The sequence below is a fragment of the Necropsobacter rosorum genome (genome assembly GCF_964241405.1).
Lineage (GTDB): Bacteria > Pseudomonadota > Gammaproteobacteria > Enterobacterales > Pasteurellaceae > Necropsobacter > Necropsobacter rosorum.
This window is the reverse complement of record NZ_CAXSXF010000007.1, coordinates 1-57,671: the sequence shown is the minus strand read 5'-3', so window position 1 is coordinate 57,671 and position 57,671 is coordinate 1. Positions and strand designations below refer to the sequence as shown.

At 48.4% G+C, this 57,671-nt stretch carries 34 protein-coding genes and 4 tRNA genes (1 of these 38 running past the window's edge); 31 read left to right on the top strand and 7 right to left on the bottom strand.

All coding sequences use genetic code 11. The annotated features are described in order from the left end of the window. The 3 genes from ACESOH_RS11190 to ACESOH_RS11180 form a co-directional block, all read right to left on the bottom strand. On the bottom strand, positions 1-3,577 hold the 5' end (the start) of the coding sequence (locus ACESOH_RS11190) for a two-partner secretion domain-containing protein (RefSeq protein ID WP_373101229.1). 4,949 nt of this gene lie to the left of the window's left edge; 3,577 of the gene's 8,526 nt are visible here — the first part of the coding sequence; it begins with the start codon at positions 3,575-3,577; its stop codon lies beyond the left edge, outside the window. A gap of 17 nt (positions 3,578-3,594) precedes the next feature. Continuing rightward, a complete protein-coding gene (locus ACESOH_RS11185; protein ID WP_373101228.1) occupies positions 3,595-5,289 on the bottom strand; it encodes a ShlB/FhaC/HecB family hemolysin secretion/activation protein in 1,695 nt (564 codons plus the stop codon). 450 nt (positions 5,290-5,739) lie between these two features. Continuing rightward, the gene (locus ACESOH_RS11180) at positions 5,740-7,239 is read right to left on the bottom strand and encodes a helicase HerA-like domain-containing protein (protein WP_373101227.1); all 1,500 of its coding nucleotides are present in this window, start codon (positions 7,237-7,239) and stop codon (positions 5,740-5,742) included. Positions 7,240-7,412: 173 nt separating this feature from the next. On the opposite strand from ACESOH_RS11180, the gene ACESOH_RS11175 reads away from it, so the two are divergent. The 9 genes from ACESOH_RS11175 to ACESOH_RS11135 all read left to right on the top strand — a co-directional run bounded on the left by ACESOH_RS11175 (position 7,413) and on the right by ACESOH_RS11135 (position 16,473). Further along, positions 7,413-7,925 (top strand): YchJ family protein, encoded by a 513-nt coding sequence (locus tag ACESOH_RS11175; RefSeq protein ID WP_373101226.1) that lies wholly within the window; start codon positions 7,413-7,415, stop codon positions 7,923-7,925. Next, entirely contained in the window at positions 7,901-8,755 is an 855-nt protein-coding gene (locus ACESOH_RS11170) for a virulence factor BrkB family protein (RefSeq protein WP_373101225.1), read from the top strand. The genes ACESOH_RS11175 and ACESOH_RS11170 overlap by 25 nt, the downstream gene beginning before the upstream one ends. Further along, positions 8,752-9,186 carry a D-aminoacyl-tRNA deacylase gene (gene dtd, locus ACESOH_RS11165; RefSeq protein ID WP_032093475.1) on the top strand — a complete coding sequence of 145 codons (435 nt, stop codon included), beginning with the start codon at positions 8,752-8,754 and terminating at the stop codon, positions 9,184-9,186. Before ACESOH_RS11170 ends, dtd begins: the two co-directional genes overlap by 4 nt. Positions 9,187-9,363: 177 nt before the next feature. Continuing rightward, the gene (gene gltS / locus ACESOH_RS11160; RefSeq protein ID WP_032093474.1) at positions 9,364-10,572 is read left to right on the top strand and encodes a sodium/glutamate symporter; all 1,209 of its coding nucleotides are present in this window, start codon (positions 9,364-9,366) and stop codon (positions 10,570-10,572) included. Positions 10,573-10,812: 240 nt separating this feature from the next. Continuing rightward, positions 10,813-12,405 carry an ABC transporter substrate-binding protein gene (locus ACESOH_RS11155; protein WP_373101223.1) on the top strand — a complete coding sequence of 531 codons (1,593 nt, stop codon included), beginning with the start codon at positions 10,813-10,815 and terminating at the stop codon, positions 12,403-12,405. Between the two features lie 186 nt (positions 12,406-12,591). Next, positions 12,592-13,599 (top strand): ABC transporter permease subunit, encoded by a 1,008-nt coding sequence (locus ACESOH_RS11150; RefSeq protein WP_373101222.1) that lies wholly within the window; start codon positions 12,592-12,594, stop codon positions 13,597-13,599. Positions 13,600-13,617: 18 nt separating this feature from the next. Further along, positions 13,618-14,505 carry a dipeptide ABC transporter permease DppC gene (gene dppC / locus ACESOH_RS11145; RefSeq protein ID WP_373101220.1) on the top strand — a complete coding sequence of 296 codons (888 nt, stop codon included), beginning with the start codon at positions 13,618-13,620 and terminating at the stop codon, positions 14,503-14,505. An 11-nt stretch (positions 14,506-14,516) separates the two neighbouring features. After that, positions 14,517-15,500 carry a dipeptide ABC transporter ATP-binding protein gene (gene dppD / locus ACESOH_RS11140; protein WP_373101219.1) on the top strand — a complete coding sequence of 328 codons (984 nt, stop codon included), beginning with the start codon at positions 14,517-14,519 and terminating at the stop codon, positions 15,498-15,500. Beyond that, the gene (locus ACESOH_RS11135; protein WP_373101218.1) at positions 15,493-16,473 is read left to right on the top strand and encodes a peptide ABC transporter ATP-binding protein; all 981 of its coding nucleotides are present in this window, start codon (positions 15,493-15,495) and stop codon (positions 16,471-16,473) included. Before dppD ends, ACESOH_RS11135 begins: the two co-directional genes overlap by 8 nt. 68 nt (positions 16,474-16,541) lie before the next feature. Here ACESOH_RS11135 and coaA read toward each other — a convergent pair whose 3' ends face one another. Then, complete coding sequence (coaA, locus tag ACESOH_RS11130) at positions 16,542-17,483, bottom strand: type I pantothenate kinase (protein WP_032093468.1); 942 nt, start codon at positions 17,481-17,483, stop codon at positions 16,542-16,544. A gap of 230 nt (positions 17,484-17,713) precedes the next feature. On the opposite strand from coaA, the gene ACESOH_RS11125 reads away from it, so the two are divergent. From ACESOH_RS11125 to ACESOH_RS11025, 21 genes are all read left to right on the top strand, one after another. Beyond that, positions 17,714-17,789 (top strand) — tRNA-Thr (locus ACESOH_RS11125). Positions 17,790-17,818: 29 nt separating this feature from the next. Continuing rightward, positions 17,819-17,903: transfer RNA gene (locus ACESOH_RS11120), tRNA-Tyr, on the top strand. Positions 17,904-17,941: 38 nt separating this feature from the next. Further along, a tRNA-Gly gene (locus tag ACESOH_RS11115) sits at positions 17,942-18,016 on the top strand. A gap of 8 nt (positions 18,017-18,024) precedes the next feature. Next, a tRNA-Thr gene (locus ACESOH_RS11110) sits at positions 18,025-18,100 on the top strand. A gap of 103 nt (positions 18,101-18,203) precedes the next feature. Further along, positions 18,204-19,388, top strand: a complete 1,185-nt coding sequence (tuf, locus tag ACESOH_RS11105; RefSeq protein ID WP_040976866.1) for an elongation factor Tu — start codon at positions 18,204-18,206, stop codon at positions 19,386-19,388. A gap of 168 nt (positions 19,389-19,556) precedes the next feature. Next, entirely contained in the window at positions 19,557-19,970 is a 414-nt protein-coding gene (gene secE / locus ACESOH_RS11100; RefSeq protein ID WP_373101217.1) for a preprotein translocase subunit SecE, read from the top strand. A 1-nt stretch (position 19,971) separates the two neighbouring features. Beyond that, positions 19,972-20,523: a transcription termination/antitermination protein NusG gene (gene nusG / locus ACESOH_RS11095; RefSeq protein ID WP_032093550.1), complete on the top strand. Its 552-nt coding sequence runs from the start codon at positions 19,972-19,974 to the stop codon at positions 20,521-20,523. A 156-nt stretch (positions 20,524-20,679) separates the two neighbouring features. Continuing rightward, positions 20,680-21,108 (top strand): 50S ribosomal protein L11, encoded by a 429-nt coding sequence (gene rplK / locus ACESOH_RS11090; protein WP_032093551.1) that lies wholly within the window; start codon positions 20,680-20,682, stop codon positions 21,106-21,108. Between the two features lie 3 nt (positions 21,109-21,111). Next, positions 21,112-21,801: a 50S ribosomal protein L1 gene (gene rplA / locus ACESOH_RS11085; protein ID WP_032093552.1), complete on the top strand. Its 690-nt coding sequence runs from the start codon at positions 21,112-21,114 to the stop codon at positions 21,799-21,801. A gap of 282 nt (positions 21,802-22,083) precedes the next feature. Further along, the gene (gene rplJ / locus ACESOH_RS11080; protein ID WP_373101216.1) at positions 22,084-22,575 is read left to right on the top strand and encodes a 50S ribosomal protein L10; all 492 of its coding nucleotides are present in this window, start codon (positions 22,084-22,086) and stop codon (positions 22,573-22,575) included. Between the two features lie 51 nt (positions 22,576-22,626). Next, positions 22,627-22,995: a 50S ribosomal protein L7/L12 gene (rplL, locus tag ACESOH_RS11075; RefSeq protein ID WP_032093554.1), complete on the top strand. Its 369-nt coding sequence runs from the start codon at positions 22,627-22,629 to the stop codon at positions 22,993-22,995. A 436-nt stretch (positions 22,996-23,431) separates the two neighbouring features. Then, on the top strand, positions 23,432-27,460 hold the full coding sequence (gene rpoB / locus ACESOH_RS11070) for a DNA-directed RNA polymerase subunit beta (RefSeq protein WP_373101215.1): 4,029 nt from the start codon (positions 23,432-23,434) through the stop codon (positions 27,458-27,460). A gap of 157 nt (positions 27,461-27,617) precedes the next feature. Further along, positions 27,618-31,880, top strand: a complete 4,263-nt coding sequence (gene rpoC, locus ACESOH_RS11065; protein ID WP_032093556.1) for a DNA-directed RNA polymerase subunit beta' — start codon at positions 27,618-27,620, stop codon at positions 31,878-31,880. A gap of 908 nt (positions 31,881-32,788) precedes the next feature. Then, positions 32,789-46,729 (top strand): YadA-like family protein, encoded by a 13,941-nt coding sequence (locus ACESOH_RS11060; RefSeq protein WP_373101214.1) that lies wholly within the window; start codon positions 32,789-32,791, stop codon positions 46,727-46,729. 223 nt (positions 46,730-46,952) lie between these two features. Continuing rightward, a complete protein-coding gene (gene nudC / locus ACESOH_RS11055) occupies positions 46,953-47,738 on the top strand; it encodes an NAD(+) diphosphatase (RefSeq protein ID WP_373101213.1) in 786 nt (261 codons plus the stop codon). A 48-nt stretch (positions 47,739-47,786) separates the two neighbouring features. Then, the gene (gene hemE, locus ACESOH_RS11050) at positions 47,787-48,860 is read left to right on the top strand and encodes a uroporphyrinogen decarboxylase (protein ID WP_373101212.1); all 1,074 of its coding nucleotides are present in this window, start codon (positions 47,787-47,789) and stop codon (positions 48,858-48,860) included. Positions 48,861-48,866: 6 nt separating this feature from the next. Continuing rightward, the gene (locus tag ACESOH_RS11045) at positions 48,867-49,457 is read left to right on the top strand and encodes a YjaG family protein (RefSeq protein ID WP_373101211.1); all 591 of its coding nucleotides are present in this window, start codon (positions 48,867-48,869) and stop codon (positions 49,455-49,457) included. 160 nt (positions 49,458-49,617) lie between these two features. Further along, positions 49,618-49,890 carry a non-specific DNA-binding protein Hbs gene (hbs, locus tag ACESOH_RS11040; RefSeq protein ID WP_032093757.1) on the top strand — a complete coding sequence of 91 codons (273 nt, stop codon included), beginning with the start codon at positions 49,618-49,620 and terminating at the stop codon, positions 49,888-49,890. Positions 49,891-50,034: 144 nt separating this feature from the next. Beyond that, entirely contained in the window at positions 50,035-50,817 is a 783-nt protein-coding gene (locus ACESOH_RS11035) for a DeoR/GlpR family DNA-binding transcription regulator (RefSeq protein ID WP_373101210.1), read from the top strand. Between the two features lie 33 nt (positions 50,818-50,850). Beyond that, the gene (glmS, locus tag ACESOH_RS11030; protein ID WP_373101209.1) at positions 50,851-52,683 is read left to right on the top strand and encodes a glutamine--fructose-6-phosphate transaminase (isomerizing); all 1,833 of its coding nucleotides are present in this window, start codon (positions 50,851-50,853) and stop codon (positions 52,681-52,683) included. 160 nt (positions 52,684-52,843) lie between these two features. Beyond that, on the top strand, positions 52,844-54,067 hold the full coding sequence (locus ACESOH_RS11025) for an MFS transporter (protein WP_373101208.1): 1,224 nt from the start codon (positions 52,844-52,846) through the stop codon (positions 54,065-54,067). A gap of 83 nt (positions 54,068-54,150) precedes the next feature. Here the strand turns inward: ACESOH_RS11025 and ACESOH_RS11020 are convergent, their stop codons facing one another. Genes ACESOH_RS11020 through metN form a run of 3 tightly spaced genes read right to left on the bottom strand, consistent with a single transcriptional unit; the run spans position 54,151 to position 56,741 of the window. Beyond that, positions 54,151-54,993, bottom strand: a complete 843-nt coding sequence (locus ACESOH_RS11020) for a MetQ/NlpA family lipoprotein (RefSeq protein WP_373101207.1) — start codon at positions 54,991-54,993, stop codon at positions 54,151-54,153. Between the two features lie 31 nt (positions 54,994-55,024). Then, positions 55,025-55,714, bottom strand: coding sequence for a methionine ABC transporter permease (locus ACESOH_RS11015; RefSeq protein WP_373101205.1), 690 nt, complete (start codon positions 55,712-55,714; stop codon positions 55,025-55,027). After that, on the bottom strand, positions 55,704-56,741 hold the full coding sequence (gene metN, locus ACESOH_RS11010) for a methionine ABC transporter ATP-binding protein MetN (protein WP_373101203.1): 1,038 nt from the start codon (positions 56,739-56,741) through the stop codon (positions 55,704-55,706). Before metN ends, ACESOH_RS11015 begins: the two co-directional genes overlap by 11 nt. Positions 56,742-56,908: 167 nt before the next feature. Between metN and gmhB the strand changes: the two genes are divergently transcribed. Continuing rightward, positions 56,909-57,466 (top strand): D-glycero-beta-D-manno-heptose 1,7-bisphosphate 7-phosphatase, encoded by a 558-nt coding sequence (gene gmhB / locus ACESOH_RS11005; RefSeq protein ID WP_373101201.1) that lies wholly within the window; start codon positions 56,909-56,911, stop codon positions 57,464-57,466. The last annotated feature ends 205 nt before the right edge of the window (positions 57,467-57,671 follow it).

Sequence of the window (57,671 nt, the reverse complement as noted above, 5' to 3'; positions counted from 1 at the left end):
ATTGGTGTTCGAAATACGCGTCCCCGACCGTGTTTACTTTGCCGCTTTCCGTTTTCGGTGCGATTTTATTAAAGAAATAGTTACCGCCGACATAGTCTTTCTGGTTAATGTATTTCATCCGGGTGTGGTAAAGCGGATCCACATCAACGCGCGGACGGTTTTTTTGTTCCGGAATTTCACGTTGTTTGGCGAATTCTTCCGCTTTTTTACGCGCTTCTTCCAGTTTTTTCTTATATTCCTCTAATTTACGCAACTGCTCCTCTTGCTCTTTTCGCTGTTTTTCAAGCTGAGCCTGTTTTTCCGCGTCAAGTTTTTGTTGCAGGGCTTCCTGCTCTTTTTTGTGTTTTTCCGCAAGCGCTTTCAGCTCTTCTTCGTGTTGTTTGCGATTTTGAGTTTCTTTTTCAGCCTGTAATTTCCGTTCAAGTGCTTCTTTTTCCTGACGTTGTTTCTCTTGCAGGGCGTGTAAGGCGTCTTCACGTTTTTTACGTTCTAAGGCTTCTTGCTGCGCTTTTTCTTTTTGTTTTTGCGCTTCAAGTTCTTTATGCCGTTTTTCCGCCTGTAATTTTTCCTGACGGGCTTGTTCAAGCTCACGTTCTAACCGCTGGCGTTTTTCTTCCTCCGATTCCTGCAATAATTTATCGTCATCCTGATCATGCGGCGTAGGCTGATGTTTAGGTTTTTCTAATTGCAATGAACGATCGATAAATAAATTCGGGTTGGCCAGTAATTCCGCCAGCACGGAAAGATCAATGCCGCTGTGTTGCTCCGCCTCGGCAATAAAAGATTTAAACTGCGGTGCCGGAATATCCAGTTTATGCTTACCGACGTTGATTTCGTTGTTAAATTCACCGTTTTCCGCCCGCTCACCATTACGCAGTAAATCTGCGCTGCCGGTAATGTTATCGGCTAAAATTTTGGCCTGTTCCGCCGGATAGAAGTGAAGCGCAGGGGTTTTGCCTTCTTTGGTTCGCTGCCAGTTTCTGGCCAGCGTGTCCATGGATTGCCCTTCCCAGTTTTGGCCGAGCGCTGCGGTCAGCACTTGTTGCAGTTGAGGATGCTCAAGGGATTTGAGCAGTTTAAATACTTGATCTCTTTCACTGGTATATAGTCCGGTATGTAGCGCGTATTTTTGGCTTAGCACATAGTCGATCATTTCGAATAAATTGTGAAATTCTTTGATGGCTTCTCCGGCTAATGCGGTACCAAACAAATTAAACTTCGGATAGAACGACAAGAGCGCACGCGAAGGTTGCTTTAAATAATCCACAATGGTTTTATCCACCGATTTCATATTATTAATAATCTGCTTCGTGCCGTTATTTTCAAAGGTGCCGCGAATATTAATAATACCGTGGTTGATAATACCGGCATCGGCATGGCTGGAATCCTTTTGATTAAAGGTCAGCCCGCCTTCGGAACGGATTTTGCCTAAGTGCGATGCTTGCAAATCATTTTTAAATTCCGGAAGGTAACTCCAGAAACGGTAAACGCCGGTCCAGGTTCTGCCATAATGGTTATGTATTTTATCTTGCTGTTTTCCGATTACCGACACATCATTCTTGTTGAGGATAACATCATTCAGTAAGCGTTGGGCGCTGATAGTCAGCTTACGTTTTGCCAGAATATCACCGGCATTATAAACCTGATCATGGGCATCAAGCGCCATGTCACCTTCGGAATGGAATACGCCGCCGGCATTATTAATAATATTGCCTTGCTCCGAGGTTAATGCTAAGCGTTCCCGTGCGCCTAATAAGCCACTGTTATTAATATTATTGGTAATGTTTAACGACAGTTGTTTACCGCTGGCTAACACCCCGTCATTGGAAAATTCATGACCGTGCAGGTTCAGGCTACCTTCGGTTTGCAGATCGGCTTTATTATTAATATGCAGACGATTGGCGGAAAACGTTAACGTCCCTTTTGCCTGTGGTAATTGATGTAAGGCGGAAAAATAATTGGTCTTGTCTTTAAACGTGAGTGTCGCATTTTCCAGACTTTGAATCGTACCGCTGTTCTGGAAGCCGTTTTTTTGCTGTTCGAATTTATGTTTTAACTTATCCAGATCAAAACCGTGCAGTTTTCCGCCCGCAATTAAGGCGTCCGCGGCCATTCCTTTGGTGGCGATATACAAGTCTTTTTGCGCAAGGATCGTATCGCGATTAATTAAACGGTCAACATCAATGTTACCGTACCGGCTTGAGACGGAACCGTTATTTTCTAACTCGTGTCCTTTCACCGTAAGACGCGTGGCGGTGACTTTCGCTTTGGCCGCAACGGTTGTGGTATTACTGTGGATATCGACTTGCGGGCCGGCAATCTTCGCATTTTCTTTGACCTGAACGGTGTTGGCCCGCGTAATATTGACGGTTTTTGCGCTGACTTTCGCATTAGTGTCTACCGTTACGTTTTTACTGTCCAGCCGGATGTTTTTATCGGAGTTTAATGTACCAGTAACGGAAAATGCTTGACTGCCTTCGGCATAAATATTGCCTTTGGACTGAATCGTATTGATTTCTACCTTGCCGGCTTTATTATTCAGGGCAATATCCGATTCGGACAGAATAATGCCTTTATGGTTGACGCCCGCACCGCTATCGGTGGTGATCAGTTGAATATGGTTACCATACATGGCGCCGGCTTCGCTGCCGCTGATGGCGACCTCGTTAGAGGTGTCGTTTTTGGCGGTCAGCTTGCTGTCTCTTACGTTAAATTCGCTGGAACCCGCCGCCAAGGTAATATTGGCCTGCTGCGCATCCTTTGATTCTTTTGCATGACGAATCGCACCTTTTTGTTCAATTTTTTTGGCTACGATATCTAAATATTTCAGCCCGTCGGTTGCCAGACCGTCTTCGTCAATGGTGACTTTCCCGCGTGTAACCGAAAGATTAACGCCGTTTTCTGGTTTAGCCACTTCACTGGTAGAAACCACAAAACGATCGGTGTTGAAAGTTTGTACGCCGTTAATATTAATACCGTTCGGGTTAACAAGCAGCAAATCCGCTTTATCACCGAAAACTTCCAGACCGCCGCGGATTTTACTCATTTCGCTTCCGGTCACCTGTGTCAGAATGGCTTTGGCGCTTTGTTTATCAAAGTTTTGGTTTTTTTCTAAGTGACCGACTAAATAGGAATTTCCCTCTTTCAGGCTATTGTTAAAAACAGAACCGTTTTCGACGTTAAATTTACTGAAATGGTTATCGGATATACCGTCATTTCCCGGTTTGGCGACATCGACGATCAGTACTTTATTCTCGGTATATTTAATTTTCGTATTGTGATTATTCGGATCCAGCACCGCACCTTGTTCGGCGAAAGCGGCCGGAGATAATACAGTCAGCAACAGTAAAGACACCCGTTTGCTTTTAAGCATATCGACCGTTTTAATCGGGTTCAAATAAGCGGCGACAAAATCGGATAAGGATGATTTGCGATATTCGGGTGCTTGTTGTACGGTTTTTTTATCCGATTCTTTGGCTTTTGAGGTACTGCCTAAGGCAGATTTAATATATTCGGCAACAGGAATTAAACAACAGCGGGTTTTACTGAAAATTAATTTATAACGGTTTTTGTTCATGGTCGGCTCTCTTTTAATTAAAATGTCATTGACGCGTTTACATAGTAAACATGGTTATTTTTATTGTGTTTGATATTTTTTATCGGTTTAGCATAGCTAAATGAAATGGCGGCATTTTTTATTGTTGCTTTTGCGCCTAAAGCGAAGCCTGCAAGGGTTTCGTTGCGTTTCGGTAAACGCTGGTAGTTGCGCCCGAAATCAATACCTAAAAACGGTTTGATCTGCGTTAAGTAGCTTTTTTGCGGATAAAAAGGCATATCCAGCGTCTGCGATAAGTAATAGCCTTTATCGCCGGAACTTATCCCGCCTTTAAATCCTCTTACCGTATATTCGTCACCAATGGAAAACTGCTCGTCCGAATAGACGCTGTAAGGCGAATATTGTGCGCCGAAGCGAATCTGATAATTGAAAGGACGTTTGGCAAAGAGCAACGGTTTATACCAGCTTAAGGTGGCGGATACACTTTTCAGCGTTTTTTCGCCGTTTCTCGTATAAGCCAGACTATCCGAATGGAACCAGTTCAACCCGTTCGCGTAAGACACATCGCCGTAAAACTGCCCGTTAAATAAACCGGTAATATAGGATAATCCGACGGTGAGCTTATTGTGGTGGTAGTTATTGACTCGTCTTGCGCCGATGTAATTTCTGCGCTTTTTAAATTCGACTTCCGTGTAGGCGGAAAGAATGGATTCCCGGTTACGCATTAATAAGCGCGTCAGTTTCGCCGACGCGGTTTTTACCGTACCACGGGATGAGTAGCGGTGCCGGCCGATTAATTCTTTTTCATTATCCGCCTGCGACACCTTGAGATCCAAAGTGTAAAAAGAAAACGGCTGACTATACAGCAACGCGTAATTTTGTTGACCGTTACGTTTGCGGTCTTTATAAAAACGATAACCGCTAGAGAAATTCCAGCTGTCATTGGTGCCGAATAAATCGCTCCAGGCCAAATTTAAGGTTGCCTGATTGCGCCCGTTGGCGTTATTTCCGGTGCCGGAATTATTCAGCCCGACGGTTAACCGCGGCAGGCGCTTTCTTTGCACCTGAATATCTAAATTCGAATAAGCCGGTTTTTGATCGGCGATAACGTTGATTTTGGCGGATTTATTGACCGTATTTAAGCTCTCGACCAATTGATCGATGTCGTAAATATTAAAGATCTTATCGCGAAGATTCGGTAACACCGCAACCATCGCTTTATCTTTAAAGCGTTGCGGTTGTTCGCCGTTCACATAATAGTCGTTCACCAATCCCCAATGTACGACAAACGCCAGATTGCCCTCGGAAGGCGCATCTTTTAAACCGATGGCGCTGGTGACATAACCGGCCTGATACAGCACGTCGGTCAACGCTTTCACCAATTCGAACACTTGCTTGGTCGTCAGCGGTTTGCCCTCATAATCGGCAATGGTTTCGCTGAAATCCAAAGGGATATTCCGCCCCTGCAAATCAATGCTGATGGATGTAATGCGCGGCGCCGTGCTATCGTTTTCGTTTTCCTGCCCGGCGGCGCGTTTAGGCGCGCTGTCATCCGAGCGGCGCAAAAACTGTTCGGCTCTTTTTAAGCCTTCGTTGACCTGATTAAACTGTTGTTGATTTTTTAATTGTTGTAATTCCTGAGTCAGCGAATCATCAACCGCGTGAGCCGAAAAGGCGGTGCCAAGTCCGGCGCATAATAGCGCATAAGTCAGCTTATTTATTGTTATTTTCATAAGAATGGTGTTAAGTATTTAGTAATAAAAGATAAAGCAGAGTATTTTTTTATTAAAAAAAAAGTTGCCGAATTATACTTAACAAAAACCTTATTGAAAATGAGGGTAATTATTTTTATAAAATAATTATTTCATAATGACGGATGATTATGCGGAATAAATAGCCATTAATCCGGTAAAATGTGATCTTGACGAGAAGTTATAGAATGTAACTAATTGTTAATATTGATTATTTTTATTTTTGCTTAATGAATTACCTGCTTATACTGGTCGGATCTCTGATAGCCGTTTATTTCAACAACATTTTTTTCACTGTTAAATTATTCTGCCGCCAATTAACGGTCTGCGTAGAGGTAAATATTCAGGGATAAGAACAGGCGAAAAATAAAGTGCGGTCAAAATTCTGCTAATTTTTTGACCGCACTTTTATGGCGGATAATGAAAAACGCACTATTTTTTTAAGGCGCCTAAAATGCCGCGCATAATCTGTTTGGTGATTTGATTACGGATGTTGCGTCCGACGGATTTCGCCACCCCGCTGACGACTTGCTCGGTGATCGTCAGCTGTTCGCCTTTTTTCTTGCTGCCGAACAGCATGCGGTTGAGACGATTCATCAGCCCGTTTTCTTCTTCCGCCTGTGCCTGTTCGGCCTGTTTTTGCGCGACGGCGGCAAGATCCGCCTGTTGTTGTAGGGTTTCGAAAGCAGAAATATTGTCCACATCATCGCGGTAAAACGCGTACAGATCATCGTCTTTCACCCAAGCCTCGCGCTGCGCTTCGCTAATCGGTTTGAGCTGGCTTTTCGGCGGATAAATAGAGGCGATTTCCACCGGTGTCGGCATGCCTTTTTCATCTAAAAAGGAGACCAGCGCCTGCCCCACGGCCAGCGTGGAAATGGCTTGCGCGACATCTACCTGCGGATTGGCGCGAAAGGTCTCGGCGGCGGCTTTCACCGCTTTCTGATCGCGCGGAGTGAAGGCGCGCAGGGCATGCTGAACCCGGTTGCCGAGCTGTCCCAGTACGCTGTCGGGTAAATCCAGCGGATTTTGGGTGACAAAGTAAATGCCGACGCCTTTGGAGCGAATCAGGCGTACCACCTGTTCCACTTTTTCCACCAGCACGCTCGGCGCGCCGTCAAATAACAAATGGGCTTCATCAAAAAACATCACGAATTTCGGCTTATCCGGATCGCCCACTTCCGGCAGGCGCTCGAACAATTCCGCCATGAGCCATAATAAAAAGGCGCTGTACATGCGCGGCGAGTTGATCAGGGTTTCCGCATTCAACACATTGATGACGCCTTTGCCGTCGCGGGTTTGCAGCCAGTCGTCCAGATTCAGCGTCGGTTCGCCGAATAAATTGGTGGCGCCCTGATTTTCCAGCGTCAGCAGCGCACGCTGAATGGCGCCGACGCTGGCAGCGGAGACATTGCCGTATTCCAATTGAAAGGTTTTGGCGTTTTCCGCCACATATTTCAGCATGGCGCGCAGATCTTTCAGGTCGATCAGCAACAGGCCTTTATCGTCGGCGACGCGGAACACCAGATTCAGCAGGCCTTCCTGCGTGTCGTTAAGATTGAGCAGGCGGGCCAGCAACAGCGGCCCCATTTCTGAAATCGTGGTGCGCAGCGGAATGCCGGTGGTGCCGAAAACATCCCAAAAAGACACCGGATAGCCGCTCAAATAGCTCTCGCCGCCCAGTTGAAAGCGCTCAATACGTTCGGCAATTTTGCCCTGTAATTCGCCGGCCTGCACCAGACCGGACAAATCGCCTTTGACATCCGCCAGAAAAACCGGCACGCCGTCGTCGCTGAAGGCTTCCGCCATTTTGCGTAAGCTGACGGTTTTGCCGGTACCGGTGGCGCCGGCAATCAGACCGTGGCGGTTCGCCATTTTGGCGGTAATGCCCAATACCTGCCCCTGTTCGGTTTGTGCCAATGAATATTGCATAAAATTGTCCTTATATTGCGGAGGGAAATCGTGGTGAAATAATAAGGAAAAAATAAAGTGCGGTCAAAAAATAACGTGTTTTGCGGCGATAAAGGTGGGCGAACGGGGGATTTTTTATTAATATACCGATAATATTATCTCTTATCAGCTTGAATAACTTGAACAATTAAATAATGAATCGCGCTGAAACAACACAAAAAACCACCGCACTTTGTCCCTGTCAGTCGGGCGAAAATTATGCCGATTGCTGCGCGCCGTTGCATTTAGGCGCGCGCGATGCGGAAAACGCCGAGCGGCTGATGCGTTCCCGTTACGCGGCGTTCGTGCGGCGGGATATCGACTATATCGTGCGCACCACGGTGCCGAGCCAGCAGCCGTTGCTGGATACGGCGGCATTGCGCCGCTGGGCGGAAAATACCCGTTGGCTCGGGTTGCAGATTATTGACTGTCAGCCGCATCTGAGCGCACGGCACAGTGCGGTGGAATTTCACGCCGTTTTCGCCGCCGGGCAGGCTCGGCAGGTTCATCACGAAAAATCCTTGTTCGTGCGGATTGGCGAGCGCTGGTATTTTGCCGATCCGACGGTTGCGCTGCCGGCGATGAAACAGCCTTGTATTTGCGGTTCGGAGAAAAAATTCAAACATTGTTGCGGGGAATTGTTATGTCGCTTTTATTCGAACGTCTGACGCTGTTTTTCAAACTGTTCTGGTACCGTTTTAATCAGAATAAACTGACGCAGGCGGCGGGTTATTTAACTTACAGTACGATGCTGGCGCTGGTGCCGCTGATTATGGTGGTGTTTTCCATTTTTTCCGCTTTTCCGGTGTTTAACGAGGTGACCGGTGAGCTGAAACTGTTTATTTTTAATAATTTCGCCCCGCAGGCCAGTGATGTGGTGGGCGAGTATCTCGATCAGTTCGTTACCAATTCCAAACAAATGAGCGCGGTGGGGATTATCAGTCTGATTGTGGTCGCGCTGATGCTGATCAATTCCATTGATCGCACGCTGAATTCGATCTGGCGTGACAGCACGGTGCGTCCGCTGATGTTTTCTTTCGCCATTTACTGGCTGATTCTGACGCTGGGCCCGCTGATGATGGCGACCAGCATTTTTCTCAGTGCGATGACTAAAGAAATGCTGACGACGACATTCACTCTGCCGTTCGGCATCAGCTCGCTGAGTGCGGCGGCGTTTTTTTTGACTTGGTTTATTTTTACGCTGATTTATACCGTGGTGCCGAATAAAAAAGTCAGCATTCGTCATTCGGCGGCGGGAGCGCTGGTGGCGGCGATATTCTTTACGCTGGGCAAGCAGGCTTTTGCCTGGTATATCAAAACGTTTCCGTCTTATCAGCTGATTTACGGCGCGATGGCGACGCTGCCGATTATGCTGCTGTGGATCCAGCTCAGCTGGATTGCGATTCTGCTCGGCGCGCAGCTGTCTGCGGTGCTGGCGGATATGCGGCGCTTAAAACGCGGCGAGTTGGATTTTAAACAGATTGAGGAGCAACAATGATCGCATTAATTCAGCGTGTGACGCAGGCGAAAGTGACAATCGGCGGCGAGACGGTCGGGCAAATCGGCACAGGGTTGCTGGTGCTGCTGGGTGTGGAAAAGGACGATGATCAGACCAAAGCGGATCGCCTGCTGGATAAGGTGCTGAATTACCGACTGTTCGCCGATGCGGCGGGAAAAATGAATCTGAATGTGCAGCAAATCGGCGGCGCGTTGCTGGTCGTTTCTCAGTTTACGCTGGCGGCGGATACGCAAAAAGGGTTGCGGCCGAGCTTTTCAAAAGGGGCGGCGCCGGAAACGGCGCACCGGTTGTATGATTATTTTGTGCAAAAGTGCGGTGAAAAAATTACCGTTTCCAGCGGTGAATTTGCCGCCGATATGCAGGTCAGCCTGACCAATGACGGGCCGGTCACTTTCTGGCTGAACGTATAAAACCCGGCTTTATATCCTGCCGTTATAGCGAAAATGCGGTTTTTCTGTTATATTTTCCGCCTTTTTTAGCGGATAAACGCTTTTATCCGCTGCGTTTTAGGTGTATTTTAAGCGTGAAATACCCTTTCTGTTCCGGATAATACCGCACTGTCCGGCATAATAATTAAAGAGGAAAATATGAATTTTGATACTTATGAAACGCTGGCCCTTGCCTGCCTTGTTCTGTTGCTCGGTTATTTTTTAGTAAAACGCATTCATTTATTAAATCATTACAATATTCCGGAACCGGTCGTCGGCGGCTTTATCGTGGCGATTGCGCTCACATTCGTGCACCAGATGTGGGGCGTCAGTTTCGGTTTTGATACGGATTTACAGCGTAATATGATGCTGGTGTTTTTCAGCTCCATCGGTTTAAGCGCGAACTTTGCCCGTCTGGTTAAGGGCGGTAAACCGCTGGTGGTCTTTCTGTTTGTGGCGGCGGGGCTGATTGCGCTACAGAATCTGGTCGGGGTGTTCGGTTCGATGTTGCTGGGGCTGGATCCCGCCTATGGATTAATCGCCGGTTCGGTCACACTAACCGGCGGTCACGGTACCGGTGCGGCATGGGCGGAGGATTTAACCGCGCGTTTCGGCATTCAGGGCGCGATGGAACTGGCGATGGCCTGCGCCACCTTCGGGCTGGTGTTCGGTGGGATTATCGGCGGCCCGGTAGCCAGTTTTTTACTGAAACGGTTACATAAAGAAGAAGTGCCGGAAGACGAAAACGTGGACGATGTAGAAGAAGCTTTCGAAAAACCGGTTTATCGCCGTAAAATCAATACCCGTTCGGTGATTGAAACCATTACCATGTTGTCGATTTGTCTGTTCGTGGGACAACATTTGGATATGTGGACAAAAGGTAGTGCGTTCCAGCTGCCGACGTTCGTCTGGTGTCTGTTTGTCGGGGTAATTATCCGCAATACGTTGGCGCACCTTTTCAAATTTAAAGTGGCGGATGCCGCCATTGACGTCTTAGGTACGGTCGGGCTGTCAATTTTCCTTGCCATCGCACTGATGTCGTTAAAACTGTGGGAGCTGGCGGATCTGGCGCTGCCGATTTTTGTGCTGTTGATCGTGCAGGTGGTGGTGATGGCGCTGTATGCCGTGGTGGTAACCTACCGCGCGATGGGGAAAGATTATGATGCCATCGTGCTGAGCGCCGGGCATTGCGGTTTCGGTCTGGGCGCCACACCGACCGCGGTGGCGAATATGCAGGCGGTCACGTCCCATTATGGCCCGTCGCACAAAGCTTTCTTAATCGTGCCGATGGTCGGCGCGTTCTTCATTGATTTATTAAACGCCAGCTTATTGAAAGTGTTTGTCGAAGTGGCGGCCTTTTTCCATTAAGTTTGATTACACTGTCTGAAAACCGGGTCGATGCCCGGTTTTTGCGTTTATATAGTCTTTGGTTATAGCAAAGATAATTTTATTCTTTAAACCGACCGCACTTTGATCATATAGTTAAAGGCTGTTAATAGTGACTGCCGGCGATATTGGCGCTTAACATTATCGGCCGATCCCGTTAGACTGTGATTAAATCCCGTATCCTCGCCGTGCGTGCGGCGCATTTCAACATCCGGAGGAAGAATGAAATTAAACGCTAAATTATCTTTAGGTGCGTTGCTGTTGTCCGTTGCGGCTTTTGCAGCGGCGAAAGACACCACGTTTATTAACTGCACCAGCCGTTCACCGTCCGGCTTCAGTCCGGCGCTGGTGATGGACGGCATTTCCTATAATGCCAGCTCACAACAGGTATATAACCGATTGGTGGAATTTAAACGCGGCAGTACGGAACTGGAGCCGGGACTAGCGGAAAGCTGGGAAATTAGTGATGACGGGCTGACTTACACTTTTCATTTACGCAAAGGGGTGAAATTCCATTCGAATAAGGTTTTCACGCCCAGTCGCGAATTTAATGCCGATGACGTATTATTTTCCTTTAACCGCCAGCGTGATCCGAATCACCCTTACCATAAGGTATCCAACGGCACCTATCCTTATTTCAATGCGATGAAATTTCCAAGCCTGCTGAAAGCGGTGGAAAAAATCGATGATCATACGGTGCGCATTACCCTGAACAAGCAGGACGCTACATTCCTCGCCAGTCTGGGGATGGATTTTATTTCCATTTATTCGGCGGAATATGCCGATAAAATGCTGGCGGCGGGGAAACCGGAAACCATTGACAACCAACCGATCGGCACCGGGCCTTTCGTATTTGCCGGTTATCAGCTCGATCAGGCGATACGGTTTCTCGCCAATCAGGATTACTGGAAAGGTAAAGCACCGATTGATCGTCTGATTTTCAGTATTACTCCGGATGCCACCGCACGTTATGCCAAGCTGCAGACCGGTGCCTGCGATATGATGGATTTTCCGAATGCGGCGGATTTGGCACGCATGAAAACGGATCCGAAAATTCAGCTATTGTCGCAGGAAGGGCTGAATGTGGCTTATATCGCCTTTAATACGGAAAAAGCGCCGTTTGATAATCAGAAAGTGCGCCAGGCGCTGAATTATGCCGCCGATAAGCAAACCATTCTGAACGTGGTGTATCAGGGCGCCGGTATCGCCGCGAAAAATCCGCTGCCGCCGACTATCTGGGGATATAATGACGACATTAAAGATTATCCTTATGATCTGGAAAAAGCCAAGCGATTGCTGACCGAAGCCGGCTATCCGAACGGTTTTGAAACGGAATTGTGGGTGCAACCGGTGGTGCGCAATTCCAATCCGAACCCGCGTCGTATGGCGGAAATTCTGCAAAACGACTGGGCAAAAATCGGCGTGAAAGCCAAACTGGTCAGTTATGAATGGGGCGATTATATCAAACGTACCAAAGAAGGGCAGTTTGCCGCCGGTACTTACGGCTGGTCGGGCGATAACGGTGATCCGGATAATTTCCTGTCACCGTTGCTGAGCGGTGAAAATGCGGGCAACAGCAATTATGCCCGCTGGAAAAATGCCGAATTCGACGCCTTATTGGCCAAAGCCATCGGCTTGAAAGATCAGAATGCACGCGCGGCGTTATATAAACAGGCGCAGGTGATAGTGAAAGAGCAGGCGCCGTGGATCACCGTCGCTCACTCGGTCACGTTCACCCCGTTAAGTCTGCGGGTGCGCGATTATAAACAAAGCCCGTTCGGTTACAGCGCGTTTTACGGTGTTCGTGTGGAATAAGACAAAAAAGTTTAAAGTGCGGTCGTTTTCGGCCGCATTTTTATCCTAACGCCGCCGACGATAGGATATTTGGGGGGATTACCGCTTAAAGTGCGGTTGTTTTTTGTGCTGTTTTCAGCTTCGACAAGTAGGCCGGCGCCGGTTTGATTTTTTGTAAGCGGTTGACGGTTAAGCGAAGAGAACGTTATGTTTCAGTTTATTTTCAAGCGTATTGCCATGGTGGTGCCGACTTTTATCGGCGTGACGTTGCTGACCTTTGCGCTGATTCATTTGATTCCGGGCGATCCGATTGAAATCCGCATGGGCGAACGTGGGTTAAGCCCCGAAATGCACCAGCAGATGAAAAAACAGCTGGGGCTGGATCAGCCTTGGTATATTCAGTATGTCGATTATATCAAAGGTATTGCGCAGGGAGATTTAGGCCGCTCGTTTAAAAATAACGAACCGGTCATGCAGGCGTTTTTATCACTGTTTCCGGCGACGGTCGAATTGTCTGTCTGTGCGATAGCGTTTGCGCTGGTGATTGGGATTCCGATAGGCATTCTGGCTGCGGTAAAGCGCGGTTCGGTTTTTGATCATACGGTGATGGCGGTGTCGCTGACCGGTTATTCCATGCCGGTGTTCTGGTGGGGATTGCTGCTGATGCTGGTGATGTCCGTCCAGCTGGATATTACGCCGGTATCCGGGCGTATTGGGGCGGCATTCTGGATCGAAGAGAAAACCGGCTTTATGTTGCTCGACAGTTGGCTGTCCGGCGAACCGGGCGCGTTTCGGTCGGCCGTTTCTCACCTGATTTTGCCGACCGTGGTGCTGGGAACGATTCCGCTGGCGGTGATTTCGCGCATGACCCGTTCTTCTATGCTGGAAGTGCTGGGCGAGGATTATATCCGCACCGCCCGCGCCAAGGGGCTTGCGCCGCTGCGGGTGATCGTGGTTCATGCGCTGCGTAATGCGTTGATTCCGGTGGTGACCGTTATCGGCTTGATTGTCGGTCAGTTATTATCCGGTGCGATTCTTACCGAAACGATCTTTGCCTGGCCGGGCATCGGCAAATGGGTGATTGAGGCGATTCGCGATCGTGATTATCCCGTGGTGCAAGGTGCGGTGCTGATTATTGCGACGATAATTATTTTGCTTAATGTCTGTGTCGATGTGATCTACGGCGTACTGAATCCGCGAATTCGCCATCAATAATCAATAAGGAGCAAGGGGATGTCCGAATTAGTGACGCCGATAACGGTGCAAACGCCGCTGCGTGAGTTCTGGGCGCGGTTTCGTCGCAATAAAGGTGCGGTAATCGGCTTGGCGTATATCGTTATCATTTTTTTCATCAGTATTTTTGCCGATGCGCTGGCGCCGCATGATCCGATTGCCCAGGCGCGAGAGGCGCTGTTAATGCCGCCGGCCTGGCAGGAGGGCGGCAGCTGGCATTATGTGCTGGGCACTGACGATGTGGGGCGCGATATTCTGTCGCGGTTGATTTACGGTGCGCGGTTATCGCTGTTTATCGGGCTGCTGGTGGTTTTTTTAGCTTTTGTGTTTGGTGTCTCGCTGGGACTTTTGGCGGGTTATGCCGGCGGAGTGGTGGATCTGCTGATTATGCGTCTGATTGATATTATGCTGGCGCTGCCGAGTTTATTGCTGGCGATAGCGATTGTCGCGGTGCTGGGGCCGTCGCTGCTGAACGCGTCTTTTGCCATTGCGCTGGTTTCGTTGCCGAGTTATGTGCGGCTGACCCGTGCCGCCGTGTTAAATGAGATTAATCGCGATTATGTGACGGCTTCGCGCGTGGTGGGCGCAGGCGCTTTACGGCTGATGTTTATCGTGATCCTGCCGAACTGTGTCGCACCGCTTATCGTGCAAACCACGTTGGGGTTTTCCAATGCGATTTTGGATATGGCGGCGCTTGGCTTTTTAGGGATCGGTGCGCAGCCGCCGACACCGGAATGGGGCGCGATGCTGGCGGAGGCATTACAATTTGTGCAGCGTGCCTGGTGGGTTGTCACATTTCCGGGATTGGCGGTGTTGCTGACGGTGTTGGCGTTTAATCTGATGGGCGACGGTTTGCGCGATGCGCTGGATCCGAAATTACAGCAGTAAGCGGGGGAGCTATGTCATTACTGAACGTTGAATGTCTTTCCGTCGGTTTCGGCGAGGAAAACGCGCTGTTTCGCGCCGTGGATCGGATTAGCCTTCATATTGATGAAGGGGAAGTGCTGGGGATTGTCGGTGAGTCCGGTTCGGGAAAATCGGTGAGTTCACTGGCGGTAATGGGATTAATTGATTACCCGGGGCGGGTCAGCGCCGATGAGCTGGTTTTTGATCGCCGCGATTTACTGACGCTCAGTGAAAAAGAGAGACGGCAATTGGTCGGGGCGGAAGTGTCGATGATCTTTCAGGATCCGATGACCAGCCTGAATCCGTGTTACAGTGTCGGATTTCAGATTATGGAGGCATTGAAGGTGCATCAGGGCGGCAGTCGAAAATCCCGCCGTGAACGGGCGATCGAACTGCTGCGTTTAGTCGGCATTCCGGCGCCGGAATCCCGCTTATCGGTTTATCCTCATCAATTGTCGGGCGGGATGAGCCAGCGTGTGATGATTGCCATGGCGATTGCCTGTAAGCCGAAATTACTGATTGCTGATGAGCCGACGACCGCGCTGGATGTTACTATTCAGGCACAAATTATGGATCTGTTGCTGGATTTGCAGAAAAAAGAGAATATGGCGCTGATGCTGATCACCCATGATTTGGCGTTGGTGGCGCAGGCGGCGCAACGTATCATTGTGATGTATGCCGGTCAAATCGTAGAGGAAGGCCGTGCGGACGCGATTTTTACCACGCCGCGACACCCTTATACGCAGGCGTTGTTGCGTTCGTTGCCGGAATTTGCCGCCGGTAAGTCCCTTTTGCAGTCGTTACCGGGCATGGTGCCGGGTAAATATGACCGGCCGCAGGGTTGCTTGCTGCATCCGCGCTGCCCTTATGCCACGGAGCATTGCCGGCGTGAGGAGCCGCCCTTGTATCAGTTGCAAGGGCGACAGGTGAAATGCCATACGCCGCTTAACTCACAGGGAGAGCCGAGTCATGTCTGAGCAGACAACAACGCAACCGTTACTTGAAGCCGTGAATCTGAAAAAATATTATCCGCTGAAATCAGGCTGGTTTTCCGCACGCCAAACCGTGAAAGCGTTGGACGGGGTGTCTTTCCGTCTGGAAAAAGGGAAAACCCTTGCGGTGGTGGGAGAATCCGGTTGCGGAAAATCGACGCTGGGGCTCCTACTGACCATGATCGAATCGCCTACCGAAGGGGAGTTGTATTATAACGGACATGATTTGCTGGAAAATGATCATGCCAGCCGGAAATTGCGGCGGCAGAAAATTCAGCTGGTATTCCAAAATCCCTATGCCTCGTTAAACCCGCGCAAGAAAATCGGCGCTATTTTGCAGGAACCGTTGATGATTAATACCGCACTTTCTGCGCAGGAACGGCAATCCCGTGTGCTGGCGATGATGGCGAAAGTCGGATTGCGCGCGGAATTTTATGATCGTTATCCGCATATGTTTTCCGGCGGGCAGCGTCAGCGTATCGCCATTGCGCGCGGTTTAATGCTGAATCCGGATATCGTGGTGGCGGACGAACCAGTGTCGGCGCTGGATGTATCCGTACGGGCGCAGGTACTGAACTTAATGCTGGCGCTGCAAAACGAGCTGGGTTTGTCCTATGTGTTTATTTCCCATGATTTATCGGTGGTGGAACATATTGCCGATGAGGTAATGGTCATGTATTTGGGGCGCTGCGTCGAGCAGGGAAGCCGGCAGCAGATTTTCAGCCATCCGCGTCATCCTTATACGCAGGCGCTGCTTTCCGCCACGCCGCGGCTTTCGCCGGCATTACGGCGTCAGCGGATTAAACTGCAAGGTGAGCTGCCAAGTCCGCTGAACCCGCCGCAGGGCTGCGCCTTTCATACCCGTTGTCATCTTGCGACGGCGCACTGCCGGCAACAGCAACCGCCGTTGAAGACTTATCCCGACGGGGCGAAAATCGCCTGTTTTATGGTGGAGTGAACGCCACAAGGGAAGGAAATGGTGAAAAACGGTTAATGCGCCGCTCAAAAGTGCGGTCGTTTTTGCGATTATTTTCTTAACTTGACCAGTTCCACCGCGTGATCCGCGCCTTTTTTCAAAATCAGATTGGCTCGTTCGCGGGTCGGCAGGATATTCTGTTTTAAATTTAATCCGTTAATGTCATCCCAGATTTTTCCTGCGGTTTCAATCGCTTCCCCTTCGGACAGGGCGGCGTAATGTTTGAAATAGGAGTTCGGATCGTTAAATGCGCTTTGGCGGAATTTGAGAAAACGACGGATGTACCATTCTTTCAGCAACGCTTCTTCCGCATCCACATAGACGGCAAAGTCGACGAAATCGGAGACAAACGTCTGGTTGGCATTGCTGCCGCCGGTTTGCAGCACATTCAGTCCTTCCAGAATCAGAATATCCGGCCGGTCAACGATATTAAACCGATCCGGCACGATATCATAGGTTAAATGGGAGTAAATCGGTGCCTGAACCTCCGCTTTGCCAGATTTGACGTCGGCTAAAAAGCGTATCAGGCGCGGTGTGTCGTAGGATACGGGGAAGCCTTTTTTATGCAGCAGGTTATCCTGTTTTAATTTTGCCAGCGGATACAAAAAACCGTCGGTGGTAATCAGATCCACTTTGCGTACTTCCGGCCAGTTGGAAAGCAAGGATTGCAGAATTCTTGCCGAGGTGCTTTTACCCACGGCAACGCTGCCCGCAATGCTGATAATATAAGGCACTTCGGGGCGCTGACCGCCGAGGAAGCGGTTTAATACGGTGCGGCGATGCAGGTTTTCTTCGATATAATAGTTAATCAGACGAGCCAGCGGCAGATAAATGGTGCTAACTTCATCTAAAGAAAGATCTTCATTGAAGCCGAGCAGGGGCTTGAGATCCTGTTCGGTCAGTTTCAGCGGAACGGACTTGCGCAATTCGGCCCATTGCCGGCGGTTAAAGGTGAGAAAAGGCGTTAACTGGCTTGAATAGACGTCCTGCATTGACGGTTTCACGGTAATCTTTGCACCTGTAATTGATAATCGGATAGGGGGAATATACCTTATAAATGCACGCTTGCGCATAAAAATTTTCGTTAAATTACAACTTTTTTTATAAAATTTATGCGTTTTGTTTGAGAAATAGACGAATGATTAAAAAAAAAGATTTTTTTGCTAAAAAATGCTTGTCACAGGTAAATTTTTCCCTATAATACGCCTCACTTGCTTATGACGCCGACTTAGCTCAGTAGGTAGAGCAACTGACTTGTAATCAGTAGGTCATCAGTTCGATTCCGATAGTCGGCACCATTCTCATAAACAAGTGTTTTGTTAAATGCGGAGGGGTTCCCGAGCGGCCAAAGGGAGCAGACTGTAAATCTGCCGGCTCAGCCTTCGAAGGTTCGAATCCTTCCCCCTCCACCATTTTAATAAATCCTGATGGGACAGATGAATTTAGGACTGCGGGCATCGTATAATGGCTATTACCTCAGCCTTCCAAGCTGATGATGCGGGTTCGATTCCCGCTGCCCGCTCCAAGTAAAGCGCTGATATAGCTCAGTTGGTAGAGCGCACCCTTGGTAAGGGTGAGGTCGGCGGTTCAAATCCGCCTATCAGCACCACTTCTTGATTTCACTCTCCTGATTAGCATTACTTGATTTTCTACATTTGGTTAATGTGGTATATTGAACCATCGATAACCGTGTTTGTTTAGAGGGACTCTCAATGTCTAAAGAAAAATTTGAACGTACAAAACCGCACGTTAACGTGGGTACAATCGGCCACGTTGACCATGGTAAAACAACTTTAACCGCAGCGATTACAACGGTATTATCCAAACATTACGGCGGTGCGGCACGCGCATTCGACCAGATTGATAACGCGCCGGAAGAAAAAGCGCGCGGTATCACCATCAACACTTCACACGTTGAATACGACACGCCGACTCGTCACTACGCACACGTTGACTGCCCGGGACACGCGGACTATGTGAAAAACATGATTACCGGTGCGGCACAGATGGACGGTGCTATCTTAGTGGTAGCGGCAACCGACGGCCCGATGCCACAGACTCGTGAACACATCTTATTAGGTCGTCAGGTAGGCGTACCTTACATCATCGTATTCTTAAACAAATGCGATATGGTGGATGATGAAGAATTATTAGAATTAGTGGAAATGGAAGTGCGTGAACTTCTGTCCCAGTATGACTTCCCGGGCGATGATACGCCAATCGTACGCGGTTCGGCATTAAAAGCGCTGGAAGGCGATGCGGCATGGGAAGAAAAAATTCTTGAACTTGCAAACCACTTGGACACTTACATTCCTGAACCGGAACGTGCTATCGACCAACCGTTCTTATTACCAATCGAAGACGTGTTCTCTATCTCCGGTCGTGGTACCGTGGTAACCGGACGTGTAGAACGCGGTATTATCCGTACCGGTGATGAAGTGGAAATCGTAGGTATCAAACCGACAGCAAAAACCACCGTAACCGGTGTTGAAATGTTCCGTAAACTGTTAGACGAAGGTCGTGCAGGTGAAAACATCGGTGCATTACTGCGCGGTACCAAACGTGAAGAAATCGAACGTGGTCAGGTATTGGCGAAACCGGGTTCAATCACTCCGCACACTGATTTCGAATCTGAAGTGTATGTATTGTCCAAAGAAGAAGGCGGCCGTCATACTCCGTTCTTCAAAGGCTACCGTCCACAGTTCTATTTCCGTACCACAGACGTAACCGGAACCATCGAATTACCGGAAGGCGTGGAAATGGTAATGCCGGGCGATAACATCAAAATGACAGTCAGCCTGATTCACCCGATTGCGATGGACCAGGGTTTACGTTTCGCGATTCGTGAAGGCGGCCGTACAGTAGGTGCGGGCGTGGTGGCGAAGATTATTAAATAATCAAGCGAACGGACGAAATCAAGAGGGTATCGAAAGATACCCTTTTTGTTATGGCATAAAAATATGTCGTAAAAGCGGATATTTTTGATAGGCAATAAAATCAGAAAGTGCTACAATCACGCGTTCAAAGCGGATCCCTGTGTTAACAGTTGAATAATGGATTAAATTATGGCGTTAGAGATTGATAAAAAGAAAAATGCTCCGGAAATCGTGGATGAGCAAAAATCCAAAGGGGCAAATAACGTTTTGTGGCTGCTTGTAGTGGTTGTCATTGCCGCTGCTGCATTAGGTAATATTTATTTGGTCGAGCAATTTTCGGCTCCCGTGCGTGTCGTCGGTGTTGTTGTGTTATTACTTGCCGCGCTGGGTATTGCGGCGGTAACCAATCAAGGTACTAGAGCGCGCGGATTTTTGAAGGATTCCAGAACGGAATTAAGAAAAGTCGTATGGCCTACCCGTCAGGAAGCAATGCAGACAACCTTGATTGTGATGGGCGTCACGGTGGTCGTATCACTCATTTTGTGGGGATTGGATTCGATTATCGTATCGGTAGTTACATTTTTGACGGATTTGAGGTTCTAAGATGACGGAAAATGCAGCAAAAAAACGTTGGTATGTGTTACAGGCCTTTTCAGGTTTTGAAGGGCGTGTGGCCGCAACTTTGCGTGAATATATTAAACTTCATCAGATGGAAGATCAGTTCGGCGAAGTCTTAGTGCCGACGGAAGAAGTGGTTGAGAATGTCGGCGGTAAACGCCGTAAAAGTGAACGTAAGTATTTTCCGGGCTATGTATTAGTGCAAATGGAAATGAACGATTATACCTGGCAGCTGGTACGCAGTGTGCCGCGCGTGATGGGTTTTATCGGCGGAACACCGGATAAACCGGCGCCGATCAGCAATCGTGAAGCGGATATTATTTTAAATCGCCTTGAGCAGAATTCCGATAAACCGAAACCGCGCACCATGTTCCAACCGGGCGAAGAAGTGCGAGTCACCGAAGGGCCGTTTGCCGATTTCAACGGCACGGTGGAAGAAGTGGACTACGAAAAAGGCCGGCTCAAAGTGTCCGTGTCTATTTTTGGTCGTGCCACACCGGTTGAACTGGAATTCGGTCAGGTAGAAAAAACGCGTTAATTTTCGACCGCACTTTTGACCTGACGGCAGGCGCTGCGGGCGAACGAAGCGGCGATAATTTTACTTGAAATAGAGGTCGTGTTTGATTAGAATACGGCCTTTCGTAAACACAGGGGAGCTAGCAATAGCGTTATTACCCATTAAGAGGAAACTAAAATGGCAAAAAAAGTACAAGCCTACGTTAAGCTGCAGGTTGCGGCGGGTATGGCAAATCCTTCACCACCGGTCGGTCCGGCTTTGGGTCAGCAGGGTGTGAACATCATGGAATTCTGTAAAGCGTTCAATGCGCGTACCGAAAGCCTCGAAAAAGGCTTGCCGATTCCGGTTGTAATCACCGTTTATGCGGACCGTTCATTCACCTTTGTGACAAAAACCCCTCCGGCGGCCGTATTGCTGAAAAAAGCGGCGGGCGTAAAATCCGGTTCAGGTAAACCGAACAAAGAAAAAGTCGGTAAAGTAACCCGTGCGCAAGTGCGTGAAATCGCTGAAGTTAAAGCAGCTGATATGACTGGTGCGACTGTTGAAACCAAGATGAAATCTATTGAAGGTACCGCACGTTCAATGGGTCTGGTAGTGGAGGACTAATCAATGGCTAAACTAACTAAACGTATGAAAGCGATTAAAGCCGGTGTTGATTCCAACAAAGTCTATGAAATCAATGAAGCGATCGCCGTATTAAAACAATTTGCTACGGCAAAATTCGTTGAGAGCGTTGATGTCGCCGTTAATCTGGGTATTGATGCGCGTAAATCCGATCAGAATGTTCGCGGAGCAACCGTACTGCCGAACGGTACCGGTCGTTCCGTGCGTGTCGCCGTATTTACACAGGGTGCGAACGCTGACGCCGCTAAAGAAGCCGGCGCGGATTTAGTAGGTATGGAAGATTTGGCCGAACAGATCAAAAAAGGCGAAATGAATTTCGACGTTGTTATCGCATCCCCTGATGCGATGCGCGTGGTCGGTCAGTTAGGGCAGATCTTAGGTCCTCGCGGCTTAATGCCGAACCCGAAAGTCGGTACGGTTACGCCGAATGTGGCTGAAGCGGTTAAAAACGCAAAATCCGGTCAGGTTCGTTACCGCAATGATAAAAACGGTATTATCCATACCACTATCGGTAAAGCGGATTTCTCACCGGAGCATTTAAAAGAGAACTTACAGGCGTTACTCGCCGCGCTGAACAAAGCAAAACCTGCCAGCGCAAAAGGTATCTTTATTAAGAAAGTCAGTCTTTCTACCACACAGGGTGCCGGTGTTGCGGTGGATCACGCCAGCTTATAATCCGTATCCTGCTTTACAAGGGTGTGCATTGTATATATAATACACGCCCTCATTTATGCCTTTCAGGCATAATGTTCTGATGGTGCTTGACCTTTATCAAGCCCCGTCCAAGACCGTAGGGGATTGAAATCGCGTAAATCCGGTTTCGGTCTTAATTATCCTACGTAGATGGTGATACAGAATAAGAATTTTTCTTGCTTCTGTGCACCTAATCCGTCCCGATGTTGTGTATCGGGTAATTTTATTCCGAGCAATCGGAGTGTATTCAGGAGCTAACAGCCAATGGCATTAAATCTTCAAGACAAACAAGCGATTGTTGCCGAAGTAAATGAAGCAGCCAAAGGTGCCCTATCGGCGGTTATCGCGGATTCCCGCGGCGTTACCGTCGATAAAATGACCGAATTGCGTAAAACGGCTCGTGAGGCTGGCGTTTCAATCCGTGTGGTGCGTAATACTTTATTACGTCGTGCGGTTGAAGGAACAGATTACGAGTGTCTGAAAGATACCTTTGTCGGTCCGACACTTATCGCGTTTTCTAACGAACATCCGGGTGCGGCAGCGCGCTTATTCAAAGATTTCGCAAAAGCAAACGATAAGTTTGAAATTAAAGGTGCCGCCTTTGAAGGTAAGATCCAAGATGTTGAATTCTTAGCAACATTACCGACTTACGAAGAAGCAATTGCACGTTTAATGGGTACTATGAAAGAAGCTGCGGCAGGCAAACTTGTACGCACACTTGCGGCATACCGCGACAAATTACAGGAAGCGGCTTAATCCAAGCGTTTCTTAACTGGTTTAATTTATTTACTTTAGGAATTGATTGTTATGTCATTAACTAACGAACAAATCATTGAAGCGATCGCTTCTAAATCTGTCACTGAAATCGTAGAATTAATTTCTGCAATGGAAGAAAAATTCGGTGTTTCTGCTGCCGCTGCGGCGGTTGCTGTTGCAGCTGGTCCGGCTGAAGCCGCTGAAGAAAAAACTGAATTCGATGTGGTTCTTGCCGCAGCTGGTGCAAACAAAGTTGCAGTCATTAAAGCGGTTCGCGGTGCAACAGGTTTAGGCTTGAAAGAAGCGAAAGACTTAGTTGAATCTGCACCTGCAGTATTAAAAGAAGGCATCGCTAAAGCTGAAGCTGAAGAACTGAAAAAATCTTTAGAAGAAGCGGGCGCACAGGTAGAAATCAAATAATTACTGATTTTACTTGCAGATGCGAGAAAGCCAACGGGAGATCGTTGGCTTTTTTATTTTCAGCGACAGGATAAACCGGGATTGACAAACCGGCCGGTTTGCCGAAACGGCGGAAAAAATCACCGCACTTTTGGGAAATTTATTAATGAATTTTATTGCCTTAAGCCGGCAGTTTTTGTATAATCATCCGTCCGAATTTCGCATTCCCGGCTAGATGAATATTTCGTCTAGCCTTTTGTGTTATCCCAGGATAGGAATACATTAGCCGTTATGGTTTCTATCTTACTCAAGATTAAGTCTTTATTTTGAGTTATCGTCCCACTACAGAAGTAAGGTTCAGAGTGCGGTCATTATTAACGGTTAATCATTGTCGTACGGCTTTCGCATCTCTGATGCAGGTACGATTGGGTCACTGAACAGCAAGCAGAGGAACCCTATGGTTTACTCATATACCGAGAAAAAACGTATTCGTAAAGACTTCGGCAAACGTCCGCAAGTTTTAAATGTCCCTTATTTATTAACCATTCAACTCGATTCTTTCGATAAATTCATTCAACGCGATGCGGAAGGCCAGCAAGGTCTGGAAGCGGCGTTTCGTTCCGTTTTTCCGATTGTAAGCAATAACGGAAATACCGAGCTGCAATATGTCAGTTATCAATTGGGCGAACCGGTGTTCGATGTCAGAGAATGTCAGATTCGCGGCACCACTTTCGCTGCGCCGTTACGCGTAAAATTACGTTTAGTCAGCTATGATAAGGATGCGGCGCCCGGCACCATTAAAGATATTAAAGAACAAGAAGTATATATGGGCGAAATCCCGCTGATGACCGATAACGGTACCTTTGTAATTAACGGTACCGAGCGTGTTATCGTGTCGCAGCTGCATCGTAGTCCCGGCGTCTTTTTCGACAGCGATAAAGGTAAAACCCACTCATCCGGTAAAGTGCTGTATAACGCACGCATTATTCCTTACCGCGGCTCATGGCTGGATTTCGAGTTTGATCCGAAAGACAATTTATATGCCCGTATCGACCGCCGTCGTAAATTGCCGGCAACCATTATCTTGCGTGCATTAAATTACAGCACGGAAGAAATTCTGGATCTGTTTTTTGACAAAATCCAGTTTGAAATTCAGGGCAATAAATTATTAATGACCTTAGTGCCGGAAAGATTACGCGGCGAAACCGCATCTTTCGATATTGAAGCCAACGGAAAAGTATATGTGGAACGCGGTCGTCGCATTACCGCCCGTCATATCCGCGCGCTGGAAAAAGATCAGGTCACTCAGGTTGAAGTGCCGACCGAATATATCGTCGGTAAAGTGGCGGCAAAAGATTATGTGGATTTAGAATCCGGCGAACTGATTTGTCCCGCCAATATGGAAATCTCCTTGGAATTGTTGGCCAAACTGGCGCAGGCAGGCTATACCACCATCGAAACCCTGTTCACCAATGATTTGGATTACGGCCCTTATATTTCGGAAACCTTACGCGTTGATCCGTCCAGCGATCGTTTAAGCGCACTGGTGGAAATCTACCGCATGATGCGTCCGGGCGAGCCGCCGACAAAAGAAGCCGCGGAAGGCTTGTTCGATAACTTATTCTTCTCACAGGAACGCTATGATCTTTCCGCCGTCGGTCGGATGAAATTCAACCGCTCTTTAGGCATTGAAGAAACAACCGGCAGCGGTATTCTCAGCAAAGAAGATATCGTCAGCGTGATGAAAAAATTAATTGACATCCGAAACGGTCGCGGTGAAGTGGACGATATTGACCATCTGGGCAACCGTCGTATCCGTTCTGTCGGCGAAATGGCAGAAAATCAGTTCCGTATCGGTCTGGTGCGTGTGGAACGTGCGGTGAAAGAGCGTTTGTCATTAGGCGATCTGGATGCGATCACTCCGCAGGATTTAATCAATGCCAAACCGATTTCCGCCGCAGTGAAGGAATTTTTCGGTTCTTCCCAGCTGTCTCAGTTTATGGATCAGAACAATCCGCTGTCGGAAGTTACCCACAAACGGCGTATTTCCGCACTGGGCCCGGGCGGTTTAACCCGCGAGCGTGCCGGCTTTGAAGTGCGCGACGTACACGCAACGCACTATGGTCGTGTTTGTCCGATCGAAACTCCGGAAGGGCCGAATATCGGTTTGATTAACTCATTGTCGGTGTATGCGCGTACCAACGACTACGGCTTTTTAGAAACACCGTATCGTAAAGTGATTAACGGTCAGGTTACGGAAGAAATCGAATATCTGTCGGCGATTGAAGAAGGCAAATATGTCATTGCGCAGGCCAACTCCAATCTGGACGAAAATTTACGTTTTACCGACGCATTCGTTACCTGTCGCGGTGAATACGGTGAGTCCGGTTTATATCGTCCGGAAGAAATTCATTATATGGATGTTTCCACTCAGCAGGTGGTTTCCGTGGCGGCGGCACTGATTCCGTTCCTTGAACACGACGATGCGAACCGTGCCTTGATGGGGGCGAACATGCAACGTCAGGCCGTGCCGACGCTGCGCGCGGATAAACCGTTGGTCGGTACCGGTATGGAAAAACCGGTGGCGCTGGACTCCGGTGTGGCGGTAGTGGCAAAACGCGGCGGTACCATCCAATATGTGGACGCCTCGCGTATCGTGGTGAAAGTCAATGAAGACGAAACCGTCGCCGGCGAAGCGGGTATTGATATTTACAACCTGATCAAATACACCCGTTCCAACCAAAACACCTGTATCAACCAGATTCCTTGCGTGGAATTGGGCGAACCGATTGAGCGCGGCGAAATTCTGGCCGACGGCCCGTCCACTGATTTGGGCGAACTGGCGCTGGGTCAGAATATGCGCGTGGCGTTCATGCCGTGGAACGGTTATAACTTTGAAGACTCCATGTTGGTGTCCGAACGTGTGGTGCAGGAAGATCGCTTCACCACAATTCATATTCAGGAATTATCCTGTGTGGCGCGCGATACTAAACTGGGCTCGGAAGAAATTACCGCCGATATCCCGAATGTCGGGGAAGCGGCGTTAAGCAAACTGGACGAATCCGGTATCGTCTATATCGGTGCGGAAGTGCGCGGCGGTGATATTCTGGTCGGTAAAGTTACGCCGAAAGGCGAAACCCAGTTAACGCCGGAAGAAAAATTGTTACGCGCGATTTTCGGTGAAAAAGCCTCCGATGTTAAAGACTCTTCTTTACGCGTGCCGAACAGCGTTTCCGGTACGGTAATCGACGTGCAGGTATTCACCCGCGACGGCGTGGAAAAAGACAAACGGGCGCTTGAAATTGAAGAAATGCAATTAAAACAGGCGAAAAAAGATCTGGTGGAAGAGCTTGAAATTCTGGAAGCCGGTTTATTTGCCCGTGTGCGCAATGTCTTGATTGCCGGCGGCGCTGATGCCAAACAGCTGGATAAACTGGAGCGCAGCAAATGGCTGGAACAGACATTAGCCGATGAAGCGAAACAAAATCAGCTCGAGCAGCTGGCGGAACAATACGAAGAATTGCGCAAAGAATTCGAACACAAACTGGAAGTAAAACGCGGCAAGATCATTCAAGGTGATGATTTGGCGCCGGGCGTATTGAAAGTAGTGAAAGTTTATCTTGCGGTGAAACGTCAGATTCAGCCGGGTGATAAAATGGCGGGTCGTCACGGTAACAAAGGGGTTATCTCCAAAATTAACCCGATCGAAGATATGCCGTACGATGAAAACGGTCAGCCGGTGGATATCGTATTGAATCCGTTGGGCGTACCGTCGCGTATGAATATCGGTCAGATTCTGGAAACCCACTTAGGTCTGGCGGCGAAAGGTATCGGTGATCAGATCAACGCGATGATCAAACAAAAACAGGATGTGGAAAAACTGCGCGGCTATATCCAGAAAGCCTATGATTTGGGCGGCGGTTCGCAGGTTGTGGATTTAACCACCTTTACCGATGAAGAAGTGATGCGACTGGCGCAGAACCTGCGTAAAGGTATGCCGCTGGCGACACCGGTATTTGACGGTGCGCACGAAGAAGAAATCAAAGGCCTGTTGGCGCTGGGCGGTTTGCCGACTTCCGGTCAGATTACCCTGTATGACGGGCGTACCGGTGAAAAATTCGAGCGTCCGGTTACCGTCGGTTATATGTACATGCTCAAACTGAATCACTTGGTGGATGACAAAATGCACGCGCGTTCGACCGGTTCTTACAGTCTGGTTACGCAGCAGCCGTTGGGCGGTAAAGCGCAGTTCGGCGGTCAGCGTTTCGGTGAAATGGAAGTATGGGCGCTGGAAGCATACGGCGCCGCCTACACGTTGCAGGAAATGCTAACCGTGAAATCCGATGATGTGAACGGCCGTACCAAGATGTATAAAAATATCGTCGGCGGCACCCATCAGATGGATCCGGGTACGCCGGAATCTTTCAACGTCATTATGAAAGAAATCCGTTCCCTCGGGATCAACATTGATCTGGACGAAGAGTAGCCAATCTTCCCGGCCGGCGCCGATGCGCGCGCGGTTCGGGAAGTGCCGAGTTTGTCGGTTACGACATGTAACACTTTGAAAGTACGCCCAAGTGCGGTGGAAATGTTAAAAATTTTGACCGCACTTGAATAAGTTTAACTCCGACAGGAGCAAATCTGTGAAAGACTTAGTTAAGTTTTTAAAAACGCAATCAAAAACTTCCGAAGATTTTGATGTGATTAAAATTGGATTAGCCTCACCCGATATGATCCGTTCCTGGTCATACGGTGAAGTTAAAAAACCGGAAACCATTAATTATCGTACATTCAAACCCGAACGTGACGGCTTGTTCTGCGCGCGTATTTTCGGGCCGGTAAAAGATTATGAATGTTTATGCGGTAAATATAAACGTTTGAAACACCGCGGCGTCATCTGTGAAAAATGCGGCGTTGAAGTGACGCAGGCGAAAGTGCGCCGTGAACGCATGGGGCATATCGAACTGGCCTCGCCGGTCGCACATATCTGGTTTTTAAAATCGCTGCCGTCGCGTATCGGTTTATTGCTGGATATGCCGCTGCGCGATATCGAACGCGTGCTGTATTTTGAATCCTATATTGTTATCGAACCGGGCATGACGGATCTGGAAAAAGGCCAACTGCTGACCGAAGAACAATATATGGATGCGGAAGATCGCTGGGCTGACGAATTTGATGCCAAAATGGGCGCGGAAGCCATTCAGGCGCTGTTGCGCGATATGGATTTGGAACAGGAATGCGAAACCCTGCGTGAAGAATTGCAGGAAACCAATTCCGAAACCAAACGCAAAAAAATCACGAAACGCTTGAAATTACTGGAAGCCTTTATCCAGTCCGGCAATAAACCGGAATGGATGGTGATGACCGTATTGCCGGTGCTGCCGCCGGATTTGCGTCCGTTGGTACCGTTGGACGGCGGCCGTTTTGCCACCTCCGATTTGAACGATTTGTATCGTCGCGTCATCAACCGTAACAACCGGTTAAAACGCTTACTGGATTTAATCGCACCGGATATTATCGTGCGTAATGAAAAACGCATGCTGCAGGAATCCGTTGACGCGCTTTTAGATAACGGCCGTCGCGGTCGCGCCATCACCGGTTCCAACCGTCGTCCGCTGAAATCGCTGGCGGATATGATCAAGGGTAAACAGGGGCGTTTCCGTCAGAACCTGCTCGGTAAACGTGTGGACTATTCCGGTCGTTCCGTAATTACCGTCGGGCCGTATCTGCATTTACACCAGTGCGGTTTACCGAAAAAAATGGCGCTGGAACTGTTCCGTCCGTTTATTTATGCCAAATTAGAAAGCCGCGGTTTTGCCACTACCATCAAAGCGGCGAAAAAAATGGTGGAACGCGAAGATGCGATCGTATGGGATATTCTGGCTGAAGTTATCCGCGAACATCCGATTCTGTTAAACCGTGCGCCGACATTGCACCGTTTGGGGATTCAGGCGTTCGAACCGATTTTAATCGAAGGTAAAGCGATTCAGTTGCATCCGTTGGTGTGTGCGGCGTTCAACGCCGACTTCGACGGTGACCAAATGGCGGTTCATGTGCCGTTGACACTGGAAGCGCAATTGGAAGCGCGTGCGTTAATGATGTCCACCAACAACATTTTATCGCCGGCCAACGGCGAGCCGATTATCGTGCCGTCGCAAGACGTGGTGCTGGGGCTGTATTACATGACCCGCGACAAAGTTAACGGTAAAGGCGAAGGCATGTTGCTGCAAGACCCGCGCGAAGCGGAAAAAGCCTATCGTACCGGTCAGGTGGAACTGCATTCCCGCGTTAAAGTGCGGATCACCGAATATGTGAAAAATGCCGCGGACGAATTTGTGCCGCAAACTAATTTGGTGGAGACCACAATCGGTCGTGCGATTTTATGGATGATTGCGCCAAAAGGCATGCCATTCAAACTGTTTAACCAGACATTAGGCAAAAAAGCGATCTCGAAATTAATTAACGAAAGTTACCGTCGTCTGGGGCTGAAAGCCAGCGTGCTGTTTGCCGACCAGATTATGTACACCGGTTTTGCCTATGCGGCACGTTCCGGTTCTTCCGTCGGTATCGACGATATGGTGATCCCGGCGAAGAAATACGAAATTATTTCTGCGGCGGAAAAAGAAGTGGCTGAAATTCAGGAGCAATTCCAGTCCGGTCTGGTGACCGCCGGCGAGCGCTATAACAAAGTGATCGATATTTGGGCGGCGGCGAATGAACGGGTTGCCAAAGCGATGATGGAAAATCTGTCCACCGAAGAGGTGATCAACCGTGACGGTCAGCCGGAAAAACAGGCTTCTTTCAACAGTATCTTTATGATGGCGGATTCCGGGGCGCGTGGTTCTGCGGCACAGATTCGTCAGCTGGCGGGGATGCGTGGTCTGATGGCTCGTCCGGACGGCTCAATTATCGAAACGCCGATTACCGCGAACTTCCGTGAAGGGCTGAACGTACTGCAATACTTTATTTCCACGCACGGTGCGCGTAAAGGGTTGGCGGATACCGCATTGAAAACGGCAAACTCCGGTTATCTGACCCGTCGTTTGGTTGACGTGGCGCAGGATTTGGTGATTGTCGAAGATGATTGCGGTACGCACGAAGGTATCGTCATGACTCCGTTAATCGAAGGCGGTGATGTAAAAGAAGCGTTGCGCGATCGCGTATTAGGTCGTGTGGCGGCGGAAGATATTCTCAAACCGGGTACCGAAGAAGTATTGATTCCGCGCAATACGTTGCTGGATGAAAAACTGTGTGATCTGATTGATGAAAATTCCGTGGACAGCATCAAAGTGCGGTCGGTCGTTACCTGTAATACCGATTTCGGTGTCTGTGCGAAATGTTACGGACGCGATCTGGCGCGCGGGCATTTGATTAATCAGGGTGAAGCGGTTGGCGTAATTGCCGCGCAATCTATCGGTGAACCGGGTACTCAGTTGACCATGCGTACTTTCCATATCGGTGGTGCGGCGTCCGCGGCGGCGAAAGAATCCAGCGTTCAGGTGAAAAATACCGGTACGTTGCGCTTGGCGAACGTGAAATCCGTCACCAACAAAGACGGTAAGCTGGTATTAACTTCGCGTAATACCGAAATGACGATTATTGACACCTTCGGCCGTACCAAAGAGCATTATAAAGTGCCTTACGGTGCCGTGCTGAGCAAAGGCGACGGTCAGGATGTAACCGCCGGCGAAGTGGTGGCGAACTGGGATCCGCATACCATGCCGGTGGTTTCCGAAGTGAGCGGTTTCGTGAAATTCGTGGATATTGTTGACGGTCTGACCGTTACCCGTCAAACTGATGAGCTGACCGGTTTATCTTCCATTGTGGTACAGGATGTGGGTGAACGTGCGACCGCAGGGAAAGACTTGCGTCCGGCCTTGAAGCTGGTTGATGCCAAAGGTAACGATATCTTTATTCCGGGTACGGATGTTTTAGCGCAGTATTTCTTACCGGGTAAAGCGATCGTAACGCTGGATGACGGTGCGGAAGTGTCGATCGGTGAACCGCTGGCGCGTATTCCGCAGGAATCCGTCGGTACCAAGGATATTACCGGTGGTCTGCCGCGCGTTGCCGACTTGTTTGAAGCGCGTAAACCGAAAGAACCGGCGATTCTGGCGGAAATTTCCGGTATTGTTTCCTTCGGTAAAGAAACCAAAGGTAAACGCCGCTTATTGATTACGCCGGCCGAAGGCGAAGTGTACGAAGAAATGATTCCGAAATGGCGTCAGCTCAACGTATTCGAAGGCGAAATGGTACAGCGCGGCGATCTGATTTCCGACGGCGCGGAAACTCCGCACGATATTTTACGTTTGCGCGGCGTGCACGCGGTGACGGATTATATCGTCAACGAAGTGCAGGAAGTTTACCGCCTGCAAGGGGTAAAAATTAACGATAAACATATCGAAGTTATCGTGCGCCAGATGCTGCGTAAAGCGATCATCACCAACGCTTACGATTCCGAATTCTTAGAAGGCGAGCAAGTGGAAGTGGCGCGCGTGAAAATCGTGAACCGCAAACGCGAAGCGGAAGGCAAACCGTTGGTAGAATTTGAACGCGAATTGCTGGGTATTACCAAAGCGTCACTGGCAACGGAATCCTTTATTTCCGCCGCCTCGTTCCAGGAAACTACCCGCGTGCTGACGGAAGCCGCCGTAGCCGGAAAACGTGATGAATTACGCGGTCTGAAAGAAAACGTGATTGTCGGCCGCTTAATTCCGGCCGGTACCGGTTTCGCTTACCATCAGAACCGCGTGAAAAACCGTGCGGCAGGTATTGTCGAAGCGGATGCGCCGACTAAGCTGTCTGCGATTGACGATGAGGAAATCGCCGCCGAATTTACCTTTACCGCAGACGATGCGACAGCCAGTCTGGCGGAAATGTTAAATATGGCCGATGACGCGGAATAAACGCTGAAATCTTTTTAAATTCGAACCGCACTTTAAGTGATTAAAGTGCGGTTTTTTTATGTAACAAAATATTAAATTTAAAAAAATAGGCAGGTAAACGTGCTGATAAAAATTATTTTCATATGGATTATTTTATTCAAATGAAGTATCAATCAGTTTGATATAAAATAATAAACGGCATACTGGAATTTTTTAAGAGAATATATTAAAGATAAAAAATACATTAAATAAATGTCAGTTTATGTAAAGTTTGGTAAAGAATTGTGTATGTAACTCGAATTAAGTAGAACCCGGTATTGACAAAAGTTTTAATTCAATTATATTTCACTGGCGCACTGGCGCACTGGCGCACTGGCGCACTGGCGCACTGGCGCACTGGCGCACTGGCGCACTGGCGCACTGGCGCGAACCTATTCTAATACATTGTAAATATCGTATGTTTTATACAAGTTATGTTGTTTTGTATTAAGGTGTTACATATTATGACGTTTAGGTAAACAGCCACTTATAAATGTATTTTCAATGAATATATTTAAAGTGGTTTTTTATTGTAAACGGAAAATTATTTACGTTTTTTGTTAAGGAAAGTGGTTATTTATTATAAATCGTTTAAACGGTTTGGATAAATTAACATTAATCAGTAAAGGAATATCTTCGGTATTAATTTTAGGTTAAATCGCCATTTAAGTCGGATTTTTAAATCTGACTTAAATGGCGATTTATTCTCGCGAATTAAGATATTAAAAAAATCGTTCATTGTTTGGTATATGAATTAGTGAATTGCATTGTTTTTATCGAGTGATATTTGTCACGCAGTTAATCTTTTTTTCTCATTTTTATTAACGTACATACCCTTTGAAATAAAGGGAAGCGCTTATTTTGTTTATTGAATTTAAAGGAATGTATTTATGAATAAAGTTTTTAAAGTTATCTGGAATCATACTACGCAAAGTTTTGTTGTGGTCTCCGAATTGGCAAATAATCGCGGTAAAATTAAATCATCCGTTTCTGACGGAGCCAAAAGCCGCCTATCGGTATTCCGCTTCGCCGGTCAATTAAGTGCGGTCGCTTTTTCTTTAATTTCATTCTCATCGAGCGTCAATGCCGCAATATCAATGGATACTATGCGAAATTTGTATCCTTATAATACCGGTACGGCTACCGCTGGCGGTACTAATTCTATTGCGATTGGTGCTAATTCCACAACACGCAATAATGATTCTATTGCTATCGGCACCAATACCTCAACCAGTGGAACGGGGGCGCTTGCATTGGGTTTCAGTGCCGGCGCGTCGGTTAAAGATTCTATTGCCATCGGTAGCCTTGCCAAAACCCAACAGCTGAATGCGATTGCTATGGGCTACAATTCCACCGCAAAAGGCGTGAACTCGACAGCGATCGGCGTGAATGCACTTAGTAACGGGGTGTCCGATATTGCCCTTGGTTTTAATGCCACTGCAACCAGTGATGGCACAAATACCAACGGTGCGACCGCGATCGGTGCCAATGCGACCGCCACCGGCATACAGGCGCTTGCGCTGGGGGCGAATGCCTCTGCCAATGCGCAACAATCTATGGCAATCGGTAATGATGCGTTTACGGCCGAATGGGGCGCAATTGTCATCGGCGGCGATGATTCCAATAACGTTTATACCTTTAATATCAGTTCTTCGCCCGGTTATTTTCGTGACGGGGTAAACGAGAAGTACCGCCAATCGGTTTCAAGCGGCACAGGTTCCGTGGTGGTCGGGGTGCATGCGCAGGCGTTAAGTCAGGGCTCTACCGCAATCGGGATTGGCGCCATGGCGGGGTATGGCAATAGTACGTCGGGGACAACAAATTTATCTTTAATAAATAGCACGAATAATATTGAAGCCACGGCTATCGGTGCTATGGCATCGGCACTGACAAACCGGACAACCGCGGTCGGCTATAATACGACGGCGTTGGGTGCCAATTCAACGGTGGTCGGTGCAAGATCCAGTGCAAAGGGTGATGATTCTTTGGCGCTGGGTTCCGTTTCGGTCGCAAACGGGTCTTATTCTTTAGCCGCCGGTTATAATGTGACATCGGGCAATGTTAAAGATATCGCTATCGGGACTAACGTGGTGGCGCAAGGCGGCAATAATGACGCCAATACGGAAGTGCCTGCGATTGCAATTGGTTACAACACGAATGTTACCGGCGATGAGTCTGTCGCGATCGGGGTGAAAAATACCATATCAGGCACGGATCAAAATAATAAAGTCGCCAGCGGCGTGAATATTCTCGGTCATAATAATAATGTTGCCAATGCCAGCGGGGTTGCGATCATCGGGAATAACAATAACGTTGCCGGTGCGGCTAAAACCCATGATGTCTTTGTGTTAGGCAATAATGTGACTACAACGACGGCCGATTCCGTTTTTCTGGGCAGCGGCAGTGCTTATGTTGCCGAAACGTCCACTACCAAAGGGATTAATAAATCCTACACCTCCGACAGCTCCGTCATCAGCGGGCAAACACTTAACTTTGCCGGCGGTGAGATGGTTGCCGGCGTTGTCAGTGTCGGCAGTGCGAGTGCCACCCGTCGTGTGCAGAATGTTGCGCCGGGCTTAATTTCTGCAACCAGTACGGATGCCATTAACGGCAGCCAGCTTTATAGTGTCGCCAGCCTTTTGAATACGAAAATTGACAATGTATCCGCAAATAGCGGCGTACATTATTTCAGCGTTAACAGCACTGGTGGAAATAACTATAACAATGACGGCGCAAAATCGGCGGATTCCATTGCCATCGGTAAAAACAGCACGATTGCAAGTGTGGCGAATTCAGGTATTGCACTGGGCAATAATTCTACAATTACCGACTCTGCCAAAGCTAATAATACTGCGATCGGCGATTCGTCCACGATTCAGGGCGGACAAGACAGTCTGGCGGTAGGACGGGGTGCCACGATCGGAAATAGCGTTACCAGCAGTGCGATTGCCATCGGTAACGCCAGTAAAGTGGAGGCCGCACAAGGCGGTATTGCGATCGGTAATGGTTCTGCCGTAGGCACATCCGCCAATAACGGCGCGATTGCTATCGGGCAACAGTCAAATGTTACCGGAATCAGCTCGATCGCGTTAGGTAATAATGCCAGTGTGACCGGAGCGCAGCAAGGTTCAATCGCTATTGGTAATAACACCAATGTTACCAGCACCGGACAAAGTACCGTGGCGGTCGGTTCGGATAGCCGGGTGTCTGTCGGCAATGCGGTTGCCGTGGGGGATAATATTACGGTTAACGGACAATATTCCGTGGCGTTGGGTTCGTTAAGTAATGTGACTGACAACGCGGTGAGCGCCGTTGCAATCGGACACGGCAGTAATGTGTCTAAAAATTATGGTATTGCGATTGGTAACGGCAGTACCGTTTCCGGTGACGGTCTCAACGGTACGGCGTTAGGGGCTAATGCGTCGGTGACGGTGCAAAATGGTGTGGCGCTCGGCAGCGGAAGTGTCGCGGATCGAAATTCTTGGGATGCCGCCGGCTATTCACCTTATATTCCGGCCACGGCGGATGAAGCACAAAAAGCAGCAATTAATAATACTAAAGCATCCCGCGGTGCGGTCAGTGTCGGTTCGTCGGAGATAAAACGGCAGATTATTAATGTGGCGGCCGGCTCGGCGGATAGCGATGCGGTTAACGTTGCGCAATTGAAAGCGGCGGTTTCCGATGCGTCAGCTGCCGCCGCATGGAACATTCAGGAGAATGCTGTGCAAAAAGAGGTGGTGCGTTCCGGCGATAATGTGAATTTCGCCAACGGTACGGGCACCACGGCGAATGTTTCCGTCGATTCTACCGGCAGTACTGCAACAGTAACCTATTCCGTGAATCAATCTGATCTCGCTGTCGCCACCGACGGCACAGTAAGTGCGGTGAAAAACGGCGATACTTTTGCGACCGCACAACAAGTGGCAAAAGCAATTAATGATTCTGAGAAAACCACCACCGTGACCGGCAGCGATAAAGTCAATGTCACCGGTACGGTTAACGGCAAGGTGACGGATTACGTAGTTAGCCTCACCGAAAGTGCCAACAATTCCTTAGCCAAGGCGGATACGGCGTTGCAGTCCTGGACGGCGCAAGTTGACGGACAAACGGCGAAAACTGTTGATCAGATGAATAATACATTAAATTTCATTGACGGTAAGAACATTAATATTACGGCTGAAACGAACGGCGATATTAAAGTATCGACTACCGATAATGTCACGTTTACCACAGCGAATGTCACCACGCTTAATGCGGGCGGTAACCTGTTAAACGCAACCGGTTTGACTGTCGGCGGTGTAAAAATCACACCGACAGGTATTAACGCCGGCGATCAGAAGATCAGCAATGTATCTAACGGCACGTTGGATACCGATGCGGTGAATTTAAGCCAGCTGAATGCAACCAATGCTAATGTGGCGAATAATTCGGCGAATATTACTAATAACGCTAATGCGATTAAAACACTAAATGATGGGCTGAATACGACAAATGCTACGGTGGCAAATAACACGGTAAATATCACCAATAACACCAATGCGATCAACACTGTGAAAAATGACTTAAATGCGACTAATACGAACGTGAGCAATAATACTCAGAATATTAGTAAAAATGCGGACAATATCGCAAAAGGCATTAAATTCGGTAACGGTACCACTAATCATACTTATGCTTTGGGTAGTGAATTAACCGTTGCCGGTGACAGCAATATTATTAGTACCACAACAGAAAATGGCGTGAGTTTATCGTTAGCGAAAAATATTACTGTAGATAGTGTGACTGCCGGTGGTAATGTATTTAATACGACGGGATTAACTGTCGGTGATGTCACAATTACATCTGACGGTATTGATGCCGGTAATCAGAAGATCACTAATGTGGCCAACGGCATGTCGGATAATGATGCGGTGAATTTAAGCCAGTTGAATGCAACTAATGCTAATGTGGCGAATAATACCCAGAATATCACCAATAATACCAATGCGATTAATACTGTGAAAAATGACTTAACTGCGACCAATGTCAACGTGACAAATAATACGCAGAATATTGCGCAAAATGCACAGAATATTGCAAAAGGCATTAACTTCGGTAATGGCACGGAAGCTAAACAATACCAGTTGGGCGATACATTAAATGTCACGGCAGGCAATAACAATATCGTCAGTGAAACCATTAACGGTGGTGTGAAGTTAAGTTTAGCGGATAATATTAGTGTAGGTAGCGTGACTGCGGGCGGTAATGTCTTAAACGAAACAGGTTTGAGCGTCGGTGATGTTAAAGTTGCGACAACAGGTATTGATGCCGGCAATCAGAAGATCGCGAATGTAGCTAACGGTACGTCAGATACCGATGCGGTGAATGTAAGTCAGCTGAATGCAACCAATGCTAATGTGGCGAATAATGCACAGAATATCACCAATAATACCAATGCGATCAATACCGTGAAAAACGAGTTAAATGCAACTAATACGAACGTGAGCAATAATGCTCAGAATATTAGTAAAAATGCAGAAAATATCGCAAAAGGGATTAAATTCGGTAACGGAACCACTAACCATACTTATGCTTTGGGTAGTGAATTAGCCGTTGCTGGTGACAGCAATATTATTAGTACCACAACAGAAAATGGCGTGAGTTTATCGTTAGCGAAAAATATTACCGTAGATAGTGTGGCTGCCGGCGGTAATGTATTTAACACAACAGGTTTAACGGTTGGTGATGTCAGCATCACTGCTAGTGGCATTGATGCAGGTAATAAAACAATTACTAATGTAGCCAACGGCACGTCGGATAATGATGCGGTGAATGTAAGTCAGCTGAATGCAACTAATGCTAATGTGGCGAATAATGCACAGAATATCACCAATAATACCAATACGATTAATACCGTAAAAGACGGTTTGAATGCTACAAACGTGACTGTGGCAAACAATACACAAAATATCACGAATAATACAAACGCGATTCAAACCTTAAATGACGGGTTGAACACAACCAATGCGAGTGTTGCGACCAATACGCAGAATATTGCAAAAGGAATTCGATTTGGTAACGGCACAGAATCAAGACAATACCAGTTGGGCGATACATTAAATGTCACGGCAGGCAATAACAATATCGTTAGTGAAACCATTGACGGTGGTGTACAGTTAAGTTTGGCGGATAATATTAGTGTAAGTAGCGTGACTGCGGGCGGTAATGTTTTAAACGAAACCGGTTTGAGCGTCGGTGATGTTAAAGTCTTGACAACAGGTATTGATGCTGGCAATCACAAGATCACCAATGTGTCTAATGGTACGTCAGATAATGACGCGGTGAATTTAAGTCAGTTAAATGCCACTAATCAAACTATCACTAATTTAACTACACAAGTTAGTGGCGGTTTTGGTTTGCAGGCTCAGGATGGGTTAAATGTCACAAAATCGTTAGGTGAAAAAGTCGAGGTTGTGGGTGGTAATGATAACCTGAATACCGCAGTGACTGATGGCAAGATCGCAATTAATTTAAATAATACGTTAAATTTAAGTGATGCCGGTTCAATAACCATTGGCGATTCGCTGCTGAATCATAGTGGATTGGTTATTCACAATGGTCCGAGTATAACGACAAGCGGGATTGATGCCGGGAATCAGAAGATCACCAATGTGTCTAACGGTACGTCAGATAATGATGCGGTGAATGTAAGTCAGCTGAATGCAACTAATGCTAATGTGACAAATAATACGCAGAATATTGCGCAGAATGCACAGAGTATCAGCAAAAACGCAGAAGATATCGCAAAAGGGATTAAATTCGGTAATGGTACGACCAATAATACCTATGCTTTAGGCAGTGAATTGGCGGTTGTCGGCGATAGTAATATTGTCAGTGCCACAACAGAGAAGGGCGTCGGTTTATCGTTAGCGAAAAATATTACCGTAGATAGCGTGGCTGCCGGCGGTAATGTCTTAAACGGAACCGGTTTGACCGTCGGTGATGTTAAAGTTGCGACAACAGGTATTGATGCGGGGAATAAAACGATCACCAATCTTGCCAATGGCACAAATCCGAATGATGCGGCAACGATAGCACAGCTGACGGCGTCAAAAATTGCATTAAATGCGGGTAATAATACCCATATTACGTCGGAAGTAGCGGCAAACGGCACAACGACTTACACGGTAGATGCCAATGCGGCGACAGTGGTTAATGCCTCGGAGGCAATAACTATCACGGCAACGGAAAAAGCCAATAATGTAACCGAATATGCGGTTGATTTATCGTCGGCAACGAAAGCGGATATCACAAAAGGTGTGGAGGCGAAAAGTGCGGTCGATAAAGGAATTAAATTCGGTAATGGTACGACCAATAATACTTATGCTTTAGGCGATGAGTTAGCCGTTGCCGGTGACAGCAATATTATTAGTACCACAACAAAAAATGGTGTCAGTTTATCATTAGCGAAAAACATTACCGTAGATAGTGTGACTACTGGCGATAATGTCTTAAACGAAACCGGTTTGACCGTTGGTGATGTTAAAGTTGCAGCAACAGGTATTGATGCCGGCAGTCACAAGATCACCAATGTGTCTAATGGTACGTCAGATACCGATGCGGTGAATTTAAGCCAGCTGAATGCAACTAATGCAAATGTGGCGAATAATTCGGCAAATATCACCAATAATACCAATGCGATCAATACTGTGAGAAATGACTTAAATGCGACCAATGTCAATGTGACAAATAATACGCAGAATATTACGCAAAATACGCAAAATATTAGCAAAAACGCAGAAAATATCGCTAAAGGCATTAACTTCGGTAATGGTACGGAAGCTAAACAATACCAGTTGGGCGATACATTAAATGTTACGGCAGGAAACGACAATATTGTCAGTAAAACCATTGATGGTGGTGTGCAGTTAAGTCTAGCGGATAATATTAGTGTAGGTAGCGTGACTGCGGGCGGTAATGTCTTAAACGAAACAGGTTTGAGCGTCGGTGATGTTAAAGTTGCGACAACAGGTATTGATGCCGGCAATCAGAAGATCGCGAATGTAGCTAACGGTACGTCAGATAATGATGCAGTGAATTTAAGCCAGCTGAATGCAACTAATGCTAATGTGGCGAATAATACCCAGAATATCACCAGTAATACCAATGCGATTAATACCGTAAAAGACGGTTTGAATGCTACAAACGTGACTGTGGCAAACAATACGCAAAATATCACGAATAATACAAACGCGATTCAAACCTTAAATGACGGGTTGAACACAACCAATGCGAGTGTTGCGACCAATACGCAGAATATTACGCAAAATACGCAAAATATTAGCAAAAACGCAGAAGATATCGCAAAAGGGATCAAATTCGGTAACGGTACGACCAATAATACCTATGCTTTAGGCAGTGAATTGGCGGTTGTCGGCGATAGTAATATTGTCAGTGCCACAACAGAGAAGGGCGTCGGTTTATCGTTAGCGAAAAATATTACCGTAGATAGCGTGGCTGCCGGCGGTAATGTCTTAAACGGAACCGGTTTGACCGTCGGTGATGTTAAAGTTGCGACAACAGGTATTGATGCGGGGAATAAAACGATCACCAATCTTGCCAATGGCACAAATCCGAATGATGCGGCAACGATAGCACAGCTGACGGCGTCAAAAATTGCATTAAATGCGGGTAATAATACCCATATTACGTCGGAAGTAGCGGCAAACGGCACAACGACTTACACGGTAGATGCCAATGCGGCGACAGTGGTTAATGCCTCGGAGGCAATAACTATCACGGCAACGGAAAAAGCCAATAATATGACCGAATATGCGGTTGATTTATCGTCGGCAACGAAAGCGGATATCACAAAAGGTGTGGATGCGAAAAGTGCGGTCGATAAAGGAATTAAATTTGGTAATGGTACGACCAATAATACTTATGCTTTAGGCGATGAGTTAGCCGTTGCCGGTGACAATAATATTATTAGTACCACAACAAAAAATGGTGTCAGTTTATCATTAGCGAAAAACATTACCGTAGATAGTGTGACTACTGGCGATAATGTCTTAAACGAAACCGGTTTGACCGTCGGTGATGTTAAAGTTGCCGCAACAGGTATTGATGCCGGCAATCAGAAGATCACCAATGTGTCTAACGGTACTTCAGATAATGATGCGGTGAATTTAAGTCAGCTGAATGCCACTAATGCAAATGTGGCGAATAATTCGGCAAATATCACCAATAATGCCAATGCGATTAATACCGTAAAAGACGGTCTAAACGCGACAAACGCGACTGTGGCAAACAATACACAAAATATCACGAATAATACAAACGCGATTCAAACCTTAAATGACGGGTTGAATACAACCAACTCAAATGTTGCGACCAATACGCAGAATATTGCGCAAAATACGCAAAATATTAGCAAAAACGCGGAAAATATCGCAAAAGGGATTAAATTCGGTAACGGTACGACAGCTAAACAATACCAGTTGGGCGATACATTAAATGTGACGGCAGGCAATAACAATATCGTCAGTGAAACCATTAACGGTGGTGTGCAGTTAAGTCTGGCGGATAATATTAGTGTAAGTAGTGTGATTGCGGGCGGTAATGTTTTAAACGGAACCGGTTTGACCGTCGGTGATATCAAGGTTACTGCGGATGGTATTAATGCCGGTGATAAGAAAATCACCAATGTCGCAGCCGGTGAAGTATCGGCAAGCTCAACAGACGCGGTAAACGGTAGCCAGTTACATCAAACTAACCAGAATGTGACCAACTTAAATACGGAAGTGGCTAAAGGCTGGATGCTTACTACATCGGGCAATACCACCGGTAAATCCGAGTCAAAAGTGGGCATGGGTGCTGTCGTGACGCTTGATGGCGGTAGCAATATTAATCTTACCCAAACGGGTAATACGATAAGTATCGCAACTACGGCAAACCCGACCTTTACCACCGTAACGACCGGAGATGCGACGTTAAGCGATAACGGCTTAACTATTGCAAACGGCCCGAGTATCACAAAGAGCGGTATAAATGCCGGAAATAAAGTGATCACAAATGTCGCACCGGGGGTAAACGGCACTGATGCGGTGAATAAAGATCAGCTGGACGCCGTAAATGCCACGGCTGCAGCGGGCTGGAATTTAACGGTAAACAGTACCGACAGCTCTAAGGTTGCGCCGAATGCCACCGTGGATTTGGCGAATAACGACGGCAATATTGTTATCAGTAAAAAAGATAATAATGTGCTCTTCGGGCTGAATGACGCATTAACTATCGGCGGCAAAGCCGGTCAGGACGGTAAAATCGGTCTGGATGGTGCGAACGGTACTATCGGTTTAACCGGTTTGCCGGGTAGTGACGGTACAAGCGCGTCGGCGAATATTACGGTGCAAAACGGTAAGCCGGACATTAGCGGCAAAGACGGCGAAAACCTGACCCGTATCGTTTATACCGACAAAAACGGCAATCCGCATCAGGTCGCAACTTTGGAAGACGGCCTGAAGTTTGCCGGTAATCAGGGTGACACGATAGCGAAACAGTTAGGTGAGACCTTGGAGGTTGTGGGGGCGTTAGCAAACAGCGCGGCGGCTTCAGCGCAAAATATTCGTATCGATAGTGAAGGCGGTAAGTTAGTGGTTAAAATCGCGGAGAACCCGACCTTTACCACTGTGACGACCGGCGATTCGGTATTAAGCGATAGCGGCTTAAGCATTCATAACGGTCCGAGTGTCACGAAAGACGGTATTAACGTTAATAATAAACAAATTACCAATCTGGACAGCGGGCTGAAAGACGGCGATAACAACAAAGTGGCATTGGCTAATGCCAGCGGCGATATGCTGAATAACGGTGTGAATGTTGGCGATCTGAAAGATGCGGTCAGTGATATTACTTCAGCGGACGGTAACGGCGGCTTCGGTCTGACCGACGATAACGGCAACGCAGTCAAACAAGATTTGGGTAAAACTATCCAGATTAAAGGTAAAGATGGCGTAACGGTAACCGCCGATGTTGCGAATAAGGCGCTGGAAGTGGCGTTAGCCGGTGAAGTATCCGTAAGCGGTAAGGACGGCAAAGACGGCGCTATCGGCGTGAAAGGGGCGGACGGTAAAGACGGTGTGAATATCTCCGGTAATGGCACTGTGATTGCCGGTCGTGACGGCGCGGACGGCGTTGATGGTCTGATCGGTGCGCGCGGTAAAGACGGCGCCAGCGTGGTGTTGAACGGTAAAGACGGTTCGATCGGCTTAACCGGTCCGAAAGGTGCGGACGGTAGTGACGGTGCCTCAGCGAATATTAGCGTGGTAAACGGTGCGAAAGGTCTGGACGGCAATGACGGCGCGAACGGCGAAAGCAAAACCCGTATTGTGTACGAAAAACCGAACGGTGAGAAAGAAACCGTTGCGACCTTAAACGACGGTCTGAACTTTACCGGTAATAATGAGGTGGTTAATGCTCACAAACTGAATACGAAAGTAAAAGTATTGGGTGAGGGAGTGGATAAAGCTGCGTCGGAAAACTTTACTAGTGCAGCGGGTAATATCAATGTACAGGCTAACGGCTCGGATACTTTAACCGTTCAGCTGGCGAAAAATCTTAATCTGACTGCAACAGGTTCGGTGACTATCGGCGATTCCGTACTGACTAATAACGGCTTAATCATTACAAACGGCCCGAGTATCACAAAGAGCGGTATAAATGCCGGAAATAAAGTGATCACAAACGTCGCACCGGGGGTAAACGGCACCGATGCGGTGAATAAAGATCAGCTGGACGCCGTAAATGCCACGGCTGCGGCGGGTTGGAATTTAACGGTAAACAGTACTGACAGCTCTCAGGTTGCGCCGAATGCCACCGTGGATTTAGCGAATAATGACGGCAATATTGTGATCACGAAAGAAAACAATAATGTGACCTTTGCGTTAAATGAAAACCTGACTATCGGCGGTAAGAACGGCAAGGACGGGACTATCGGCGTGAACGGTAAAGACGGTAAGGACGGTGTGGTGATTAACGGCAACGGTTCAATTGCTATCAACGGCCGCGACGGTGCGGACGGTCAACCGGGCGCCAATGCGACGTTAACCGTTATTGACGGTAAACCGGGGATTAACGGCAAATCCGGCGAAAACCTGACCCGTATCGTTTATACCGACAAAGACGGCAATCCGCATCAGGTCGCAACCTTAGAAGACGGCTTGAAGTTTGCCGGTAATCAGGGTGAGGTTATTGCGAAACAGCTGGGACAAACGCTAAAAGTTGCCGGTACGCTGGCAAATGAGGTACTTGCCTCTTCAGCGAATGTGCGTGTCGATAGTGAAAACGGTGAACTGGTGGTTAAAATTGCGGAAAATCCGACTTTTAACTCGGTGATTACCGGGAGTTCGACCTTAAATGACAATGGATTGGTTATCAATGGCGGCCCGAGTATCACGAAGAGCGGTATTAATGGCGCCGGAAAACAGATAAGCCAGATTGACAGCGGATTAAAAACCTCCGACGGCAGTAAGGTGAAATTAACCGAAGCGAGCGGCGATGTGCTGAATAATGCGGTGAATGTCGGCGATCTGAAAGACTCGGTCAGCAACCTCACTTCGGCGCAGAGCGGAGGCGGATTCGGTCTGAGCGACGATAACGGCAACGCAATCAAACAGGATTTGGGTAACACTATCCAGATTAAAGGCAAAGACGGTGTGGCGGTAACCGCAAATGCCGCGACCAAAGCCTTGGAAGTCGGTTTGGCCGGTGATGTGCTCGTGCAGGGCAAAGATGGTAAAGACGGTACTATCGGGGTGAAAGGTGCCGACGGTAAAGACGGCACCACCATCACCAAAGACGCGCTGGTGTTTAACGGCGTGGACGGCAAAGACGGTAAAGACGGCCAAGTCAGCGTCAAAGTTGAAAACGGCGCGAAAGGTCTGGACGGCAATGACGGCGCAAACGGCGAAAGTAAAACCCGTATTGTGTATGAGAAAGCCGACGGCAGCAAAGAACAAGTGGCGACGTTAAACGACGGTCTGAATTTCACCGGTAACAATGAAGTGGTTAATACACATAAACTGAACAGTAAAGTGAAAATTGTCGGTGAAGGTGTAGATAAAGCCGCGTCGGAAAACTTTACCGGTGCGGCAGGAAATATCAATGTAAAAGCAGACGGGGCGGATACCTTAACCGTTCAGCTGGCAAAAGATATTAACCTGACGAAAGACGGTTCCGTCACGGTCGGCGATACCGTAGTGAATAACAACGGCCTAACCATTACCGGCGGCCCGAGTGTGACGAAAGACGGCATTAATGTTGCGGGTAAACAAATTACCGGCCTGGACAGCGGTCTGAAAGACGACAGCGGTAATAAAGTGACATTAACCGATGCGACGGGCGATATGCTGAATAACGGCGTGAATGTCGGCGATCTGAAAGACGCGGTGAGCAATATCACATCCGCCGAGGGCAACGGCGGTTTCGGTCTGAGTGACGATAACGGCAACGAAGTGAAGCAGGACTTGGGCAAAACCATCCGGATCAAAGGTAAGGACGGGGTAACCGTAACCGCCAACGGTACGGATAAAGCCTTGGAAGTCGGTTTGGCCGGCGAGGTATCGGTGAACGGTAAAGACGGCAAAGCCGGCGCTATCGGGGTGAAAGGTGCGGACGGCAAAGACGGCGTGAGCATCTCCGGTAACGGCAGCGTGATTGCCGGTCGTGACGGCGCGGACGGCGTTGACGGCGTGATCGGTGCAACAGGCAAAGACGGTGCAAGCGTGGTGCTGAACGGTAAGGACGGTTCCATCGGCTTAACCGGCGCGCCGGGTGCGGACGGTAAAAACGGTGCGTCGGCGACGATTCAGGTACAAAACGGCACAACCATGCTGGACGGCTCATCAACGACGCGTATCGTTTATACCGACGGAAGCAGTGTGACGCGCGAGGTCGCATCCATGGATGACGGGCTGAAATTTGCCGGTAATAATGGCGTGATGAATGCGCATAAGCTGAATTCGCAGGTGAACATTGTCGGCGAAGGCGTGGATAAACAGGCCTCCGATAACTTTAATGCCGCCGCCGGCAATATCAACGTAAAAGCGAACGGTTCCGATACCTTAAGCGTTCAGTTGGCGAAAGATGTGAACCTGACAAAAGCGGGATCCGTGACGATCGGTGATACCAAGGTCAACAACGAGGGGCTGACCGTACAGGGCGGGCCGAGCGTGACCAAAGCAGGCATTGATGCCGGAAACACCACCGTTTCCAATGTGAAAGAAGGGGTTAACGATAATGATGCCGTCACGGTGAAACAGCTGAAAGCCAATAAAACGAAAGTGGTGGCCGGTAATAACGTGAAGGTGACGACCACGGACGGAGCGAACGGCTCAGCGTATAAGGTCAGCGTCGAAGGTGATCTGAACAATATCCGTTCGATCGCCCATGGCGGCACCAAAATCGGTCTGGAGACCGACGCACAGGGTCGAGCGAACGTGAACGTCAACAACGCCACCATTACCAATGTGGCGCCGGGGGTAAATCCGGGCGATGCGGTAAATAAATCGCAGCTTGATCATGCGGTTAATCATCTCGGCAGCCATATTAATAAAGTGGATAAAGACTTACGCGGCGGTGTTGCGGGGGCGTTAGCTTCGGCGGGCTTGTATCACGCCACGTTGCCGGGTCGTTCCATGGTGTCTGCCGGTGCCGGGGCTTATCGCGGCGAAAGCGCCGTGGCGGTCGGTTATTCCCGCTTATCGGATAACGGTAAAATGGGCGTGAAGTTCAGTGTGAATACCAACTCGCGCGGCGATACCGGCGCGGCGGCAAGTATCGGCTATCAGTGGTAGCCTGAGCAGGCAATTCGGCCGTTGCCTGATTTCGGTACGCCGCAACGGACGGATTTTATTTATTCGCTAAAATGCCGGAATCACTTTATAATAACCGCACTTTCCGCGCAGAAAAGTGCGGTTATTTTTTGACTTATTTTCGCGATGAGGCAGTCGTTGCGCGATGACGAATGTTGTCGGGGCGATGCGCGCTGCATAATATCGTTTATTTTAAGGTGGCATAATGAAACCGATACAACCTGATGACAGCGGATTCTGGTTATTAACCCGCGGTTCGACACTGCATTTGCATGGGCATAAACTGCCTCACGGCAAAGCGTCGGAATTTGCGTTGCAGGGACGAAACGGCATGGTTATCGGTGCGCTGGAGCAGCAGCCGTTGTGGCTGGTGGAAGAAAGGGAGGATGATCCGCAGGAATATGTGTCGCTGCGCGATCAGCTTTATTTACCGGAACGCACTTTTAATCTGCTGGGACGTGGTGCGGAACTGAATCATTTTTTCCAGACCCATAAATTCTGCGGCAAATGCGGCGCCGAGACCCGGATTACGCAAGACGAATGGGCGGTGCAATGTGTCAATCCGCAATGCGGATACCGCACTTATCCGGTGATTTGCCCGTCCATTATTGTGGCGGTGCGACGAGGAAAGGAAATTTTGCTGGCCAATCATCAGCGGCATCGGGGCGGCATGTACACGACGCTGGCGGGATTTGTGGAAGTCGGCGAAACCTTTGAACAGACCGTGCATCGGGAAGTGTTTGAAGAAACCGGCATCAAGGTGAAAAACGTGCGTTATTTCGGCAGCCAGCCCTGGGCGTTTCCCAATTCACAAATGGTCGGCTTTTTAGCCGATTACGCAAGCGGCGATATCCGTTTACAGGAAGCCGAATTGTACGATGCGCAATGGTTCCGTTATGATCAGGCGCTGCCGCCGTTACCGCCGGAAGGCACGATTGCATTAAGGCTGATTCGTGCCACACTGGATATTTGTAAACACGCTGCGGATTGATTCGTTACTCTCCGCACTTAGCATTCATTGATATCACAAGAACATACTATGACAATACTGAAAAATGATCGTTATTTGAGAGCATTATTGCGTCAACCCGTGGATATGACGCCGGTCTGGATGATGCGTCAGGCCGGGCGTTATCTGCCGGAATACCGTGCCACCCGGGCTCAGGCGGGAGATTTTATGGCGCTGTGCCGTCATGCCGATTTGGCCTGTGAAGTTACGCTACAGCCTTTACGTCGCTATGCACTTGATGCTGCGATTTTGTTTTCCGATATTTTGACCATACCCGATGCCATGGGATTGGGGCTGAGCTTCGGCGCCGGGGAAGGGCCGAAATTCGCCCGTCCGATTGACTCCCGCCATGCGGTGGATAATCTGCCGATTCCCGACCCGGAGCAGGAACTACAGTATGTGATGAACGCCGTGCGTACCATTCGCCGCGAACTGAACGGCGAGGTGCCGCTGATCGGCTTTTCCGGCAGTCCTTGGACATTAGCGACTTATATGGTGGAAGGCGGCAGCAGTAAAACCTTCGGCACCATCAAAAAAATGTTGTATTGTGAACCGCACTTATTACACCGTTTATTGGATAAAGTGGCGCAGGCGGTAACCCTGTATCTGAATGCGCAGATTAAGGCCGGCGCGCAGGCGCTGATGATTTTCGACACTTGGGGCGGCGTGCTGGCACACCGTGAATACAAGGATTTTTCACTGCAATATATGCACCGAATTGTGGATAATCTGCTGCGTGAATATGACGGGCGCAAAGTGCCGGTCACGTTATTTACCAAGGGCGGCGGTTTATGGCTGGAGGCGATTGCCGAGACGGGCTGTGATGCCGTGGGACTGGATTGGACGGTCAATCTGGCCGAGGCCAGAGCGCGCATCGGGCATAAAGTGGCCTTGCAGGGAAATCTGGATCCTTGCGTGCTGTATGCCCCGCCGGCCCGGATTGAAGATGAAGTAAAACGCATTCTGGCTGATTTTGGTGACGGCAGCGGTCATGTCTTTAATCTGGGACACGGCATTCATCAGGATGTGCCGGTATTAAGTCCGCAGGTGTTGGTTGATGCGGTGCATCGCTATTCTCAACCTTATCATCATAAAGTGCGGTAGAAATTTATGCGAAATCCGATACATAAACGATTAGAAAAATTCGACAGCTGGCAGCATATCACCTTTATGGCCTGTTTGTGCGAGCGGATGTACCCCAATTTTCAGCTGTTTTGTCAGATGACCGACCAGCCGGCGCATGCCCGCGTCTATCAGGCGATTTTAAATCTGGTATGGGAACATTTGACCGTGAAAGGGGCTAAAATCAACTTTGAAAATCAGCTGGAAAAGCTGGCGCCGATTATTCCCGATGTTAACGATTATGATTTTTACGGCGTTGTGCCCGCACTGGATGCCTGCGAAGGATTGGCCGAGCTGTTGCACGGCATTATTGCCGGCGCGACGCTGACGCAGGCGGTAAAGCTCAGTCTGCTGTCGCTGCAAACCGTTATCGGCGTGCTGGAAACCCGAACCGAGCGCGAATTTTCCGAGCCGGAATTAAAAAAACAGCCGGAAATTGAAGCGGAACTGGATGTGCAATGGCAGATTTACCGCGCGCTGAATGACTGCGAGGAACGCGATGTGACGTTGATTTTAACCCTGAAAAATGAGCTGCGGACGGCGGGGATCTCCAATATCGGTATAGAAATTGAGCGATAATGTGACTTGTATTGCAATTTTTATATATATTGCTTTGCATTACACAAAACTTAGATTATGCTTTACCCTGCTGTGATTACAGTGGTTCTGGCTGTCAGGACATTAGGAGTTTAACCTGACGCTATTGAAAAAATTGAATAGAAATAGAAGGTACTAATTTATGAACAAAACGGATTTAATTGATGCTATTGCAAATGCAGCAGAATTAAACAAAAAACAAGCTAAAGCGGCATTAGAAGCTACATTAGACGCTATCGCGGGTAGCTTAAAAGCAGGTGAGCCTGTACAATTAATCGGCTTTGGTACATTCAAAGTAAATGAACGCAAAGCGCGTACAGGTCGTAATCCGCAAACTGGTGCCGAAATCCAAATCGCTGCGTCCAAAGTACCGGCTTTCGTTGCTGGTAAAGCATTAAAAGATTCTGTTAAATAATTATATTTACGTTTTCTTAATAAAACCCTGCGCTGATGCAGGGTTTTTTATTGGCATAAAATTAGCCGCGGCGACAAAAATCGGTTTACAGCGGGTAAAAATTTCTATAGTATTTCGAACCGAAACTTATTCTGAGGATCTTTAATGAAACGAAACTTTCAGCAACGCAATTCGCAGCAGCGCCGGCATATGATTATGCAGCTTTTGCAGGAACAGGGCGAAGTCAGTGTTGAACGTCTGGTGCAGTTGTTCGACACCTCGGAAGTCACTATTCGTAAGGATCTGACCGCACTGGAAAATAACGGCTTTCTGCTGCGTCGTTACGGCGGAGCGATTCTGATGCCGAACGAACTGATTGATGAACCGCAGGAAGAAGTGCTTTCGAAACGAAAGTTGTCTATTGCCAAAGCGGCGGCGGAACGTATCCGCGATCATAATCGGATTATTGTGGACAGCGGCAGCACCACGGCGGCGCTGATTAAACAACTGAATAAAAAACAGGGGCTGGTGGTGATGACCAACTCCTTGTCGGTGGCGACGGAATTGCGGGCGCTGGAAAATGAACCGACTCTGCTGATGACCGGCGGAACCTGGGATACGCGTTCCGAATCGTTTCAGGGCAAAGTGGCGGAGCAGGTGTTGCGTTCCTATAATTTCGACCAGTTATTTATCGGTGCGGACGGTATCGATCTGGAAAGAGGAACGACCACCTTTAATGAGCTGGTGGGATTAAGTCAGGTGATGGCGGCGGTTTCCCGCGAAGTGATTGTGATGGTGGAATCCCATAAAATCGGCAGAAAAATGCCGAATCTGGAATTAACCTGGCAGCAGATCGATATTTTGATTACCGATGATTTGCTGAGCAATGCAAGCAAACAGGCGATCGAGACGCACGGCACGGAAGTGATCCGTGTAAGTGCGGTATAAAATTAACTTTTTTTAATCAATGAAGGAAAAATTATGTGTGGTATTGTCGGTGCGGTAGCACAACGCGATGTGGCTGAAATCTTAATCAACGGATTACACCGGTTAGAATACCGGGGCTATGATTCGGCGGGATTAGCGGTAGTGAACGAACAACACGAATTACAGCGCGTACGTTGTTTGGGCAAAGTCAACGCGCTGGATGAAGCGGTGGAAAAACATCCTTTAAGCGGCGGTACGGGCATTGCGCACACCCGCTGGGCGACACACGGCGAACCGTCGGAAGCCAATGCGCATCCCCATGTATCCGGCACCTTTGCCGTGGTACATAACGGCATTATCGAAAATCATGAAGAATTGCGCGCCGAATTAACCGCACGCGGTTATGAATTTTTGTCACAGACCGATACGGAAGTGATCGCCCATTTGGTGAACTGGGAAATGCGAACCGCCGAAAGCCTGCTGGAAGCGGTGCGAAAAGTGGTTGCCCAGTTAAGCGGAGCTTACGGCATGGTGGTGATGAACAGCGAGGATCCGAGCCGCTTGATTGCCGCCCGTTCCGGCAGCCCGTTGGTTATTGGATTCGGTATCGGGGAAAACTTTCTGGCCTCCGACCAATTGGCATTATTAAGCGTTACCCGTCGTTTTATCTTTCTGGAAGAAGGGGATATTGCGGAAGTGACCCGCCGTGCCGTGCAGGTTTATGATGCCGACGGTAATCAAGTCGAACGTGAAGTGCATGAATCCAATCTGGAAAACGATGCGGCGGAAAAAGGCAAATTCCGCCACTTTATGCAGAAAGAAATTTTCGAACAACCGACCGCACTTATCAATACGATGGAAGGGCGCATCAGACATGATAACGTGATTGTGGAAAGTATCGGCAACGGGGCGAAAGACATTTTGCAAAACGTACAGCATGTGCAAATCGTGGCTTGCGGCACCTCTTATAACGCCGGTATGACGGCGCGTTATTGGTTTGAGGCGTTGGCGGGCGTGAGTTGCGATGTGGAAATTGCGTCCGAGTTCCGTTACCGCAAATTCGTCACCCGCCCGAACAGTTTGCTGCTGACTCTGTCGCAATCCGGCGAAACGGCTGATACTCTGGCGGCGCTGCGTCTGGCTAAAGAAAAAGGCTATATGGCGGCGATGACTATCTGTAATGTCGCCGGTTCCTCGCTGGTACGCGAATCGGATCTGGCTTTTATGACCCGCGCCGGCGTAGAAATCGGTGTGGCGTCCACCAAAGCCTTTACGACTCAGCTGGCGGCGATGTTAATGTTAGTTACGGCCATCGGAAAATTAAACGGGCGGATTTCTGCCGAAAAAGAGCGGGAAATCATTAAAGCGTTGCAATCCGTACCGGCCGAAATTGAAAAAGCGCTGGTTTTCGATCAGGATATTGAAAAACTGGCGGAAGATTTCGCCGAGAAAAGTCACGCGCTATTTTTAGGTCGCGGTGAGTATTATCCGATTGCTATGGAGGCGGCGCTGAAGCTAAAAGAAATTTCGTATATTCATGCGGAAGCCTATGCCGCCGGCGAACTGAAACACGGCCCGCTGGCACTGATTGATGCGGATATGCCGGTAATCGTGGTGGCGCCGACCAATGATTTACTGGAAAAAGTGAAATCCAATATTGAGGAAGTGCGCGCCCGCGGTGGCCAGCTGTATGTGTTTGCCGACCGTGAAGCCGGATTTAGCGCCGCGCCGGGGATGAAGATTATTACTATGCCGACCGTTAATGAAATCATCGCACCGATTTTCTATACCGTGCCGATGCAATTACTGGCCTATCATGTAGCGTTAATCAAAGGTACCGATGTGGATCAGCCGCGTAATCTGGCAAAGGCGGTAACGGTAGAATAAGCAAGCGGTTTTAGGTTTGCCTTCGCACAACCCCGTTCGTTATACGGGGTTGTTTTTTATTGCCTAACAAGCGGAAATCCCCTAAACTACGCCACGATTTTTTAATCATCTCCTCTCATTTAACTTTAAACGCTACCTGTGAGTAGCAAAAGGGTTCTCTATGACAGACAAAGTAAATCATTATGGCTGGAAAGCCTTAATCGGTTCCGCCGTCGGCTATGCCATGGACGGGTTTGATCTTCTGATTCTCGGTTTTATGCTGACTGCGATTTCCTCCGATCTGGCGTTATCGCCTGCGCAGGCCGGCTCATTAGTCACTTGGACGTTAATCGGCGCAGTGGCGGGCGGCATTCTTTTCGGCGCTTTGAGTGATCGTTACGGACGGGTGCGGGTATTAACCTGGACGATCGTCTTATTTGCGCTTTTCACCGGCTTATGCGCCTTGGCGCAAGGCTACTGGGATCTGCTGATTTACCGCACGATCGCCGGTGTCGGTCTGGGCGGCGAATTCGGCATCGGCATGGCGCTGGCGGCGGAAGCCTGGCCGGCACGCCATCGCGCGAAAGCGGCGTCTTATGTGGCGCTGGGCTGGCAAATCGGGGTTTTGGCCGCTGCTTTGCTTACGCCGCTGTTGCTGCCTTATATCGGTTGGCGCGGCATGTTTGTAGTCGGTATTTTCCCGGCTTTTGTAGCGTGGTTTTTGCGTGCCAGATTGCATGAACCGGCGGTTTTTGTGCAAAAACAGACCGCACTTCAAACCGAGATGCATAAAGCGTCTAAGCTGGAAGCGTTTAAACTGTTGGTGAAAGACAAATCCACCGCCCAAATCAGCGCCGGCATTGTGGTTCTGACTTCGGTGCAGAATTTCGGTTATTACGGCATTATGATCTGGATGCCGAATTTTCTGTCCAAACAGCTGGGATTCAGTTTAACCAAATCCGGCCTCTGGACGGCGGTGACCGTATGCGGCATGATGGCCGGCATCTGGATCTTCGGCCGTTTGGCGGACAGATTCGGGCGCAAACCGAGTTTTATTTTATTTCAGCTCGGCGCGGTCATCAGCATTCTGACTTATTCACAACTGACTGAGCCGAGCGCCATGCTGATTGCCGGTGCGTTTTTAGGTATGTTTGTGAACGGTATGATGGGCGGTTATGGCGCATTAATGGCGGAAGCCTATCCGACACAGGCTCGGGCGACGGCACAGAATGTGTTGTTTAATTTAGGCCGTGCGGTCGGCGGGTTCGGGCCGGTAGTGGTGGGCGCAATCGTGTCCGCTTATTCTTTCTCGATTGCCATTGCGTTTCTCGCGTTGATTTATGTCATTGATATGATCGCCACTCTTGTGCTGATTCCGGAATTAAAAGGCAAAGCGCTGGATTAAGCCGAAAAAAACGATAAAAAAATCCCCGCAGCGGCATTCAGACCGTTTTCTGCGGGGAGGTATCCGTCAAAGTGCGGTCGAAATTACCAGCCTTTTACCACACCGTCTTTAAAGAATTTTACCGCTTCCTGATAAACTTCTTCGGTCTGATAGGCTTTTACGAAGTCCTGAACCGCTTTGCTGTCTTTGTTGTCTTCACGGGCGACGATAATGTTCACATATGGGGAATCTTTATCTTCGACGAATACACCGTGTTCGGTGGTGTTTAACCCCACTTGGGAAGCATATGTGTTGTTCACCACGGCCAAATCAACGTCATCCAGCGCGCGGGCCGCAACGGCGGTATCGACCGGTTGAATCTGTAGATGCTTCGGATTTTCCACAATATCTAACGGTGTGGCCGCTAAATTGTTGCTGTCTTTCAGTTTAATCAAACCCTGTTTTTCCAATAAAATCAAGGCGCGGCCCTGGTTGCTCGGATCATTCGGCACGGCGATTTTCGCACCGTCTTGTAATTCATCGACTTTTTTAATCGTTTTTGAATAACCGGCCAGCGGATAAACAAAGGTGTTGCCGACAATCACTAAGTTGTTCAGATTATTGGCTTTTACGTCTGAATCCAGATAAGGTTTGTGCTGCATCGCATTGATATCCAGATCGCCTTTGCTGACCGCCGGGTTAGGCAGCGCGTAATCGTTGAATTCCACGAATTCCACATCCAGATTGTATTTTTCTTTTGCGATTTTCGCGGCGATTTCTGCAACCTGATGCTCAGGGCCGGACATCACGCCGACTTTAATTTTCTGTGCCGCTTCCTGTTTCGCTGGTTCAGCCGCTGCGGTTTGCGGTTTTTTCTCGTCTTTGCATGCCGTCAGGGCAAAAACCGATGCCAAGGTTGCGATACCTAATACTTTTTTTAAGTTCATTGTAAAAGTCCTCTAAATAAAGGTGAATAAATTAACGATGATCACAGCGATCAGCGAGTTTGTTACCATATCTTTCGCAGAGCATGACGATCAATACGATGATAATTGTCGAAACCCACAACACATAGCTCATGTTGCGATGCAGACCGTAAGAAATGGCGGTGTTTCCTAATCCGCCGCCGCCTACGGCGCCGGCCATGGCGGAGTAACCGATAAGCGTGACGAGGGTTAAGGTCATGGCCTTAATTAACATCGGCAGCGCTTCCGGCAAATAAAACCGGGTGACCATTTGCCATACGCTGGTACCCATGGCTTTGGCGGTTTCGGTGAGCCCGCTTGGCACATCGCCCAGCGCATTAATGGTTAAGCGGGCGTAAAAAGGCAATGCGGCGACACTTAACGGAATGATGGCCGCGGTGGTCCCCAGCGTGGTACCGACCAGAAAACGGGTAACCGGCATTAAGTCGAATAATAAAATAATAAACGGAATGGAACGCCCGACATTGATAATCGCCTCCAAAATACGGTTCAATCTTCGGTTTTCCAGCGATTGCCCCGCCTGTGTCAGGAAGGTGATAATGCCCAACGGTAATCCCAGCGCCACGGCGAAGAAGGTGGCGAGTAAGCTCATATATACCGTTTCAAACGAACTCATCGCGATTAATTGCCAGACCTGCGGGGTTAATTGGCGTGAAAATTCGGTGCTAAATTCAGTCCACATAGCCTAAAACCTCCACGCGTACATTATTTTCCATAAGATAAATTTTGGTTTGTGTAATCGCATCTTCATTGCCCGCCACTTCCGCAATGGTAAAGCCGAATTTGACGCCGCCGGCATAGTCAATCTGCGAGGTTAAGATGCTAAGCTCCACGCCGAACCGTTTTGATGCCTGTGACAGCAGCGGCGCATCGACGGAGCGTCCGGTAAATTCAAATTTAATAATCGGATAAGATTTTGCATGCTTCGGCGTTGGTGACAGATTTTCCAGATATTCGTCCGGCAGGCTGATGTGAAAGGTGGAACGAATAAATTCCTGCGCCAGTTCCGTTTTCGGATTGGAAAAAATATCGCTGACCGAACCTTGTTCGATCAATTTGCCGTTATCAATCACCGCAACTTGATCGCAGATGCGTTTTACCACATCCATTTCATGCGTAATTAAAAGAATGGTAATGCCTAAAGTGCGGTTGATTTCTTTTAATAATTTTAAAATAGCCTGCGTGGTGGCCGGATCCAGCGCGCTGGTCGCTTCATCGCACAGCAGCACTTTCGGATCGCAGGCCAGCGCACGCGCGATGGCGACTCGCTGCTTTTGGCCGCCGGATAAATTTGCCGGATAAACCTCTTTTTTGTCGGTCAGCCCGACTAAAGCCAGTAACTCATTGACTTTCCGGTTGATGGTTTCTTTCGGGGTATTTTCTAATTCCAGCGGTAAGGCGATATTGCCGAATACGGTACGCGAACTCAGCAGGTTAAAATGCTGAAAAATCATGCCGATGTTACGTCGTTCCCGAATCAGTTGGTGTTCAGTCAGAGCGGTGAGTTCTTTGCCGTCCACCGTCACCGAACCGAAAGTCGGTTTTTCTAATAAATTCACGCAGCGGATAAGGGTGCTTTTCCCGGCGCCGGATGCGCCGATAACGCCGCAAATCTGACCGGCCGGTACCTCCAGGGTGACATTATCAAGTGCGGTCAGTTTTTTCCCCGTAACATTGAAAATTTTACTGATATTTTTTAGCTTAATCATATAAGCCCTTTTAGTTTATTTGCTTAAATTTAAGTTTAACGGGTATTCTAGACGTCTAGATTGCCGTGTCAATATTTATTGCGCGGATTTTTATAATGTTCGGCTATTAGTTAGAAGAAAATTGAGTCATAATGCAACGAATTGATTATTACTCAAAAGGATAGAACGTGAATAAAGCCATTTTTCTGGATCGGGACGGAACGCTGAACGTCGATTATGGTTATGTGTACGAGATCGATCGGTTTAAATTTATCGAAGGGAGTATTGAGGCGCTTAAACAACTGAAAGATATGGGGTATTTGCTGGTTGTCGTCACCAATCAATCGGGGATTGCGCGCGGTTATTTTTCCGAGCAGGAATTTTTGCAGTTAACCGAATGGATGGATTGGTCGCTGGCGGATCGCGGCGTTGATTTAGACGGCATTTACTATTGTCCTCATCATCCTGACGGGCAGGGCGACTATAAACAGGATTGTGATTGCCGTAAACCCAAAGCCGGCATGCTGCTGCAGGCGATCCGTGAGTTAAAGATCGATCCTGCCCGCTCGCTGATGGTTGGCGATAAATTGGAAGATTTGCAGGCAGGCAAAAGTGCGGGCGTAAAATGCAGCGTTTTGGTCAAAACCGGCAAGGCGCTGACCGAACCGGCCGTGCAGGAGGCGGATTATATATTGGATTCCGTGGCGGATTTACCGGCACTACTTCATCAGTTAAAAAACGTTTAAAAAAACAACCGCACTTTTGGCTTTTTTGTTCGACTGATGAAAAGATCGTCTTTCGATCGCGATTTTAAAATTTTTTGCAAAAAGGTGTTGCAAAGCCGGCTGAAATCCCTATAATACGCCACACACAGCGACGCGACGTTGTAAATAATATGAATTTTGACTCGCGTCGTTCTTTTTTGCTCTTTAACAATTTATCAGACAATCT

What these genes read in the sequence shown, in the direction of transcription:
- ACESOH_RS11185 (WP_373101228.1), bottom strand. Translation starts at nt 5,289, where the DNA reads ATGAAAATAACAATAAATAAGCTGACTTATGCGCTATTATGCGCCGGA.
- ACESOH_RS11180 (WP_373101227.1), bottom strand. Translation starts at nt 7,239, where the DNA reads ATGCAATATTCATTGGCACAAACCGAACAGGGGCAGGTATTGGGCATT.
- ACESOH_RS11175 (WP_373101226.1), top strand. Translation starts at nt 7,413, where the DNA reads ATGAATCGCGCTGAAACAACACAAAAAACCACCGCACTTTGTCCCTGT.
- ACESOH_RS11170 (WP_373101225.1), top strand. Translation starts at nt 7,901, where the DNA reads ATGTCGCTTTTATTCGAACGTCTGACGCTGTTTTTCAAACTGTTCTGG.
- dtd (WP_032093475.1), top strand. Translation starts at nt 8,752, where the DNA reads ATGATCGCATTAATTCAGCGTGTGACGCAGGCGAAAGTGACAATCGGC.
- gltS (WP_032093474.1), top strand. Translation starts at nt 9,364, where the DNA reads ATGAATTTTGATACTTATGAAACGCTGGCCCTTGCCTGCCTTGTTCTG.
- ACESOH_RS11155 (WP_373101223.1), top strand. Translation starts at nt 10,813, where the DNA reads ATGAAATTAAACGCTAAATTATCTTTAGGTGCGTTGCTGTTGTCCGTT.
- ACESOH_RS11150 (WP_373101222.1), top strand. Translation starts at nt 12,592, where the DNA reads ATGTTTCAGTTTATTTTCAAGCGTATTGCCATGGTGGTGCCGACTTTT.
- dppC (WP_373101220.1), top strand. Translation starts at nt 13,618, where the DNA reads ATGTCCGAATTAGTGACGCCGATAACGGTGCAAACGCCGCTGCGTGAG.
- dppD (WP_373101219.1), top strand. Translation starts at nt 14,517, where the DNA reads ATGTCATTACTGAACGTTGAATGTCTTTCCGTCGGTTTCGGCGAGGAA.
- ACESOH_RS11135 (WP_373101218.1), top strand. Translation starts at nt 15,493, where the DNA reads ATGTCTGAGCAGACAACAACGCAACCGTTACTTGAAGCCGTGAATCTG.
- coaA (WP_032093468.1), bottom strand. Translation starts at nt 17,483, where the DNA reads ATGCAGGACGTCTATTCAAGCCAGTTAACGCCTTTTCTCACCTTTAAC.
- tuf (WP_040976866.1), top strand. Translation starts at nt 18,204, where the DNA reads ATGTCTAAAGAAAAATTTGAACGTACAAAACCGCACGTTAACGTGGGT.
- secE (WP_373101217.1), top strand. Translation starts at nt 19,557, where the DNA reads ATGGCGTTAGAGATTGATAAAAAGAAAAATGCTCCGGAAATCGTGGAT.
- nusG (WP_032093550.1), top strand. Translation starts at nt 19,972, where the DNA reads ATGACGGAAAATGCAGCAAAAAAACGTTGGTATGTGTTACAGGCCTTT.
- rplK (WP_032093551.1), top strand. Translation starts at nt 20,680, where the DNA reads ATGGCAAAAAAAGTACAAGCCTACGTTAAGCTGCAGGTTGCGGCGGGT.
- rplA (WP_032093552.1), top strand. Translation starts at nt 21,112, where the DNA reads ATGGCTAAACTAACTAAACGTATGAAAGCGATTAAAGCCGGTGTTGAT.
- rplJ (WP_373101216.1), top strand. Translation starts at nt 22,084, where the DNA reads ATGGCATTAAATCTTCAAGACAAACAAGCGATTGTTGCCGAAGTAAAT.
- rplL (WP_032093554.1), top strand. Translation starts at nt 22,627, where the DNA reads ATGTCATTAACTAACGAACAAATCATTGAAGCGATCGCTTCTAAATCT.
- rpoB (WP_373101215.1), top strand. Translation starts at nt 23,432, where the DNA reads ATGGTTTACTCATATACCGAGAAAAAACGTATTCGTAAAGACTTCGGC.
- ACESOH_RS11060 (WP_373101214.1), top strand. Translation starts at nt 32,789, where the DNA reads ATGAATAAAGTTTTTAAAGTTATCTGGAATCATACTACGCAAAGTTTT.
- nudC (WP_373101213.1), top strand. Translation starts at nt 46,953, where the DNA reads ATGAAACCGATACAACCTGATGACAGCGGATTCTGGTTATTAACCCGC.
- hemE (WP_373101212.1), top strand. Translation starts at nt 47,787, where the DNA reads ATGACAATACTGAAAAATGATCGTTATTTGAGAGCATTATTGCGTCAA.
- ACESOH_RS11045 (WP_373101211.1), top strand. Translation starts at nt 48,867, where the DNA reads ATGCGAAATCCGATACATAAACGATTAGAAAAATTCGACAGCTGGCAG.
- hbs (WP_032093757.1), top strand. Translation starts at nt 49,618, where the DNA reads ATGAACAAAACGGATTTAATTGATGCTATTGCAAATGCAGCAGAATTA.
- ACESOH_RS11035 (WP_373101210.1), top strand. Translation starts at nt 50,035, where the DNA reads ATGAAACGAAACTTTCAGCAACGCAATTCGCAGCAGCGCCGGCATATG.
- glmS (WP_373101209.1), top strand. Translation starts at nt 50,851, where the DNA reads ATGTGTGGTATTGTCGGTGCGGTAGCACAACGCGATGTGGCTGAAATC.
- ACESOH_RS11025 (WP_373101208.1), top strand. Translation starts at nt 52,844, where the DNA reads ATGACAGACAAAGTAAATCATTATGGCTGGAAAGCCTTAATCGGTTCC.
- ACESOH_RS11020 (WP_373101207.1), bottom strand. Translation starts at nt 54,993, where the DNA reads ATGAACTTAAAAAAAGTATTAGGTATCGCAACCTTGGCATCGGTTTTT.
- ACESOH_RS11015 (WP_373101205.1), bottom strand. Translation starts at nt 55,714, where the DNA reads ATGTGGACTGAATTTAGCACCGAATTTTCACGCCAATTAACCCCGCAG.
- metN (WP_373101203.1), bottom strand. Translation starts at nt 56,741, where the DNA reads ATGATTAAGCTAAAAAATATCAGTAAAATTTTCAATGTTACGGGGAAA.